This window comes from Streptomyces sp. NPDC008238, assembly GCF_042956445.1.
Classification (GTDB): Bacteria; Actinomycetota; Actinomycetes; order Streptomycetales; family Streptomycetaceae; genus Actinacidiphila.
On record NZ_JBIBGK010000013.1, the window covers coordinates 115344 to 173014 of the forward strand.

General features: G+C 72.2%; 44 protein-coding genes, 2 pseudogenes and 1 riboswitch (2 of these 47 cut by a window edge). Of the genes and pseudogenes, 26 read left to right on the top strand and 20 right to left on the bottom strand.

All coding sequences use genetic code 11. The features are described 5' to 3' along the window. Positions 1-1885, bottom strand: partial view of a Kelch repeat-containing protein gene (locus ACFZAU_RS24875; protein WP_500554007.1) — the start only. The gene continues 2324 nt to the left of window position 1, outside the view; 1885 of the gene's 4209 nt are visible here — the first part of the coding sequence; it begins with the start codon at positions 1883-1885; the stop codon falls past the left edge of the window. A 680-nt stretch (positions 1886-2565) separates the two neighbouring features. On the opposite strand from ACFZAU_RS24875, the gene ACFZAU_RS24880 reads away from it, so the two are divergent. Next, positions 2566-6684 (top strand): carboxypeptidase regulatory-like domain-containing protein, encoded by a 4119-nt coding sequence (locus ACFZAU_RS24880; RefSeq protein ID WP_500554008.1) that lies wholly within the window; start codon positions 2566-2568, stop codon positions 6682-6684. An 88-nt stretch (positions 6685-6772) separates the two neighbouring features. Here the strand turns inward: ACFZAU_RS24880 and ACFZAU_RS24885 are convergent, their stop codons facing one another. Beyond that, positions 6773-7987, bottom strand: a complete 1215-nt coding sequence (locus ACFZAU_RS24885; protein WP_500554009.1) for an FAD-dependent oxidoreductase — start codon at positions 7985-7987, stop codon at positions 6773-6775. Between the two features lie 64 nt (positions 7988-8051). Here ACFZAU_RS24885 and ACFZAU_RS24890 point away from each other — a divergent pair, with 64 nt between their 5' ends. Further along, the gene (locus ACFZAU_RS24890) at positions 8052-8657 is read left to right on the top strand and encodes a PadR family transcriptional regulator (protein ID WP_500554010.1); all 606 of its coding nucleotides are present in this window, start codon (positions 8052-8054) and stop codon (positions 8655-8657) included. 36 nt (positions 8658-8693) lie between these two features. Here ACFZAU_RS24890 and ACFZAU_RS24895 read toward each other — a convergent pair whose 3' ends face one another. Beyond that, on the bottom strand, positions 8694-9338 hold the full coding sequence (locus ACFZAU_RS24895; protein ID WP_500554011.1) for a dihydrofolate reductase family protein: 645 nt from the start codon (positions 9336-9338) through the stop codon (positions 8694-8696). 332 nt (positions 9339-9670) lie between these two features. Between ACFZAU_RS24895 and ACFZAU_RS24900 the strand changes: the two genes are divergently transcribed. The 3 genes from ACFZAU_RS24900 (at position 9671) to ACFZAU_RS24910 (ending at position 11737) form a co-directional block, all read left to right on the top strand. Then, positions 9671-10498 carry a universal stress protein gene (locus ACFZAU_RS24900; protein ID WP_500554012.1) on the top strand — a complete coding sequence of 276 codons (828 nt, stop codon included), beginning with the start codon at positions 9671-9673 and terminating at the stop codon, positions 10496-10498. Positions 10499-10569: 71 nt separating this feature from the next. Beyond that, positions 10570-11379 (top strand): universal stress protein, encoded by an 810-nt coding sequence (locus ACFZAU_RS24905; protein ID WP_500554013.1) that lies wholly within the window; start codon positions 10570-10572, stop codon positions 11377-11379. A 124-nt stretch (positions 11380-11503) separates the two neighbouring features. Further along, positions 11504-11737, top strand: a complete 234-nt coding sequence (locus ACFZAU_RS24910; protein ID WP_500554014.1) for a hypothetical protein — start codon at positions 11504-11506, stop codon at positions 11735-11737. Between the two features lie 96 nt (positions 11738-11833). On the opposite strand, the gene ACFZAU_RS24915 is transcribed toward ACFZAU_RS24910, so the two are convergent. From ACFZAU_RS24915 to ACFZAU_RS24930, 4 genes are all read right to left on the bottom strand, one after another. Further along, positions 11834-12604 (bottom strand): NUDIX hydrolase, encoded by a 771-nt coding sequence (locus ACFZAU_RS24915; protein WP_500554015.1) that lies wholly within the window; start codon positions 12602-12604, stop codon positions 11834-11836. Between the two features lie 69 nt (positions 12605-12673). Further along, positions 12674-15343, bottom strand: a complete 2670-nt coding sequence (locus ACFZAU_RS24920; protein ID WP_500554016.1) for a CHAT domain-containing protein — start codon at positions 15341-15343, stop codon at positions 12674-12676. A 72-nt stretch (positions 15344-15415) separates the two neighbouring features. After that, entirely contained in the window at positions 15416-16963 is a 1548-nt protein-coding gene (locus ACFZAU_RS24925; RefSeq protein ID WP_500554017.1) for a CATRA conflict system CASPASE/TPR repeat-associated protein, read from the bottom strand. A gap of 34 nt (positions 16964-16997) precedes the next feature. Continuing rightward, positions 16998-17345 carry a CATRA system-associated protein gene (locus tag ACFZAU_RS24930; RefSeq protein ID WP_500554018.1) on the bottom strand — a complete coding sequence of 116 codons (348 nt, stop codon included), beginning with the start codon at positions 17343-17345 and terminating at the stop codon, positions 16998-17000. Positions 17346-17609: 264 nt separating this feature from the next. Between ACFZAU_RS24930 and ACFZAU_RS24935 the strand changes: the two genes are divergently transcribed. Beyond that, the gene (locus ACFZAU_RS24935) at positions 17610-17855 is read left to right on the top strand and encodes a plasmid mobilization protein (RefSeq protein ID WP_500554019.1); all 246 of its coding nucleotides are present in this window, start codon (positions 17610-17612) and stop codon (positions 17853-17855) included. Beyond that, on the top strand, positions 17852-18226 hold the full coding sequence (locus ACFZAU_RS24940; RefSeq protein WP_500554020.1) for a fic family toxin-antitoxin system, toxin component: 375 nt from the start codon (positions 17852-17854) through the stop codon (positions 18224-18226). The genes ACFZAU_RS24935 and ACFZAU_RS24940 overlap by 4 nt, the downstream gene beginning before the upstream one ends. A 123-nt stretch (positions 18227-18349) precedes the next feature. On the opposite strand, the gene ACFZAU_RS24945 is transcribed toward ACFZAU_RS24940, so the two are convergent. Further along, the gene (locus ACFZAU_RS24945) at positions 18350-18481 is read right to left on the bottom strand and encodes a hypothetical protein (protein WP_500554021.1); all 132 of its coding nucleotides are present in this window, start codon (positions 18479-18481) and stop codon (positions 18350-18352) included. 245 nt (positions 18482-18726) lie between these two features. Between ACFZAU_RS24945 and ACFZAU_RS24950 the strand changes: the two genes are divergently transcribed. Both ACFZAU_RS24950 and ACFZAU_RS24955 read left to right on the top strand, forming a co-directional pair. Then, a complete protein-coding gene (locus ACFZAU_RS24950; RefSeq protein ID WP_499601262.1) occupies positions 18727-18960 on the top strand; it encodes a hypothetical protein in 234 nt (77 codons plus the stop codon). Between the two features lie 92 nt (positions 18961-19052). Further along, the gene (locus tag ACFZAU_RS24955) at positions 19053-19538 is read left to right on the top strand and encodes a hypothetical protein (RefSeq protein WP_500554022.1); all 486 of its coding nucleotides are present in this window, start codon (positions 19053-19055) and stop codon (positions 19536-19538) included. A 57-nt stretch (positions 19539-19595) separates the two neighbouring features. On the opposite strand, the gene ACFZAU_RS24960 is transcribed toward ACFZAU_RS24955, so the two are convergent. Together ACFZAU_RS24960 and ACFZAU_RS24965 are read right to left on the bottom strand one after the other, a co-directional pair. Then, complete coding sequence (locus tag ACFZAU_RS24960) at positions 19596-20663, bottom strand: ferritin-like domain-containing protein (protein WP_500554023.1); 1068 nt, start codon at positions 20661-20663, stop codon at positions 19596-19598. Positions 20664-20851: 188 nt separating this feature from the next. After that, a complete protein-coding gene (locus tag ACFZAU_RS24965) occupies positions 20852-21721 on the bottom strand; it encodes an LLM class F420-dependent oxidoreductase (RefSeq protein ID WP_500554024.1) in 870 nt (289 codons plus the stop codon). 174 nt (positions 21722-21895) lie between these two features. Between ACFZAU_RS24965 and ACFZAU_RS24970 the strand changes: the two genes are divergently transcribed. Both ACFZAU_RS24970 and ACFZAU_RS24975 read left to right on the top strand, forming a co-directional pair. Continuing rightward, entirely contained in the window at positions 21896-22429 is a 534-nt protein-coding gene (locus ACFZAU_RS24970; protein ID WP_499601266.1) for a GNAT family N-acetyltransferase, read from the top strand. A 956-nt stretch (positions 22430-23385) separates the two neighbouring features. Next, on the top strand, positions 23386-26052 hold the full coding sequence (locus ACFZAU_RS24975) for an outer membrane protein assembly factor BamB family protein (RefSeq protein ID WP_500554025.1): 2667 nt from the start codon (positions 23386-23388) through the stop codon (positions 26050-26052). A 101-nt stretch (positions 26053-26153) separates the two neighbouring features. On the opposite strand, the gene ACFZAU_RS24980 is transcribed toward ACFZAU_RS24975, so the two are convergent. Continuing rightward, positions 26154-27137: a helix-turn-helix domain-containing protein gene (locus ACFZAU_RS24980; protein ID WP_500554093.1), complete on the bottom strand. Its 984-nt coding sequence runs from the start codon at positions 27135-27137 to the stop codon at positions 26154-26156. A 129-nt stretch (positions 27138-27266) separates the two neighbouring features. On the opposite strand from ACFZAU_RS24980, the gene ACFZAU_RS24985 reads away from it, so the two are divergent. The 4 genes from ACFZAU_RS24985 (at position 27267) to ACFZAU_RS25000 (ending at position 35299) form a co-directional block, all read left to right on the top strand. Further along, complete coding sequence (locus ACFZAU_RS24985) at positions 27267-27539, top strand: DUF3253 domain-containing protein (protein ID WP_500554026.1); 273 nt, start codon at positions 27267-27269, stop codon at positions 27537-27539. A 123-nt stretch (positions 27540-27662) separates the two neighbouring features. Further along, on the top strand, positions 27663-28016 hold the full coding sequence (locus tag ACFZAU_RS24990) for an antibiotic biosynthesis monooxygenase family protein (RefSeq protein ID WP_500554027.1): 354 nt from the start codon (positions 27663-27665) through the stop codon (positions 28014-28016). 130 nt (positions 28017-28146) lie between these two features. After that, complete coding sequence (locus ACFZAU_RS24995) at positions 28147-29910, top strand: hypothetical protein (RefSeq protein WP_500554028.1); 1764 nt, start codon at positions 28147-28149, stop codon at positions 29908-29910. Between the two features lie 748 nt (positions 29911-30658). Then, positions 30659-35299, top strand: coding sequence for a family 78 glycoside hydrolase catalytic domain (locus tag ACFZAU_RS25000; protein WP_500554029.1), 4641 nt, complete (start codon positions 30659-30661; stop codon positions 35297-35299). A 749-nt stretch (positions 35300-36048) separates the two neighbouring features. Here ACFZAU_RS25000 and ACFZAU_RS25005 read toward each other — a convergent pair. Continuing rightward, positions 36049-37089, bottom strand: coding sequence for a hypothetical protein (locus ACFZAU_RS25005; protein WP_500554030.1), 1041 nt, complete (start codon positions 37087-37089; stop codon positions 36049-36051). A 389-nt stretch (positions 37090-37478) separates the two neighbouring features. After that, complete coding sequence (locus ACFZAU_RS25010) at positions 37479-38141, bottom strand: TetR/AcrR family transcriptional regulator (protein ID WP_500554031.1); 663 nt, start codon at positions 38139-38141, stop codon at positions 37479-37481. Between the two features lie 338 nt (positions 38142-38479). On the opposite strand from ACFZAU_RS25010, the gene ACFZAU_RS25015 reads away from it, so the two are divergent. Then, entirely contained in the window at positions 38480-38989 is a 510-nt protein-coding gene (locus ACFZAU_RS25015; RefSeq protein ID WP_500554032.1) for a cupin domain-containing protein, read from the top strand. A gap of 232 nt (positions 38990-39221) precedes the next feature. Here the strand turns inward: ACFZAU_RS25015 and nicT are convergent, their stop codons facing one another. Continuing rightward, entirely contained in the window at positions 39222-40334 is a 1113-nt protein-coding gene (gene nicT, locus ACFZAU_RS25020) for a Nickel transporter NicT (RefSeq protein WP_500554033.1), read from the bottom strand. A 28-nt stretch (positions 40335-40362) separates the two neighbouring features. Further along, a riboswitch (cobalamin riboswitch) is annotated at positions 40363-40564 on the bottom strand. 338 nt (positions 40565-40902) lie between these two features. Here nicT and ACFZAU_RS25025 point away from each other — a divergent pair. Both ACFZAU_RS25025 and ACFZAU_RS25030 read left to right on the top strand, forming a co-directional pair. Continuing rightward, positions 40903-42393, top strand: coding sequence for an MFS transporter (locus ACFZAU_RS25025; RefSeq protein WP_500554034.1), 1491 nt, complete (start codon positions 40903-40905; stop codon positions 42391-42393). A 513-nt stretch (positions 42394-42906) separates the two neighbouring features. Further along, positions 42907-43692, top strand: coding sequence for a thioesterase II family protein (locus ACFZAU_RS25030; RefSeq protein ID WP_500554035.1), 786 nt, complete (start codon positions 42907-42909; stop codon positions 43690-43692). A gap of 34 nt (positions 43693-43726) precedes the next feature. On the opposite strand, the gene ACFZAU_RS25035 is transcribed toward ACFZAU_RS25030, so the two are convergent. Continuing rightward, a complete protein-coding gene (locus ACFZAU_RS25035) occupies positions 43727-44050 on the bottom strand; it encodes a hypothetical protein (RefSeq protein ID WP_500554036.1) in 324 nt (107 codons plus the stop codon). A gap of 219 nt (positions 44051-44269) precedes the next feature. Here ACFZAU_RS25035 and ACFZAU_RS25040 point away from each other — a divergent pair. Next, positions 44270-44365, top strand: a pseudogene (locus tag ACFZAU_RS25040) (hypothetical protein); the annotation flags it as partial. Between the two features lie 59 nt (positions 44366-44424). Then, positions 44425-44847: pseudogene (locus ACFZAU_RS25045) on the top strand (SUKH-4 family immunity protein); the annotation flags it as partial. Positions 44848-44982: 135 nt separating this feature from the next. Here ACFZAU_RS25045 and ACFZAU_RS25050 read toward each other — a convergent pair. After that, positions 44983-45246 carry a hypothetical protein gene (locus ACFZAU_RS25050; protein WP_500554037.1) on the bottom strand — a complete coding sequence of 88 codons (264 nt, stop codon included), beginning with the start codon at positions 45244-45246 and terminating at the stop codon, positions 44983-44985. A 447-nt stretch (positions 45247-45693) separates the two neighbouring features. Here ACFZAU_RS25050 and ACFZAU_RS25055 point away from each other — a divergent pair, with 447 nt between their 5' ends. Beyond that, positions 45694-46296 carry a GPP34 family phosphoprotein gene (locus ACFZAU_RS25055; RefSeq protein WP_500554038.1) on the top strand — a complete coding sequence of 201 codons (603 nt, stop codon included), beginning with the start codon at positions 45694-45696 and terminating at the stop codon, positions 46294-46296. A 33-nt stretch (positions 46297-46329) separates the two neighbouring features. On the opposite strand, the gene ACFZAU_RS25060 is transcribed toward ACFZAU_RS25055, so the two are convergent. The 3 genes from ACFZAU_RS25060 to ACFZAU_RS25070 form a co-directional block, all read right to left on the bottom strand. Further along, complete coding sequence (locus ACFZAU_RS25060; protein ID WP_500554039.1) at positions 46330-47271, bottom strand: pyridoxamine 5'-phosphate oxidase family protein; 942 nt, start codon at positions 47269-47271, stop codon at positions 46330-46332. Between the two features lie 198 nt (positions 47272-47469). Next, the gene (locus ACFZAU_RS25065; RefSeq protein ID WP_500554040.1) at positions 47470-47937 is read right to left on the bottom strand and encodes an SsgA family sporulation/cell division regulator; all 468 of its coding nucleotides are present in this window, start codon (positions 47935-47937) and stop codon (positions 47470-47472) included. Between the two features lie 174 nt (positions 47938-48111). Then, on the bottom strand, positions 48112-49524 hold the full coding sequence (locus ACFZAU_RS25070; protein ID WP_500554041.1) for an FAD-binding oxidoreductase: 1413 nt from the start codon (positions 49522-49524) through the stop codon (positions 48112-48114). Between the two features lie 316 nt (positions 49525-49840). On the opposite strand from ACFZAU_RS25070, the gene ACFZAU_RS25075 reads away from it, so the two are divergent. From ACFZAU_RS25075 to ACFZAU_RS25085, 3 genes are all read left to right on the top strand, one after another. After that, positions 49841-50749, top strand: coding sequence for a hypothetical protein (locus ACFZAU_RS25075; RefSeq protein ID WP_500554042.1), 909 nt, complete (start codon positions 49841-49843; stop codon positions 50747-50749). 120 nt (positions 50750-50869) lie between these two features. After that, a complete protein-coding gene (locus tag ACFZAU_RS25080) occupies positions 50870-52264 on the top strand; it encodes an FAD-binding protein (protein ID WP_500554043.1) in 1395 nt (464 codons plus the stop codon). A gap of 290 nt (positions 52265-52554) precedes the next feature. Then, positions 52555-53202 carry a peptide deformylase gene (locus ACFZAU_RS25085; protein ID WP_500554044.1) on the top strand — a complete coding sequence of 216 codons (648 nt, stop codon included), beginning with the start codon at positions 52555-52557 and terminating at the stop codon, positions 53200-53202. Positions 53203-53235: 33 nt separating this feature from the next. Here ACFZAU_RS25085 and ACFZAU_RS25090 read toward each other — a convergent pair whose 3' ends face one another. Then, the gene (locus tag ACFZAU_RS25090) at positions 53236-53793 is read right to left on the bottom strand and encodes a hypothetical protein (protein WP_500554045.1); all 558 of its coding nucleotides are present in this window, start codon (positions 53791-53793) and stop codon (positions 53236-53238) included. A 512-nt stretch (positions 53794-54305) separates the two neighbouring features. On the opposite strand from ACFZAU_RS25090, the gene ACFZAU_RS25095 reads away from it, so the two are divergent. Both ACFZAU_RS25095 and ACFZAU_RS25100 read left to right on the top strand, forming a co-directional pair. Then, positions 54306-57095: a helix-turn-helix transcriptional regulator gene (locus ACFZAU_RS25095; protein WP_500554046.1), complete on the top strand. Its 2790-nt coding sequence runs from the start codon at positions 54306-54308 to the stop codon at positions 57093-57095. A gap of 226 nt (positions 57096-57321) precedes the next feature. Then, positions 57322-57671: the 5' portion of a sigma-70 family RNA polymerase sigma factor gene (locus ACFZAU_RS25100; RefSeq protein WP_500554047.1), read on the top strand. Its footprint extends 169 nt past the window's final position; only the first 350 of its 519 coding nucleotides appear in the window; the start codon lies at positions 57322-57324; the stop codon falls past the right edge of the window.

The following is a 57671-nucleotide window of genomic DNA, read 5'->3' on the forward strand; positions in this document are numbered from 1 at the left end:
CGGCGTCGACGACCGACCAGCCATCGGGGGCGGAGGCCGTCGAGGTGAACGCCTGGGTCGGGCCGGTCAGCTTCGGCGCGTAGGCGGGGGCGCCGGCCGACCAGACGTCGGCGGGCACCGGGACGTCGAGCTTTTGCGCGGCCGTGCCCGCGTCGAGGTGCCGGACGACCTCCTCGTAGCCGGGGACGGTGGCCGCGATCCGCAGGGTGTGCGCACGGTTCTGCGGGAGCGTGAGGCTGTACGCCCCTGTTACGGGGTCGCTCCACACCGGACCGCCGGGCGAGCCGTCCACGGTGATCCTGGCGTAGAGCGGCCAGCCGTGGCCGGATCCGTCGGTGATCTTCCCCGTGACGGTGCGGCTGGGCACGGTGCGCAGCGCGAAGTCCTTCGTCAGGGCCGCCCCGTCGGCGATCGTGACGTCGGGTGCGGACTCGGTCGCGTAGCCGAAGGCCTCGACGTCGATGTCGTAGGTTCCGGCCAGCAGTGACAGGGTGTAGGCCCCCGAGGCGTCGGAGTGCACGACGACGTCACCGCCCGAGATCGCGGCCCCGGCCAGCGGCTCGCCCGTCCCGGAGTCCGTGACCTTCCCGGAGACCTCGCCGCGCGGCCCGCCGCGGAACGCGCCCAGGCCGCGGGGCGTGCCCAGCCCCGTCGGGCCGTCGTATCCCGCGCCCGCGGTGCACAGGTACGCGGGCTCGCACGTGCCGTTGGAGCCGCTGGTCACGTCGTTGAGGCCGCTGGCGGCGGCGTAGGGGTAGGAGTTGGGGTAGCTGCCGGCCGCCGGGGTCCCGGCGGCGGCGTACACCCCCGCGATGATCGGCGTGGCCGCGCTGGTCCCTCCGTAGACCTGCCAGCCGCTCTGCCCGTAACTCTGGTAGACCGCCACGCCGGTGGCGGGGTCAGCGACGGCCGAGACGTCCGCGACGGTACGCCGCGGGCAGCCGGTGTCCTTCTGGAACGCCGGTTTGGCCTGGTAGGCGGAGCAGCCCGAGCCGGTGCCGCGGTCGCCGTTGCTCCAGACCGACTCCGACCATCCGCGGGGGGTGTTCGGGTCGCGGGCGAGGGAGGTCCCGCCGACGGAGGTGACGTAGGGGGACGCGGCGGGGTAGGGGACCCCGTAGTTCAGGTCGCCCGCGGCGACGACCATGGCGACGCCGGGGTGGTCGTAGTGGGGGTCGGTGGTCTCGGCGGGGTCCTCACCGCCCCCGGGGAGGCTGTCGTAGTAGGAGCCGTAGGAGTTGGAGACGACCTCGGCGCCGAGCGCGACGGCCTGGTCGACGGCTGCCCCGAGGTCCTCGCGGTCGGCGCTGTCGGCCTCGACGAGCAGGATGTGCGCGTTCGGGGCCACTGCGGAGACCATGTCGAGGTCGAGGGAGATCTCCCCGGCCCATTCGGGGTCGGGCTGCGGGTGGTCGGTGCCGCCGCGCTGGTCGACCTTGCGGAAGCAGCCGTTGTCCGTGGTGCAGGCCGGCAGGCCGTACTGCTCCCGGTACACGGCCAGGTCCTGCTCGGCGGTGGGGTCGTCGTACGCGGCGACCACGGCCACGGTCCGGCCGGTGCCGCCGCCTGACGGGAGGTCGTAGGCGCCGCGCAGGTCGGCGGCGCCGTAACCGGCGGGTTCCGAGGCCCGCCTGGCGGTGCCGAGGTCCGTGCGGCGCAGGGCGAAGCACACGAACTCGTCCTTCTCCGGGGCGGAGCAGGAGGGTTCCGCGGACAGTCCGTTGTCCCTGGCGGTGTCCGCGGTTTGCCGTGCCGCACCGGCCGGTGCCTGTGCGGTGGCCGGTGCCTGCGTCCCCAGCAGGGTGAGCAGCGACAGGCCCAGCACCGCCAGTCCGGCGGTGAGTCTGTGCCGTCCTGAGCGGGTGGGCTTTCTTGGTATCTGCACGTGCCTGTTCCCATCTGTCCGTTGACGCGCGATCAACCAGGCGGCCGGCGATCGAATGAATCCATTCACCGCGGGCGGCCCCATTAGACATCGCTTCTTCTCGCGAGGTGGCCCGTCGGCCTGATCACGCGGCGGGGCGGGTGGCGGGAACGGTGAATTCCGGTCCGGCCGGATATGCGGGCGGCTCCGTAGGCGGATCAAACATCGACGGGGATAAAATCCGGGCAATGTCCCGGCCGTGGCGCTGAATTCGCCGGACGGAAACCGGGAAAGTCGGCGATGTCGGTGAATGGCGCGGCACATCGCGTCAAGGGGGCCGACCGGGCGCAAGCGGGGCGTGCGCGGTGCAGGGTGGCGCTGCCCGGGCGGAGCGCCGGGAATCGGGCGATGTGTGCGTCAACCACCTTCATGGCGGGGCCTGTCGTACATCACGCCATTCATCCGCGTCCCGTCTCCGGATTCCGGACGCATTCCCGTCGGGCGCACCGGAGAACGCGAAACTGCGGCCCTTTCCGGCCCTTTGCGGCGTTGACACGGATACAAGATCTCTCCGCTAATGGTCTCCCGGCGAGCGACCACCGGAGTTCGCCGCCGAACCCTCAGGTTCGGTGTTCCCGTGCTGATTTGGGAGTCGGACGTTGCGCGTACCACACATATCCCCTCCACCGCTGCGGCGAAGGATGTCCACCTGGCCGGCGGTGATCGTCACCGCCGCGCTGGCCGTCCTGGGCGTCCAGACACCGTCCCAGGCCGCGGCGCCCTCCACCACGACCGCCACCGCGACCGCCGCCCCCGCCGAGGGCGGCGCGCCCTACGAGGCGGCGTGCGGCGCCGCCAGGAAGGGCGAGGCCACCTGCTACGCCCTGCGCCGCACCGATGTGAAGCCGTCCAAGGGCCTGCGGACCCAGGCGGCCCCTGGCGGGTTCGGCCCGGCCGATCTGCGCTCGGCCTACGACCTGCCGGCGGGCGGCGGCGCCGGGCAGACGATCGCCGTCGTGGACGCCTTCGACGACCCGACCGCCGAGGACGACATGGCGGTCTACCGGGAGCAGTACGGCCTGCCCGCCTGCACCACCGACAACGGCTGCTTCCGCAAGGTCGACCAGCGCGGCGGCACCGACTACCCGCAGCCCGACCCCGACTGGGCCGGCGAGATCTCCCTCGACCTCGACATGGTCTCGGCCATAGCGCCGAACGCGCACATCCTGCTCGTCGAGGCCGACACCCCGGGCTTCGAGGACCTCGGCGCGGCCGTGGACCAGGCCGTCGCGCTCGGCGCCAGGTTCGTGTCCAACTCCTACGGCACCGACTACCGCTTCGGCAGCGGTGAGGACCCCTACCAGACGGCGGTCCTGGACGCCCACTACGACCACCCCGGCGTCGCCATGGTCGCCTCCTCCGGCGACTACGGGTACGGCGTCTCCTACCCGGCCGCGTCGCCCCACGTGACCGCCGTGGGCGGCACCTCCCTGACCGCCGACAGCGGCACCGACCGCGGCTGGACCGAGACGGCCTGGGCCGGCGCGGGGTCCGGGTGCTCGCTCTACGAGCCCAAGCCCGCCTTCCAGAAGGACACCGGCTGCGCCAACCGCGCCGTCGCCGACGTCTCCGCGGTCGCCGACCCCGCGACCCCGGTCGCGGTCTACCAGACCTACGGTGGCGGCGGCTGGGCCCAGTTCGGCGGCACCAGCGCCGGCTCACCCATCATCGCCGCCGTCTACGCCAACGCCGGCACCCCGGTGGCGGGCACCTACCCCAACTCCTACCCCTACGCGGCGGACGCGGGGCTGCACGACGTCACCACCGGCGACAACGGCACCTGCACCCCGGCCTACCTCTGCACCGGCACCGCCGGATACGACGGCCCGACGGGCCTCGGCACCCCCAACGGCCTCCGGGCCTTCCGTACCGGCCCGCACGGCACGCTGTCGGGCACCGTCACCGACCAGGGCACCGGCAAGCCCCTCGCCGGCGCCACCGTCAGCGCCGGGACCGGCAACCTCACGCGCACCGCGTCCGACGGCCGCTACACCCTGGGCCTCCCCGTGGGCGGCTACGACGTCACCGTCGACGCCTACGGCTACGCCAGTGGCGCCGCCGAGGAGGTCGAGGTCACCGAGGACGGCTCCCTCACCCGGGACTTCGCACTGAAGCCCGTCCCCAGCCGGAGTGTCTCCGGCGAGGTCACCGACGGCTCCGGCCACGGCTGGCCGCTCTACGCCAGGATCACCGTGGACGGTGTCCCCGGCGGCCCGGTGTGGACCGACCCGGCCACCGGCGCCTTCACCCTCAGCCTTCCCGAGGGCCACGACTACACCCTCCACGCCGACGCGGCACTCCCCGGCTACACGACGGGGACCAGGAACCTCACCGTCACCGACGCCCCCCAGTCGCTCCGGCTGGCCCTGCGCGCCGACCCGTGGAAGGCCACCGCACCCGGCTACGCCGTGCACCTGGACGGCGCCACCGAGCACTTCACGTCCACCGACTCCGCCCCGCAGGGCTGGCGCGTCGTCAACGCCGACGGCAGCGAGGGCGGCTGGACCTTCGACGACCCCCAGGGACGCGGCAACCAGACCGGCGGTGACGGGGCCTTCGCCATCGCCGACAACCCCACGATCGGCTCGCCCCACGACACCCAACTGATCAGCCCCGCCTACGACCTGACCGGCACCGCCGATCCCGAGCTGGCCTTCGACGCCATGTACTGGGTGTCCGACGGCAAGGCCGTCTCGGTGGACGCCAGTTCCGACGACGGCGCCACATGGACGTCGCTGTGGACGGCGACGGCCGGCTTCGCGGACCACGCGAAGGTCGAGATCCCGCTCGACGGCCTCGCCGGCAAGCGGGACGTGCGGGTGCGGTTCCACTTCGTCACCGAGTTCGCCTGGTGGTGGGGCGTCGACGACGTGTTCGTCGGCGACCGCGGCTACACGGCCACCCCCGGCGGCCTGGTCACCGGCACCGTGACCGACGCCAACACCGGCGAGGGCCTGACCGGAGCCGCCGTCACCGTCGCGGGCGAACCGGGGGCGACCGCCACCACCGTCGCCACGCCGCAGGACCCGGTGCTCGGGGACGGGCTCTACCTCATGTTCTCGCCGGCCCTCGGCGAGCACGGCATCAGCGCCGCGAGGCCGCGGTACACGGAGCTGACCAAGACCGTCGGCATCGCCGCCGACAGCGCCGTCCGGGCCTCCTACAAGCTGAAGGCCGGGCAGTTGACGGTCACCCCGGACTCCGTCGGCGCGAGCCTGGGCTGGGGCACGTCCACCACGCGCACCATGACGGTCAGGAACACCGGAGGCGCGCCCGTCACGGTCACCCTCGGCGAACGGGCCGGCGGCTTCCACGCCCAGGCACTCGGCGCCGGCGCACCCCGCCAGACGGTCAAGGGGACGTTCTCCCCGTACGCGAGCAAGAGGGGACCGGCCGCGGCCGGCGCGCAGCACTCCGCCGCGCCGTCCGGTGACGCCTGGCAGACCGCCCCGAACCTCCCGGAGACCGTCCTCGGCAACGCGGTCGGCAGCCACGGCGGCAAGGTCTACTCCGCCTTCGGCTACACCGGCTTCGACGTCACCAACGCGATGTACGTCCTGGACCCCGTCGTCGGCACCTGGAGCCGGGCGGCCAGCGCGGCCGACCGCCGGGAGGCGCCCTCGGGCCAGTTCGTCGACGGCAGGTTCTACGCCGTCGGCGGCTGGCTCCCGGACAACACCACCGACCCCAAGCTGGAGGTCTACGACCCCGTCACCGACCGCTGGAGCACCGGGGCACCGGCGCCCGCGGCCTACGCCGGCCAGGGCAGCGCGTCCCTCGACGGCAAGTTCTACACGGTCGGCGGCTGCGACGACCGCTGCGGCACCGCCGAGGCGTACGCCTACGACCCCGACACCGACTCCTGGTCCCGGATCGCCGACTACCCCGAGAGGGTCGCCTGGGAGTCCTGCGGCGGCGTCAACGGCAAGCTGTACTGCGCCGGCGGCGACGCCGACTCCCTCGGCGAGAGCAAGCACGCCTACGTCTACGACCCGGCCGCCGACACCTGGACGGCCCTCCCCGACCTGCCCATCCCGCTGTGGAGTTCGTCCGCCACCGCGGCCAATGACCGGCTCGTGGTCTCCAGCGGCATCAGCCACGAGGCCCTCACCAACCAGGGCTTCGCCTACGACCCGCAGGCCGGCGCCTGGACGGCCCTGCCCAACGCGAACGTCGCCACCTACCGCGGCGGCGCCGCCCTCGGCCTCTACAAGATCGGCGGCGGAAGCGAGCCGTACACCCCGAGCAGCACCGTGGAGCTCCTGCCCGGCTACGACCAGGGCGGCACGACCGACGTCCCGTGGCTGAGCACGAGCACCCGGCACTTCACCCTGCAGCCCGGCGCGAGCACGACCGTCACCGTCACGCTGGACGCCTCGGTGCCCGAGGTCACCCAGCCGGGCGACCTGACCGCGCAACTGGCACTGGACAACGACAGCCCGTACGGGATCCGGAAGGTGCCGGTGTCCCTGCACGTCGACCCGCCGAAGACCTGGGGCAAGATCACCGGAACCGTCCGGGGCGTCCAGAGCGACGGCACGAGCAGGCCGCTGGCCGGCGCCACCGTCGAGATCGGCAGCTGGGCGGCCGACTACTCCCTGAGGACGGCGGCCGACGGCACGTACTCCCTGTGGCTGGACACCCGCAACAACCCGCTGGACGTCATCGTCGCCAAGGACGGCTACCGGCCGGTGGCCACCACGGTGAAGCTCAAGAAGGGGGCGACCGTCACCGTCGACTTCACGCTGAAGAAGCAGTAACCGCCCGTCCGGCGGAAGGACGCGGGCCGGCCCCTTCGGGCCGGCCCGCGTTCCGTCCGGTGCGACGGTCCCGTCCGTTCACGGCCCGTCACACGACCGGGGCGTCGAAGTCGATCGGGTACCGGAACTGCCAGGCCTTCTTCTCGGGCTTGGCGAGCTTGAACATCGCCGGCAGCAGCGCGTCGCGGACCACCCGGCCGACGGGGCCGGCGGCCTTGCGGGCGTTGGTGCGGGCGGTGTCCTTGATGATCCGCTCCACCCGGGGCCGGCGCAGTTCCTCGTAGCGGGACAGCGCACGGGGCAGGGGCAGGTCGCGCAGGCAGCGGGCGAGTTCGACGGCGCTCTCCGCCGCGAGCGAGGCGCCCTGGCCGGAGCTGGACGAGGGAGCGTGGGCCGCGTCCCCGGTCAGGACCATCCGGCCGCGGCTCCAGCGCACCGAGCGCGGCATGTTCTCCGTGCTGCCCGCGAACAGCATCGTCTCCGGGTCGGTGGCCGCGAGCATCCGCGCGGCCGGGGTGGCGTCGCCTTCGCACACCTCCGCCAGGTGCTTCAGCCAGTAGGCGCCGCCGCGCTCGCGCTGCTCGCCCACCGAGAGGGCCTGCGACACCGGCAGGTTGACGAACCAGATTCCCGTGCCGTCGGCGAACACCTGCCAGGCGAAGAAGCACCGCTTGCCGAAGGCCATCTGCATGAAGCCGCCGGTGGGCGGGACGCCGGTGGCGGCGACCGTCGCGCCGAACCCGGCCGTGCCGGCGAACTCGGGCTCGGGCGCGGACGGGTCGATCAGCCGGCGGACCGTGGAGCGGAGGCCGTCCGCGCCGATCAGGACGTCGGCGGTGGCCGTGCCGCCGTCCTCGAAGCGCGCGGTGACACCGTCGGCGTCCTCGCTCGCGTCGACGATGCGCTTGCCGTAGACGGTGGTCACGTCCCGCTCCTTCGCCGCGTCCCGCAGGGTGCGGAACAGCTCGGCCCGGATCACGAAGCGCGTCGGGTCGATGCCGGGCAGCGTGCCGAACTCGGCCAGCTTCCTGCCGTTCCAGCTCCGCAGCACCATGCCGTTCATCTCGGTGCTGACCGCGCGGATCGCGTCGCCCACGCCGATCGCGTCGAACGCCTCGAATCCGTTGGGCGCCAGCCCCATGCCGCCGCCGACCCCGTCGGCGGGCCCCCCGTACGCCTCGAAGACCGTCGCCTCGATACCCGCCCGCCGGAGCGCCATCGCGGTGACGGGCCCGGCGATGCCGCCGCCGATGACCAGTGCGGAGCGGACCGTGCCGTTGGTCGTGCCAGTCGAGTTCGTCATGACGGAATAGTTGCAATGCAACTAGTCGCTAGTCAACTAGTTCGACTGTGGGTAGCATCGAACCATGAGCGCTGCCCCCCGGAGTTCCCCCCTCGCCCTGACCGTGCTGGCCCTGCTGCACTACAAGCCGCTGCACCCGTACGGCGTCCAGCGGCTGCTCAAGGAGTGGGGCAAGGACCAGGTCGTCAACGTCGGCCAGCGGGCCGGCCTGTACCGCACCATGGACCGCCTGCTCGCCGCCGGACTCATCGCCGTCCGCGAGACGGGCCGGGACGCGCTCTACCCGGAGCGCACGGTCTACGAGGTCACCGACGAGGGCAGCGCGACCGCGCACCGCTGGCTCGACGAGATGCTCTCCACGCCGAAGCAGGAGTTCCCCGAGTTCCCCGCCGCGCTGTCGCTGCTGATGATGCTGGCCCCGCAGGCGCTGCGGGACGCGCTCGGCCGCCGCGCGCGGGCCCTGGAGACCGCCCTCGCGCGGCACGACGCGGACCTCGCCCGCGAGGTGGAGAGCGGGCTGCCGCGCATCGCGACGCTCGAGCTGGGGTACGTGCGCGCGATGACGGCGGCCGAGCTGACCTGGGTCCGGGGCGTGCTGGCGGACTGCGCGGACGGACGCCTGGACTGGTCCCCCGAGGAACTGCTGGCCCACGCCGGCGACGACGGCTGACCGATCGCCCGGCCCGGCCGCCCGTGCGGGACGGCGTCAGCCCTCGCGCCGCACACCGCGGTCGGGCGCGCTCATGTCCCCCGCCCCCGGGGTGCCGCCGGCGAGCCCGTAGCGCAGGTACACGGTGCCCCTCGGATTGGCCACCGGCGGTTCGAGGAGCGTGACGTTGGTGGGTACCGCGCCGCCGTCGAAGACCTTCTTCCCGACGCCGAGCACGATCGGGTGCACCCACAGGTCGAGGCGGTCGAAGAGCTTCTCGCGCAGGAGGGTCTGCACCAGGTCCAGGCTCCCGACGACCTTCACGTGCTCATGCCGGTCGCGGATCTCGCGCACCGCGCCGGCCAGGTCCGGGCCGAGCTGCGTGGACCCGGCCCAGGACAGGTCCGGCCTGCCGCGCGAGGCCACGTACTTGGGGACGGCGTTGAAGAGTTCGGCGATGGGGCCGTCCTCGCCGCCCTTCTGGTGCGGCCAGTAGGCGGCGAAGATGTCGTACGTCCGCCGGCCGAGCAGGAGGGCGTCCGTGCCCTCGTAGGCGGCGCCGACCTGCGCCCCGGCGACCTCGTCCAGCAGGGGCGCCTGCCAGCCGCCGAACGGGAACCCCACCGGGTCCTCGTCGGGGCCGCCGGGCGCCTGCCCCACGAGGTCGAGGGTCGCGAACAGTTCGATGTGGATGAGGCCCACGGTCTTCTCCCGATGTGTCGCGTTCGTGTCGTCGCGTTCGTGTACGGGAGGTAGACCCGCGGGCGCCCGCGGACTCATCGCCGCGACGGCGACCGCCCGCGCCGGGCCCCGCGGCCGGCGAGGGCGCCCCCGGGATGCGCCGCCGGCCGAGCCGGGGCAATCTGGCCGGGGAAGGGGCACGTCGTGGTGACGCCGTCCCCGGCCGGGAGGGGCTTCGGCCCCGAGCCGCCCCACGGGCCCTCCAAAGTCTTCCGGGGACCCTCGCGGAGCGTGACACCGCACGAGCGTGCACCGCGACCGACCTCGTGGATCCACGCGGGCAAGGAGTTCCGGTGAGCAATGTCGTCGTGGCAGGAGTCGACGGTTCGGCGTCCAGCCTGGACGCGGTGGAGGAAGCCGCCCGGGAAGCCCTCTGGCGCCAGGCGGAACTGCGCGTCGTCCACGGGCTCTCGCTGCCCGCGATGCCCATGCACGTGCCGATGGACCCCGCACCGCTCGGCCCGCCCGAGGACAGCCTGCGGAAGGCCGCCGAACGCTTCGTCCGCGAAGCCGCGGAACACGCCAGGCGCACCGCGCCGCAGGTGGACGTCACCAGCGCCGTGATGAACGGCGACGCCCTGACGGTCCTCGAACTGCAGTCACGGACCGCGGACCTCGTGGTCGTCGGATCACGGGGCATGGGCGGGTTCATCGGGATGCTCCTGGGATCGACCGCGGTCTTCCTCACCGCGCACGGACAGTGCCCGGTCATGGTGGTCCGGGAACCCCCGGTCGTCTCCGGGCCGGTCCTGCTGGGCGTCGACGGCTCCACCGCCGGCGACAAGGCCGTCGACTTCGCCTTCGCCGAAGCCGTGCTGCGCGGGGCCGAGGTCGTCGCGCTGCACGCCGGCGCGGACCCGTCCCGTGCGGCGGACGAGGGTGCGGAGATGACGAGGGCACTCGCCCCCCACCGCGAGAAGCGCCCGAACGTCGCGGTGCGGCACGCGCTGGTGCACGAGGGCCCGCGGGAGGCGCTGATCGAGGCCAGCAGGACCGCACAGCTCACGGTGGTCGGCGCGCGCGGCCGCGGCGGGTTCGCCGGGCTGCTGATGGGTTCCGTGAGCCAGGCCCTCATGCAGCACGCGCACTCGCCCGTCGCGGTCGTCCGCGGCAAGGGGTGAACCGCCGGCACGCACGGCGGTGACCCCGACCGCGGGAGCGCCCGGAGACCGAAGCGAAGGATGGAGGAGCCGTGGGCAGCCTGGTCGTCGTAGGAGTGGACGGCTCGACGTCGAGCGACGCCGCGGTCGTGCAGGCCGCCCGGGAAGCCCACCGGCGCCGTGCGAAGCTCCGCGTGGTGCACGCCTTCACCTGGCCGTCCGGGCCCACGTACGCGCCACTGGACCCGTCGCCCCTCAACCGCATGGCGCACGACGCCGCCGAGCGCGCCCGCGGTGCCGCGCCCGGCACGGAGGTCACCGGCACGGTGATGCTCGGCGGTGCGGTGTCGGTGCTGACGGCCGAGTCGCGGGCCGCCGACCTGCTCGTCGTCGGCAGCCGGGGCACGGGCGGCTTCCTCGGCATGCTGCTGGGCTCCACCGCGGTGTCCGTGGCCGCACACGCCGAGTGCCCCGTCATGGTGGTCCGCGAGGACCCGCCGCACACCGGTCCCGTCGTGCTGGGTGTCGACGGCTCCCCGCACGGTGAGGACGCGATCGCGTTCGCCTTCGCCGAGGCGGCGCTCAGAGAGGCGGAGATCCTCGCCTTGCACGCCTGGCTGCCGGACTACGCCCCGCCCGGTACGGGCGTGGAGAGCGCGGAGCGTCTGCTGTCCCTGGCGCTCGCCGGCCACGGGGAGCGGTATCCCGACGTCACGGTCCGGCAGGAAGTCGGGAGCGGTGAGACCCGGGAGGTCCTGATCGAGGCGAGCAGGACCGCCCAGCTGACGGTCGTGGGGGCCAGGGGCCGCGGCGGCTTCACGGGACTGCTCCTCGGCTCGGTGAGCCAGGCGCTGCTGCACCACGCGCACGGCCCGGTCGCCGTCGTCCGCGGCAAGGCCTGATCGGGCGCCGGAACCGCACAGGATGTGGCAGTTGGGGTCACGCCGCGTGGCGGGCGGATAGATTGGTGGTCTGCTGCGACGGGTTGCCGGACGTGGGATCCGGTGAGGTTGGGGGAGTCTGGTCATGGGGGAGGAGGAGCCCGGGTTCACCGAGCGCTGGCTCGAGACCGGCTCGGGGCCCGGTGCCGTGGTCCGGGCCCGCGTGACCCAGGTGAACCACGAGGCCCAGACGGCGTACCGGGCCTGGCTCGACCACGCCACCTCGTGCCCCACCTGCCAGGACGGCGCCGCCCGCCGGTGCACCGTCGTACAACCCCTCTGGGACGCCTACCAGACGGCCGGCCACGCGGACTTCTGAACGGCCACCGGCGCGACGAACCGACGCCCACCGGCGAACGGACGGGGAGCAGGGGTCCACGTCCACGTCTTCCGGCGCCCGGTGGACGGCGCGGCGTCAAGGGGCCGAGGACAGCAACCCGCGGGCCGTGGCCAGGCTCCAGGCCGCCAGGGTGAAGCCGTCGTGGATCTGCCCCTCGGCGAGCGCGGCGCGCATCTCGGCGGGGGTGAGGGCCCGGAAGGCGTCGATCCCCTCCTCGAGCGCGTCGGGGCCGGGGGTCTCCGGGAACGAGGACGAGGCGAGGCGGGCGAGGTACAACTGGTCGCGGCCGCTGTGCATGCCGGTGTCGGAGCTGAGCTCGCCGAGATGGACCATCTCGGTCACCTTCCCCCCGAGTTCCTCGAGCAGTTCGCGGCGTGCCGTGGTGGCGGACACCTCGCCCGGCGCGCCGAAACCGCGGGGGATCTCCCAGTGCCAGTCCCGGTCGGCGTGCCGGAAGTGGTGCAGCAGGACGATCCTGCCGTCCTCCAGTACCGGCAGGACCGCGGCACCCCCGTCCACGTCCTCGGCGACGAAGCGGATGTAGGTGTTGACGCGCCCGGAGCGGAAACGCACGGCGTCGCGGATCATGCACACATAGGGGTCGCGGAAGACGACGCCGATGTCCGCGCAGTCCGCGGGGAAGCCGAACGCGGTGGCCACCTTCTCCACTTCCCGCGTCACATGGTCCTGGTCGGCGCGCTCCAGCAGGATCTCGTACGCGGTTCCCGGGGGGTTCACGAAGAGCTCCGGCCGCCGCTCCCGCAAGGCGTCGTACGCCCTCAGCCGTGCCTCCCTGCGCTCGCGCACCTGGTCGTCCGCGTGGTCCGCGTGGTCCGCCTGCGTCATGTGTCCCCTCGTCTCTTCCGGTTGGTGCCGATCTCGGACCCGGGCCGCGCCGGCGGCGGGCCGCGGTGGCTACAGGTACAGGGCCAGCGGGGTGTGCTGGATGCGGCCGGCCAGGTTCGGATAGTCGTCCAGCACGTCGAGGTAGTGCTCGTGGAGGGCCTGGACGACGTCGAAGGGCGCGCTGTCGGCGTCGCCCAGGGCACGTCTGCTCTTGCGCAGCAGAGCGCGTACGGTCTCCACCATCGCGATGTCCAGGACATACCACAGGGGCAGGCACACGGCTCCGGCGCCGCTGATGATCAGCGAACGCATGAATCCCAGGACGTCGCCCCCGTCCGAGCGCATGCCCTGCCCCGCCACGCACGCTCCCAGCACGGACAGCTTGTTGCGCGGCAGGTTCACGCGCAGGGCGAGGTCGAACTGGGTCAGCACGTCCTGGTCGCCGAGGTGGAGCAGCGGGCCGGAGGCCTCCGGGCCGTCCAGGTAGGTGCCGTGCCCGGCGTACACGAAGAACTCCGGTTCCACGGCGGCGAGGGCGCCGAGCCCGTCCCAGTCGGCGCCGTGGGCGGGCCCGCCGTACTCCAGGCCCTCCGGCGGGTGCCCGGCCACCACGACGTGATCGCGGTCCCAGCCCGTGCCGACCAGTTCACGTCCCGAGGCGTCGGAGTCGGTGGACAGCAGGGCCGCCAGGTCGTCGTCCCGTTCCACGAGCTGGCGCTTGAGAAGGTGGCGCCCCTGCGTGACGAAGGCGGCGACGCTGACGGAGTGGGAGAGCGGGACCCGCGCGGCGAGCGGACGGGTGTCGCCGGGCCCCACCGCGACGTGCAGCGGTACGGCGAAGACGTGGTCGGTGGGGATCAGGGTGAGATGGGTCGTGGTGCCGCCGTCCTCGACGCGGTCCCACACGGGTGCGACGAGCAGGTCCCAGACACGGCGGCAGGTCGCCTCTGAGGGCCACGGTGCCTCGGGATCGGAGACGTCGGCCCACACCAGCTCGGCCAGCTCCGCCACGCTCTCGTACGGGATGCCCGGCACCGTCGTCAGGCGCCCGTCCCGGCAGACCAAGATGCCGAGGGAGTCGGACACCGCTCCGCCGCCGCCCGTCACGCCGTCGGGCGCCGCGTAGCGGAAGTAGCGGACCACGCACGAGCCCGGATGGTTGAGGGTGTACTGGACGAGGCGGTGCGCGATGTCCTCGTCGTGCGGGACGGAGGCCAACGGGGCGTCCAGGAAACGCTCTTCGTACTCGCGCTCACGGTCGGCCAGCACCTCCCGGAGAGCCCGCGCCAGCTCCGGTGAGGCGGAGCGCAGACCGGCGCGCACCGCGGGCGCGGCGCCGCCGCCCTCGGCCGAGGGGGCTCCGGCGATGTGACGCGCGGGCGGCCCGAGGGCGGAGGGGCGGGAGGAGCCGAGCAGGTCCAGCAGCTCACGGCCGGCGGACTCCTCGACCAGGGAGAGGATCCGCTCCTGGTCCGCCTGGCGGTCGTGCCCGCGGACGACGGCCTCCGCGGTGGCGTGCAGGAACGCCGGCCGCATGTGACGGTTGTACGTCCGCTTGTACGCGGGCAGGGCGATGGCCGACCGGACCGAACGCGCCAGCCCCAGCCGCCGCGTGAGGACGTCCTCGGGACGGCTGTCGGGTGGCAGGCCTTCGGCGGTCCGCTGGTACCCGCGGACGGTGTAGGCGTAGAAGTCGACGTCCAGCCCGGCGTGGTGCCCGTCCGCCGATTCGTCCTGCTCGATTTCGTCCAGCAACTGCCGTAACTGCGCCAGGCCCTGGCCGCCGCCGCTGCGGAGCGCGAGATTCTGCCGGGCGATGGCCCTGCCACGTGACCACGGGAGGTCCAGCAGCTCCTCGAAGTGCTGCCGGGCGTTCTCCGGGTCGCACAGCGCCTGATTGGTGCGCGACTGGGCCACCCGGTAAGCGTCCGAGAGACCCCGCGAGATCGCCAGCGAACGCGAGGTGACCTCCAGCGACCGTGCGGGCTGCCCGGCCTCCCGGAGCGCGATGGCGAGGTTGTGGAGCGCGTTGGAGCAGCCGCGGAGGAACTCCCGGTGGCGGACGGGAGCGTCCGGCGTCGGAGGAGCGACGAGGCCGACACCGTGAAGGTGCGCCAGCTCCTCGATCTCCTCGAGGAGCACCTCGAGTTCCCCGGCGAACCCGGCCGTGGCGGAGCCTGTGCGGCCGTCCCGGCTCGCCTGCCCCTGCTCCTCGAACCGCGCCCGTTCGCGGTTGCTGCGCAGATCCGGCACGGCCCACCACAGCCCGGCCTGCTCCGCGACGTCCAGCGCGGTGCCGAAGGAGATCCGGGCCGAGGTGAAGCTGCCCAGCCGGTACCGGATCCGGCCCTCCCCGTCGAACCACCGGGCGAGCGCGTAGGCGGCGAAGGGGTCGTCGGCAGGCAGCGCGCCGCGGAGGTGGAGATCGTGCAGCAGCCGCGCGTCGTCGCGCGAGGCCTTGATCAGCTGCAGGCCGGTGAACAGCCGGTACGCCACGTCCGCGTGGACGATCTCGCACCAGTGCGCGCCCACCCGGCGCGCCGTCGCACGGACGTCGTCGGGCCGGCCCCGATCGGACCCGGCGGCCAGCCGCAGGAGGCGCAGGGCGTCGTCCTGCCGCATGGGGACGTCGAAGTCCACGTCGAAGCGCAGGATGACGTCCTCGACGTCGAGCTGTCCGATCAGCTCGAGGACGGCCGCGACGGGGTCGTGCGGCGGTGGGCTCGTCGACTGGGACATGGTCTGTTCGGCTCCCGCTTCTGTGAGGACGGGCGGTGGTCGGCGGTCGGGGGCGGGGACGAGCCGGGGGAGTCAGCGGCGGCGGGCCGCCCGGTGGACCGCCGCGGTGACGGCCAGTCCCACGGCCGCACACGCGCACAGCGTCACCACGGGCGGCAGCAGGGTGTGACCGAGCCGGAGGCGCCACACCGTCAGCGCCAGCCAGCACACCGAGGACCCGAGCAGGCCCGCGGCCGCCGAGTCGATCCAGCGGTAGGAGAGGGAGACCGCCGAGACCGCGGCCTGCCTGAGCACGGCCAGCGGCAGGAGCAGCGCGACGGCCGCGAGGACGAGGATCGCCGGCAACTGGGCCGGCTTCGGGAGCGGAAGGTCGTAGTCGAGGGTCTGCACCACGGTCAGCGCGGTCAGCAGGGACCCCAGGGTCGACGTCTGCACCAGGCTCAACCGGTTCCGGTACTCGTTCAGCGCCCGGTCGGTGACGGCGGTGGCCGCGGCGCGCGCCGACTCGGCGCGTTCGCGGGCGGTCGACATGTACTCCACGTCGTCCTGGACCTGGGCGATCAGGGCCTCGGCGGCCGCCACGTCGCGCTCCGGCCAGGAGGTGCCGGCACCGACGCGCCGTGACGGGGGCGTGTACCGGCGCATGTTCGTGACCGCGAGGCCCACCGTGCGGGCCAGGTCGCGATGTTTGGTGAGGGACCAGAGCGTTCCCTGCGGCCCGAGCCGTGTCCGGTCCAGTTGGGCGGCCGCGGCCAGGACGTCCTTGAGGCTCACCGGATCGCCGGCCGCGCTCGGCTGCAGCGCCCGCAGCAGGGCCTCGCTCTCCCGGTCGCTCGCCGCCAGGCGCTCGTGGAGAGTCCCGGAGGCGCGTTGGTAGACGCGGGCCTCGAAACCGGCCTTGGCGGCATGCATCAGGTACCGGGTCAGCGGCCGCATGCCGTACTCACCCGACACCGCCCAGGCCCACTCGTCCAACGCCTCCTCGGCCCGCGCCGGAGCCAGCACGCAGAAGTCGCCCACCACCTGCGCCGGGTCGTCCCGGCCGGTGCGCCAGACGGAGAACCCTTGCTCGGTGACGTCGTGTCCGCGCCACCAGCCCTCCTCTCCTTCGCCGGACGCCGGTGCGTGGTGTCGGACCACTTGGGCCATGGACCGCTCCGAGCGGGATCTGCCTTCCCGGTACAGCGCGGTGAAGAGGTGGAACTCGCCCAGGATCTGCTCCGGCGGGGGATCGGCGGCTCCTGCTCGGGCCACGGCCGCCGACCACTGGTTCAGCAGGGTGTTCCACTGTTCGGGGCCGGCGTCGGGGTCGTTCGGCGCCAGCAGGGCGACCAGCCCCACCACGTCGTGCTCGGCGAACAGCAACGCGGCGTGGACGCCGGGACCGTCCGTCCGCGTCCGCGCCCCGGCCAGGACGGTGTACGCCGCAACAGTGCCCGCACGACCGTCCAACCCGAGATGCTCGTCCGTGGGCAGGCCGTCGATCGGCGCCGTCATGCCGAGCAGCCGGCAGGCGTCCCAGAGGCGCCGCAGGTACGCGTGGGGAGAGGCCCCGCCCCACTCCGGCGCGGCCGGCGCGAAGCAGGTGATGATCAGCGACGGTTTGGCGAACCGGTGCACCAGGCGTCACCCCTTCCAGGAGGACGAAGGACGCTCAGTCGTCCGAGGGCGGCGTGCACCCCGCGTCGCCCTGTCCGTCCGTTCCGTCCAGGCGGAGGCAGAGTTCGCCGACCAGGGTGTTGCGTTGCTCGCGCAGCTCCGGCGAGATGGGGGTCTTCCGGGCGCCTGGCAAGGCCTTGGCGCGATGGCTGGACTCCAGTCCCTGCAATGCGTCGAGGGCCTTGGCGACCGCCTCGTCGGAATCCGCGGCCTTCCCGGTCGTCAGGGCCTCGCTCAGACCCCGCAGCACCTCGTCCACCTTGAGCCATTTCTCGGCCGACAGGAACCAGTCGTCCAGAGCCTGAAGCCGTCTGGCGGCACGCCGCGTCGCGTCAGCATCCACCAGTAGCCCCCCGTTGCCGCTTCCCCGCATCCCTGACGGGAAGGGGAGCCCAGAATAGCGCCGCATCACCGGGCGCGCGGTCTGAATTCCCGTGTACGCAGGGGCTGTTCACCGGTCGTGGAGGCGGGCGGGACCGCGGACGCGGCAGTGGTGTCAGGAGCATCGCGGGGGCGACGAAGTGGTGCCGCTCGACAAGCCGTCCAGGGCGGGAAGGGGGTCCGCCGATGCGGCGTAGCGGTACGTACGGGCTGCTACAGTGCCGGTATGAGCAGCCAGAGGCAGATCAACGTGAGGGTGGACGCGGAGACGGCCGCCGGCATCGAGGCGCGGGCCAAGGCCGCCGGAATGAGCGTGTCCGACTACGCCCGCCAGGTCCTGGCGGACGAGGCCAACGACCTCCGGCACCGGTTCCTGGGCGCGGGCGCGCACTTCGCGGACGCCTGGGGCGACACCTTCGCGGAGGCGTTCGGTCACCCGAAGGCCGGAGAGGGTGCCGGGGCCGCCGCGTGATCGTCCACATCGACCGGGCGTGGCTGCTGGACCTCGCGCACCGGCACATGCCCGGCGACCCCGACATCACCGACTTCGGTTCCATGGCGGCCGCCGTGGCCAGGCACGCCGACAAGGTGATGGACACCCCCGTCTACACGGAGGTGCACCACCGCGCCGCCGCCCTCATGCACCAGCTGATCCGGGTGCCGGCGCTGGAGCACGCCAACGAGCTGTTCGCCGCGGTCGTCGCGGCGGCGTACCTGACGGCGAGCGGGGCGATCGTGACCGTGGGCGCGAAGGAGGCGGCGGAGCTGGCGGCGCGGATCGACCGGGACGCCCTGGACGTCAGGGCGGTCGCCGAGGTCGTCCGCGGATGGGTGGCGACGTAGGCGGTCCTCACCGGCGGACGTGACGGACCCCGGCCCCGCGAGGGCCGGGGTCCTCCTGCTTCCTTCCCCTGCGCACCGAGCCCGGGGCATCCGCTGCCGCCGCGGTGCGCTCGGCGCAGGCGGTCAGGCGGGGGCCGCGGCGAGCGCGCCGATCCGGTCGGCCGCGGCCACGTCGCCGCCGTCGGCGCGGAGCCGCGCCAGAAGTGTGGGCCGGCCGTCAGACTGCAGCGGGCAACCGCTGTAATCCCCGTCCACGGGAGGAGGAGGCCAAGCAGTCGACCAGCATGGGCCGCTGGTCGTTGCGCATCCGCGGTGAGGTGGTGTCGAAGACGCCTCCGCCCCGATCTGGCTTGCGGGATTCCGCCCGTACGGTGCGGGACCGTGACGCCGTCCGGATGCCGGGGAGGATCGCGTGGCGTGGGCGGCGGCCCGATACATTGGGGTGTCCGTCGGTGGGGCCGGCCGGATGTGGGATCCGGCGAGGTTGGGGGAGTCTGGTCATGGGGGAGGAGGAACCCGGGTTCACGGAGCGCTGGCTGGAGACCGGCTCCGGGCCCGGTGCCGTGGTCCGGGCGCGTGTGAGCCGGGCGAACCAGGCGGCCCAGACGGCGTACCGGGCCTGGCTCGACCACGCGACCTCGTGCTCCACCTGCCAGGACGGCGCCGCCCGCCGGTGCACCGTCGTACAACCCCTCTGGAACGCCTACCAGGCGGCCCAGCAGGCGGCCTTGTGACTCCGACGTGGCACCGATGACGCACCGATGACGCCCCATGAGCTTCGGCGGAAGCCGGTGGTCATGGCGGCCCCGAAGGCTACGATGCCTCCATGCCCGAGCAGTTGTACGCCCGTACGAGCCGCGGTTGCACGGTCGGGGACCTGGATTCCCGGCTGCGCACGGCGGTACTGGCCACGGCCGAGACCGAACTGCTCGGCGACGTTGCGGCGGCCGCGACCGCCTGTGTGGAGACCCGCAGCGTGCCCCGGCGCCGTCCCGGCGTCCTCGCGCGCCTGACCAGGGGCGGCCCCCTGCGCGAGACGCTGACCGCCGCCGTGCTGCTGCCGGGGCACCTGCTGGTCTCGGTGACCGACACGAGCACGGGGACGACCACGGCACGTTCCGGGCGGCTGGCCGACATGACCCTCACCGAAGGCGATCAGCGACTGGCCGTCGACAGCGGGATGTCGGTGTTCACCCGCTGGTCGGACCGGTCCGAGGCCGAGTCCCTGCACGTCGCCCTCGGCGACGACCCGGCCGGCCGCTCGTTCAGGGACGCGCTGCGAGACGCCGTCCGGGCGGCGAAGAGCGGCTGAGCCGCCCGGACGGCGCGCCGCCGCAGCCGGACCCGTCACGCGACGGCCGGCGGGAACTCAGACGCGGTGCTCGGGTGCGACGTAATCGAAGGTCGGGCCGGCCGCCGGACCGTCGTCGTCCTGCATGGCCATGAGCGCCTGCGCCTGCTGCTTGACCGCGTACATCGTGCCCACCGACATCCCCAGCATCGCCGGATTGCCGTTGAAGGCCTCCTCGAGCAGGTGGAGCATCGTGCAGTACGTCTGGTTGAACGCCTCCTGCGCGGTGCGGATCGCGCTGCCCACGGGGTGGTCCTCCATCCGGGGGTTGGGCCGCAGGGGGCGGACGCCGGCCGGGTCCACCGTCACCGCCTCCCCCGTGGGGCCGGACTCGGGCGTGTCCCCGGGCCGGTACCGCCGGCCGAGCGCCAGTTCCCGGAACCGGTAGTAGTGGGAGACCGCCTTGCTCTCGGGGTGGAACAGGTCCACGTCCCCGTCCCAGACCCCGGCGCGTGCCGCGCCCTCGCCCTGCTCGACGATCTCCTCCAGCGCCGCGAGCGCCGAGTCGAGGTCGGTGACCGGGCTCAGGTGCCCGGCGGTGTGCGCGAAGGGGCCGCCGGCGACCTGGCGGGCGGGGTCCCCGGTGAAGACCCGGTCCTCGCCGAGTTCGTCGCACAGCCGCCGCAGGCCCTTCTCGACCGCATCGTAGAACTGGCCGATCGTCTCGTAGCCGTCGCCTTCGGCGGGGTCCCCCGGGCGCGCCGGCTGTTCCAGGCGGAGGAACATCGCCAGGGCCTCGTCCCCGAAGGGCAGCAGCGACAACTCGATGGACGGGTCGGCGTGGGGCATGGTCCGCGGGTGTCCCGGCAGCAGGTCCGGCGCGTCCAGGCGGGGTTGTCCGCCGACGGCGTTGAGGAGGTTCGCCGCCAGGGCGAGGTGGATCATCTCCTCGACGAACACGCCGCCGATCAACTGCGCGGCGTTCGGGTTCCGCCCGGGGTCGAGGGAGTACAGGGCCGTCAGGTAGGGCGGCAACGTGGCGTGTTCGAGTTCGATGGCCCACTGGAGGTGCTGACGCAGGTCGTCCAGCGTCGTGATGCCCGCCGTCGAGGCGGCTGCGGAAGGGGTGGACCGGTCCTGGATCATGGATGCGTGTGCTCACTTCGGTGTCTTGGGCGCACGGGAGCCCCACCTTCGGCGGCGGACGCCGGCGGTCACGAGGTGCCCGCCGAAGTGCGCTCGCGACGAGGGTGGTTGCTCTCCGTGTGGTCACCTCCCTGACCGGGTCGGCCGCGGGTTTGTGACACCCGTCCGCCCCCCGTGTCGGCCCGGCGTCAGCCTGCGTCGGGGATCCAGGTGCGGGCGAGTCGCGCGACCCACGCGGTGGCGGCGTCGGGGTCCGGCGGGGGCGCGCCGACGACGACGAGTTCCGAGACGCCCGCCGAGGCGAGGGCGGGCAGGTGTTCCGGCGTGCCGTCGCTCAACGCGACCGCGACGGTGAACTCGTCGAAGGCGCGGCCGTGGCGGGCGCACGCGTCGGCGAGGACGGCCGTGCGCGAGGGGACGTCGGCGGCGGGGACGTTGAAGCCGTACCAGCCGTCCGCGTGCGCCGCCGCGCGGCGCAGCGCGGTGTCGCTGTTGCCTCCGACGACGACCGGGAGGCGGGCGCCGCGCAGCGGCTTGGGGTTGACCCGGATCGAGTCGAACCGGGTGAACTCCCCGGTGAAGGTGGCCGGGTCGTCAGCCCACAGGGTGCGCATCGCGGCGAGGTACTCCTCGGCGCGCCGGCCGCGCGCTGCGAAGGGCACGTCGAGCGCGGCGAACTCCTCCGCCGACCAGCCGACCCCCACCCCCAGGGTGAAGCGTCCGGCCGAGAGCACGTCGAGTGTGGCGGCCTGCTTGGCGAGTGCGACCGGGTGGTGCTCCGGCAGCAGGAGCACCCCGGTGGCGAGTTCGATCCGGCTGGTGACAGCGGCGGCGTAGGTGAGGGCGAGCAGCGGGTCGAGCCAGTCCGCGTCCGCGGGCACGGCGATGCGTCCGTCGGGGGAGTACGGGTACCGGGAGGCGGGTGCGTCCACGAGCACCACGTGCTCGCCGCACCAGAGCCTGGCGAAACCGTGCGCCTCCGCTGCCGCGGCCACAGCGGCGACGACCTGCGGACGGGCACCGTCACCGATGCCGAGCGCGTGCAGTCCCACTCGCATCCGCCACCTCCTGGCGTCACCCTAGGCGGGAAGCGCGGACCCGCCCGGATGACGCGGCAGGCCGCGCGGCGCCCGCCCGGTGCGTCACCCGGACGGTGCAGGCCACCGCGGGCGGCCGGGACGGGCCGCCGCACCGGTTACCCTTGCGGCCTCCACCTCCGACGGGAAGAGCCGATGACCGAGATCCAGACCCCCCGCCTGCTCCTGCGCCGCTGGCAGGACGACGATCTGGTCCCCATGGCCGAGATCAACGGCGACCCGCGGGTCATGCGCTGGGTCGGCGACGGCTCCGTGCGCGACCTGGAACACACGGCGGAGGCCATCGAGCGGTGGGAGGAGGAATGGGACGAGGAGGGCTTCGGCCTCTTCGCCGTCGAGTTGCTCGCCTCGGGCGAACTGGCCGGCTTCACCGGCCTCACGCTGCCCGGGTTCCTGCCCGAGGTGATGCCCGAGGTGTCCGTCTGCTGGCGGCTGGGAGCGCAGTTCTGGGGCCAGGGGTACGCCTCGGAGGCCGCACACGCCGCGATGGAGTTCGCGCTCCAGGACCGCGGCCTGGAACGCCTGGTCGCGGTCGCCCGCATCGGCGACACCGCCTCGGAGAAGGTGATCCGCAAGCTCGGCATGGTGCCGGAGCACGACACCACGCATCCCACGTACGGCTTCCCGCTGCGCGTCCACACCATCGACCTCACCGAGTACGAGGCCTGAACCGGCGCGACCGCCCCCCGTCGGCGTCGGCGGGGGAGCCACCCTGCACGGCGACGCCCGGCACTGGAAGTTCCGTGCCAGACGCATGAACTTGCGTGCCACGCTTGCCGAGAGCCGAGGCAAAGGGTGGGCGCCGGAACGCGGTACCGCACGACGAAATGTCCTCGGTGAGTACCGCCTTTTCTGAGGACGCGTCATCCCTGTTTCCGCCTTCGGTTCGAGGACTTCGCCGGAGAAAGAAGGCGAGGCCCGCAGGCCGCGACCATGGCGCGACGAGAATGCGGCGGCGGGCACTGTCCTGTTGCGCTCCCTTTCACATCGGGCGAGAAGCCGGGATGCCCTTCCAGCGCGCATTCGGGAACGAGGACGTATTCCGCGCCGTGCGCGTCCGCACCTCCTTCCGGGAGCGTTTCCTCTCGGCTCCATGGCGGTGCCGTTCGGGGCCCTGCGGCTGACCCCGGTGGGTCGCCCCCTTCCTGCGAACGTGCTGCTCGTGCTGCTCCGGCCCGGCGGAGGCGTGTCCCGCACTCGCAGGCGCCTCTGAGACGGTCTTTCCGCACTGATGTGCGTCCGGAAGCTGTTCCGGCTGAACGGTGCAGAATCTGCGTCCCGCAGCCTTCCCGCCTCCTCTTCGGGGAATTCAACCTTCCGATAGATTCGCGGCACCCCGAGCTTCACGGAAGGCTTGCGCGGAGTTCCCTCACATTCCGCAGCCGTCAGCGCTCACATGGAAAGCGCCGGTCAATACGGAAGGGTCTCGCCGTACGCCGCCCCGATTCCCGGAGACGGCGCCCCGATGGCCCTTTTTCCTTCACCGCTGCGGTCGCATATCGCGCCCTGAAGGCCACCGTCCGGCGCCGCGGGGCGTCCCTATGCTCTCGACCGCAAGATCATCAAGGATCGGGAGGCGCTTACTCATGTCCATACGCACACCAGCCCGAGCATGGCGAGGGCGGATGCGTGCCGGCCTGGCCGGGCTCGCGATGGCCGCACTCACGGCGGCCCTGCCCGCCACCGCCGTGGCGGCGACGGCCGTACCGTCCGCGACGGCCGCGACCCCGGTCGTACCGGCGGCCTCCGCGTCCGACTGGCCGTACGCGGGTGGCGACCTCGGCGACACGCACAACGCGGCCGCCGAGCGCACCATCGGCACGGGCAACGTGGCCGCCCTGAAACCCAAGTGGACCTTCACCACCGGGGACAGCGTGTCGGCCACACCCACGGTGGTGAACGGCTACGTGTACGCGCCCGACTGGGCCGGCAACCTCCACAAGGTGCAGTCGACGACCGGTCAGAGGATCTGGAGCCACCGGATCAGCGACTACACCGGGATCGCCGGCGACATCTCACGGCTCAGCCCCGCGTACTGGAACGGCACGCTCGTCACGGGCTCGGGCGAGCAGCGCGGCAACAGCACGGAGGGCGCGTACCTCTTCGGGATCGACGCCCTGACCGGCACGCGGCTGTGGAAGACCCGGATCGACGCGGACCCGGCCGCCATCGTGACGTCGTCGCCCGTCATCGCCGACGGTGTCGTCTACGTCGGCGTGTCGTCCAAGGCCGAGCGGTTCGCCCCGCCGTACACCTTCCGCGGCAGCGTCGTCGCGCTGGACGCCGCCACCGGCAAGCAGCTGTGGAAGACCTACGTGATCCCCGAGGGCTACACCGGCGGCGCGGTGTGGGGCAGCAACCCGGTGGTCGACAGGAAGACCGGCCTGGTCTACGTCGGCACGGGCAACAACTACACCGTGCCGCCCGGCGTCTGCACGTCCCCCGACGAGACCGACTGCGATCCCGGGGCGGCCGACAACTACCAGGACTCCATCGTCGCCTTCGACCTGCACACCGGCGCGATCGCCTGGGCCACCAAGACCCTGACCGCCGACACCTGGACCGTCGGCCAGCGGTTCGGTGACGACTTCGACTTCGGCTCCGCGCCCAACCTCTTCACCACCAGCGTCGACGGCAAGGCCACCGACCTGCTCGGCATCGGCCAGAAGAGCGGCGTCTACTGGACGCTCGACCCCGCCACCGGAAAGATCGTCTGGGGCACGGCGGTCGGCCCCGGCGGCAACCTCGGCGGCCTCCAGTGGGGCTCGGCCGTGGACGGCAAGCGCATCTACGTCGCCAACACCAACACCAACCACCTGCCCATCACGCTGACGTCGGCGACCGGACAGAAGTCGACCACCACGGGCGGTTTCTGGGCGGCCCTGGACCCGGCCAGTGGCACCATCCTGTGGGAGACCGCGACGCCCGACTCGGCGTCCCCCATGTCCTTCGTGTCCAGCGCCAACGGCGTCGTCTACGGCGGCTCCACGAATCCGGCCGCCAACAACATGTACGCCATGGACGCCGCGACCGGCGCGATCAAGTGGGGCTTCCCCAGCGGGGGCGCGGTCCTCGGCGGCGCGTCGATCGTGGACGGCTCGGTGTACTGGGGCTCCGGCTACCACACCCAGAACATGGGCCCGTTCTTCCCGGCCAAGGGTGACAACAACAAGCTCTACGCGTTCTCCCTGCCGCAGACCCTCCCGCAGACGGTCTACGTCTCGCCGTCCGCCGTCGCCTCCGCGGCCGACACCAGCTGCAGCACCCCTGCCTTCACTTCCGTCAACGCGGCTGTCAAGGCGGTGGCCGGCGGTGGCCGGGTCGTCGTCTGCAACGGAACGTTCCACGAGAACGTCGCGGTGACCAAGCCGCTGGCCCTCGAAGCCCGTTCGAACGTCACCATCGACGCCACCGGCCTGATCAACGGCATCGAGATCAGCGCGCCCGACGTCACGGTGACCGGGTTCACGGTGAAGAACGCCGTCGGCGAGGGGATCCTCGTCAACAGCGTGAAGAACGCGACCATCGCGAACACCATCGTCTCGGGCAACAACACCGGCACGGGCCCGAACGCCGTCGCCAACGCCTACACCTCGTGCGGGACGCCCGCCGAGCCCGGTGACTGCGGCGGAGGCATCCACCTGCTCGGCAGCTCCCACGCCACCGTGCTGGCCGGCACCGTCAGCGGCAACGGCGCCGGGATCGTCGTCAGCGACGAGACCGGTCCCGCGACGGGCAACACCTTCAGCGGGAACTCCGTGCACGGCAACGCCTCGGGATCCGGCTTCACCCTGGTCTCCCGCAACGGCGCGGCGGCCCCCGGCGGCGTGCGGGCCACCGACGCCGGAGGCGTCTTCGGCAACGGCATCACCGGCAACAACGTGTTCGACAACGGACTCGGCACAGGCGGCGGCGGAGTCACCCTCGCGTCGGCGGTGACGGGCGGCGCCGTCTACGGCAACACCGTGCAGAGCAACGTCATGACCGGCAACGGCTGGGCGGCCGTGGCCGTGCACGGTGGCGCGCCCGGCGTGGACCTGGGCGGCAACGTCATCGGCAACAACCAGATCGGCACCAACAACACCGTCGGTGACAGCGACACCGGCGCCGGCGACGATCTGCAGACCACGGGCCTGCTGGTGAGCACCGTGGACCCGATGTCCGTCCGGATCACCGGGAACACGATCTCCAACAACGTCCTCGGCATCTGGACGCACGGCCCGGTCGCGGCGGGCGACGCCGCCGGCGCCAACACGTTCAGCAACGTCACCGTCCCGGTGTCGGCGCACTAGACCCGGGCCCGCCCACCGCCGCGTCCTGCCGGACACCGCTTCGGCAGGACGCGGCGGCGAGCCGTCGTGCCCCGGAGCGCCGACCGCGCCCCGTCACGGCATCAGGGAGCGACGGCGCTCGGCGCCTCGCCGAACTGCCGCTTGAAGGCGCGGCTGAAGTGACTCACATCGGAGAAGTGCCACCGGGCCGCCACGGCGGAGACGGTGTGCCTTCCGCCGAGTGCGACGAGTTCCTCGCGTGCTCGCTCCAAACGGCGCCGCCGTACGTAGGACATCAGGGATTCGTCGGTCTCGGAGAACGCCCGGTGCAATGTGCGAACGGACACCGAAAGGGTCCGCGCTATCTCCGCCGGAGACAGGTGGGGGTCCAGGAGGCGGGACTCCACGCAATTGCGTGCGGCTGTGCGGAGCGAAGGGCGGAGGGCGGTGTCGGCGGAAATTCCCTTGGCCATGAGCGTGCCGGCCAGCAATTGCAGAACGGATTGCTGAGCGGCACGGACGCCCGCCGGACTCAAATCGCCCCGTGCCTCGCGGACCAGATGGAGCTGCCCCAGCAGAAGTCGCGCCTCCGGTGTTCTCTGGGAGATGAGCGAGAGTGCCGGAGCCCGGTCCAGCCCCGCGTCGGTCAGGGTCCCGGACGGCAGCAGCAGCACCCGTGCCCGTGTGCCGGGCCGGTAGGAGAACTCCCGCGGCACCTGCGCATCCCGCACGCACAGGGTGCCCGGCGCCACCTGGACGGTGCGACCCGCCTCGGTGAGGCTCAGCCCGCCGCTCCGCACGATGTGGACCGCCGTGCGCCGCTCCGTGGAGCGCTTCATGCCGATGACGCCTTCCACCGCGTCGCCGTACTGTTCGCTGACCGCGATGTTGCCGATGGAGAAGGAATCCAGCCAGCACCGGTAATGGCCCGTCGTGTACTGCCTGGGTACGCGTAGCGAATGCACCTGCCAAGGACGGGCCTCGTTCAGTCCCCGCCACCGCTGTTTCAGCAATTCATCGCGTCGCGCATGGGCCAGGGCGACCTGGATGTGAATTCTGGGTGAACGGGAACGAGGTGGCGAACCGGCGCTCGAGTTGGCTGACATGATCACATCGAAAGTATAGAGGAGTACCCGGTCGTGATCGCGGACTGGAAACCGAATGCGGCCCGAATGTCTTGCCGGTGATCTCAGCGGGGCTTTGAATGCCCCGACGGAAGCTGCGACACTGGTCGTGTGTCCGGCGACGAGCGGCGAACAGGCCGGCGCCTGGAGCGAGCCATCCTGGAGCTGCTGGACGATCGTGCTCCGACCGCGTCGATCTGCCCTTCCGACGCGGCGAGGGCGGCGTACGAAGGCGATGACAACGGCTGGCGGGAGCTGATGGAAGCGGCCCGGCGCGCGGCCCGGCGGCTCGTGGCGGCCGGCGAGGTGGAGATCACGCAGGGAGGCCGTCCCGTCGAGCCGGACGACGCCCGCGGCCCCATCCGCATCCGCCGCCCCCGCTGACGTACCGCGTCGTCGCCTGGCGGACCGCGGAGCGGCGCCCTCGAGGGGCAGCGTCAGGTCATCGGTCGGTAAAGAGATCCGACGGCCTGTCACAGGGCCGATGCGCCGCCGGTCACCGTGTGCATGAGTCACTCCCTGGAATCGAAGACCGGCGTCGACGGCCCGGTCACCGTCATCAAGAGCTACACCGTGCCTGCGGACGAGGCCGACCACTTCGCCGAGGTGTACCAGGAGAACGCCCGGATCATGTCGGCCCAGCCCGGCTTCCTCCGCTCCCGTCTGCACCGCCCCCTGGCCGACGCCCCCGAGACGCGCTTCGTCCACGTCGCCGAGTGGGCCTCGGGCACCGAGCTCGACACGGCGACCGGCAACCCCGAGTGGCATGCCTCGCTGCAGCGCATGTTCGACGACCCGGGCCTCCACATCACGTCAGAGCCCGCCAGTTATCGCGTCGTTGTCGAACTGCACCCCTCCTGACGGCAGCGGCGAAGGGAGGGCCGCCGCTGTCGGCGGCGGCCCGAGCCGGCGGGAAGACGCGTCGGCGAGATCGCGTGCCGGCCGCGGACCACCCCGCGTCGCGTCGGAGGCCGCCTGGCATCCTGGCCGCATGGATGCCGATGCCCTGACTCCGGTCCACCTCGGCGGGGTGATGGACGGCCTGGCGGCGAATCCCGCCTTGCCGGCTCCCATGATCCGGCGGCTGTTCGCATGGCGGCGGGGCATGGGGAAGGTGGCGCGGCGTCCGGATCTCACCGAGGACATGGTCGCCGAGATCGTGGCGACCGACGACGACCGGCTCCTGCACGGTCTGGCGCTGAACGACCGTCTGCCGGACCGGTTCCGCGTCCGGCTGGCCGCCCATCGGGACAAGGCGGTGCGGTCGGCGCTCGTGGTCAACGCCGCGACCGCACCGAGGGAGATGCTGGAGGAGCTCATCGACGACCCCGCTCGACAGGTCCGCGAGGACCTGGCCAAGGGCCGCCACACGCCGCCCGACCTCCGGGCCCGCCTCGCCGACGACCGCGACCCCGCGGTCCGCGCCGCGCTGGCGAGGCACTGGACGGGGGCGCCGGAAGCGGTCCGCCGGATCCTGCTGACCGATCCCGAGGCCGAGGTCCGGGCCGCGGCCTGTTCGACCTACTTCGCGGCCGAGCCCCATCCGGTACCGCCGTCGGATCTGCTGCCGGCGTTGCTCGCGGACCCCGTGACCCGTGCGGGCGCGGTGATCCACGCGGTTCTCGATCCGGACACCTTCCGGCGGCTCGCCGACGATCCGGACAGCGACGTGCGCGCCGAGCTCGCCCGGCACCCCGACCTGCCGCCCTCGGTCCGCGACGTCCTCGCCGTCGATCCGGCGCTGCACGTCCGGGTGAAGGTCTTCGCCCGGCCCGACACGCCCGAGCACGTGCGGGCGCGGATCCACGCCTCGGTCCACGAGGTGTCGCTTTCGCAGGCCGACCCGGGCCCCGACGCCGACGACGACGCGGTCCTGCGGTGGTTCCAGGACTCCTTCGCGCCGACGGAACTGCGGATCCTGCGGCTGCCATGGGTCACGGCCGACCCGCTGCCGCACATCGACTCGCCCTACGTCGGCTTCCGCGTCTCGGCGGCCGCCGGCAAGGGCCTTCCCGCCGAAGCGGTGGCCCGGCTGCTCGACGACGAGGAGGAGATCGTCCGCCTCACCATGGCGGCCGCCGCCCCGCACCTGGTCGATCCCGCGACCGCCGAGAACATCGAGCGCCGCTACCGCAGGCGGGACAAGTTCACGTTCTGGTGGGACCGGGCCGAGGTCCTGGCGTTCCCCCCGGAGGTGCTGCGGCGCTTCGCCACGGACGCCGAGCCGCGGCTCCGCTCCTTCGCGCCCCGCGATCCGGATCTGCCCGCGGAACTCGCCGGGAAGCTGGCCTCCGACCCCGAACAACGCGTCCGCAGCGCGGTCGCGCCCCACCGCAGCCTTCCGCTCCCCTCCCTGTTCCGGCTCCTCGCCGACTCCTCGGAGCAGGTCGCCGAGGCCGCGGCTGCCTCGCGTACCTGCCCGTCGAGCGCATGGAGTGGCTGCTCACCCGGGCGGGCCTGTAGCCGTCACGTCGGAGCAGGGCAGCTCCGGGACGACCGACCGGTGCCTCCCCGTCAGCGTCCCCGGCCCTTGGGGTGCTCCCCGAGGCTGACCGCCCGGTGGATGACCGCCGCCAGGTCGTGGATGTCCTCGGTGAAGGTGTCGACGTGGATCCGGCGTCCGCCGCGCAGGTGGATCCGGCACGTGGAGCCCATGCCCCGGGCTTCGGCGAGCGGCCGGTCGTCGCCGCCGGACGTGCTCACGTGCGCGACGTCCTCCCAGGGGATCACGGTGGCGGTGCCCGCCACCCGGTAGGTGAACCCGCGCTCGTGGATGTCGAAGCACTGTTCCCGGGTACGGAACGCCTGCACCAGCCGCCAGGTCCCCAGGCCGAACCCGACCAGGCCGAGGCCGAGCAGCAGCCCCGCCAGTCCCGGTGCCCCCTCGGTGGTGCCCACCGAAGCGATGGCGATCGGAAGCCCGATGGCCGTGCCCGCGGCCCCGACGAGCAGCCAGATGCCCGCCTGCCGCAGACGTCGTGCGCCGTCGGTACGGTGCTCGCGCACGAACCTCCCCAGTTGCCTGGCCGCTTCCGTACGTCTCATCGGGCCTCCTCCCGGGTCGTGGACACTTCAAACTAGGCTCACCCCTCCGAGCGATCCAGCCCTACTGCCGGGTGTTGTCGGGACGGCCGGGGGACGGCCAACGGCACTGTCGCGGGGGTCGGTTGGGGCGGTGTCGGCACGGCGGACGATTCCCGCTCCCGACGTCGCGGCGCCGAGTTCGGCGCCGGCCAGCGTCCCGGAGCCCACCACGGCAGGCAGCCTGATCCGGAACACGGTCTTCGGCCCTGCCGGGAGCGCGGCAGGCCGGCTCGCGTTCCGGGCCGCCAAGACGCCGGGTCAACCCCCTCCAACACAGGGTGCGATGGACCCGTCGGGTTAAACCGTTTCATTGATCTATCGAATCTGTGCGAGCAAGTCTGTCCAACTCGTTGCCAGAGTGGTGGGATGCCCTCCAGAGTGTCATTGAAGCGATTCATTACGCCTCTTGAGGAGCGCCCGTGCGTCAGCACATCGCCGCCGTGGTCGCTGCATCGGTCCTCGTCGTGGTGCCCACCACGACGGCGACGGCAGCGAGTCCACCCGCCGCCCCAGCCGCCGCCGCAACGAGCGCCGGCCATCTGACGGTCAACGCCCTTGACGAGCCGCTCGGCATCCCATTGACGGCACCCACCCTCGGCTGGCAGCTCGACTCGGAACGCCGCGGCGTCATGCAGCGGGCCTACGAGATACACGTCGCCTCTTCGGCCGGCCGCATCGACAGACCGGACGTCTGGGACAGCGGGAAGGTCACCTCACGCCAGTCGGTCGGCGTCCGCTACGGCGGCCCCGCGCTGCGCCCGCACACCGACTACGTCTGGTCCGTCCGGGTGTGGGACGACCGGGGCACCGCCTCCCAGTGGAGCAAGCCCGCCACGTTCGGCACCGCTCTGGGCGGCCAGCCGTGGAGCGCCTCGTGGATCGGCGCCGACACACCGGCCCTCGGCGCCCAGTGGAAGGACTACACGGTCGAGTTCACCGCCTCCGGCATCAACGGGGCGCTCGGCGTCTACTTCCGCGGCCAGGACACCGAGAACGCCTACATGTGGCAGATCAGCGAGGCCGACGACGCGCTGCGCCCCCACGTGAAGCGCAACAGCGGCTACTCGGTCCTCAAGGCGACACCGTTCCCGGCCGGGTTCGACTTCGCCGCCGAGCACGACTACGCGATCGCCGTCGACGGCGACACGATCACCACCACCGTCGACGGCAAGCAGCTGGACCGGCGCACCGACACCACGTTCGGCGGCCCCGGCACGATGGGCTTCCGCACCAGCGGCGCGGAGCGCGGACTGGTCCGCGACGTCACGGTCACCAGCGCCGACGGCACCGTCCTGGCCGACACCGCCTTCCCGGCGGGCGACCGCACCTTCGCGTCCGGCACCGTCACCGCCGGCGGCCTGCGCGTCGACAGCGAGGGCGGCGAGGCCTGGCTGCGGCGCGACGAAGCCGTTCCGCTGCTGCGCAAGGAGTTCGACCTCGGCGGCAAGAAGGTCGCCCGGGCCCGCGTCTACGCCTCCGCGCGCGGCGTGTACGAACTGCGCCTGAACGGCGCACGGGTGGGCGACGCCGAACTCGCACCCGGACTGACGGCGTACGACAAGCGCATCGACTACCAGACCTTCGACGTGACCCGGCAGGTCCGCGCCGGCGCCAACGTGCTCGGCGCCGAGGTCGCACCGGGCTGGTACAGCGGCAAGGTCGCCATGTTCGGCACCGACGTCTACGGCAAGGACGACTCGGTGATCGCCGAGATGCTGGTCGAGTTCACCGACGGCACCAGCACCACCGTCCGGACCGACGGCACCTGGACCACCACCTCCGGTCCGACCCGGGAGGCCGACCTCCTCGACGGCGAGTCCTACGACGCCCGGGTGGCGAAGCAGGTCGCCGGCTGGGACAAGCCCGGCTACGACGACGCGGCCTGGGCCACGGCGGACGTCCGCGACGAGCCCGTGAACGTGCTCGAACCGCAGACCGCGGTCGACGTACGGGTCACCCAGGAACTCAGGACCGCCAAGCGGATCGACTCGCCGACCCCGGGCACCTTCCTCTACGACCTCGGGCAGAACATGGTCGGCCACGTCCGCCTCACCCTCGAGGGCGAGCCCGGCCGTACGGTGACGATCCGTCACGGCGAGGTCCTCAACCCCGACGGGACGCTCTACACCGCGAACCTGCGCACCGCGAAGGCGACCGACCACTACACCTTCGCCGGCGACCGGCCGGAGACCTTCGAGCCCTCGTTCACCTTCCACGGCTTCCGCTACGTCGAGGTGTCCGGCGTCGACGAGGCCCCCGCGGCCGAGGACCTGGTCGGCGTCGTCGTCGGCACCGACGGCGACCTCACCAGCAGCCTCGACACCGACTCCGACCTGGTCGACCAGTTGCAGAGCAACATCGTCTGGGGCATGCGCGGCAACTTCCTGTCCATCCCCACGGACACCCCGGCGCGCGACGAGCGGATGGGCTGGACCGGCGACATCAACGTCTTCGCCCGCACCGCCGTCTACAACATGGACGCCCAGTCCTTCCTGACCAAGTGGCTGCAGGACCTGCGGGACACCCAGCGGCCCAACGGCTCGCTGCCCGGCGTCGCCCCCGTGGTCCCCGGACGCTTCGACGGCGGCTACGAGTCGGCCGGCTGGATGGACGCCGGCGTGCACGTGCCGTGGACGCTGTGGCAGGCCTACGGCGACACCGACGTCATCCGCGACAACTACGACATGATGAAGGCCTACGTCGACTTCCTCGACGCCGACTCCACCAACCACATCCGCTCCGCCGGCGGTTACCTCGACTGGCTCAACCTCGACGACGCGACCCCTGCCGACGTGCTCGACACCGCGTTCGTCGCCAAGAGCACCCTCGAGTTCGCCCAGATGGCGGCCGCCGTCGGACGGGACGACGACGCGGCCGCGTACCGGCAGCGCCACGAGGCGATCAGGTCGGCCTACCAGGCGGCGTTCATCGGCGCCGACGGCACCGTCAAGGGCGACAGCCAGACCTCGTACATCCTGACGCTCACCAACGACCTCGCCCCCGCCGACCGGCGCGACGCGATCGTCGCCAAGTTCGTCAAGACCCTCGAGCGCCGCGACTACCACCTGTCGACCGGCTTCCTCGGCGTCGACGGACTGCTGCCGGCGCTCACCGAGGCGGGCCGCACCGACATCGCCTACCGGCTGCTGCAGCACACCGACTACCCGTCCTGGGGCTACGAGATCGGCAAGGGCGCGACCACGGTCTGGGAGCGGTGGAACTCGATCAACCCCGACGGCACCTTCAACGACGTCGGCATGAACTCGTTCAACCACTACGCGTACGGCGCCGTCGGCGAGTGGATGTACCGCACCATGGCGGGCGTCTCGGCGGCAGAACCGGGCTACCGCAAGGTGCTCATCGCCCCCGAGCCCGGTGAGGGCGTCGACCACGTCGACTTCAGCCACGACACGCCGTACGGCACCGTGCGCAGCGCGTGGGACACGACCGGCGGGGCGATGAAGCTCGACGTCACCGTGCCGGCGAACACCACCGCCGAGGTGCGCATCCCGGCGGCGAACCGCTGGGCGGTCACCGAGGGCGGCAGGCCGATCGGCGACGTCGACGACGTGGCCTACGTCGAGCAGGCCGGCGGGGACGTGGTGCTGGAGGTCGGCTCGGGGCACTACGCGTTCGCGGTCGACCCGGTGCTCGGGGACCTGGGGGTGGCCCGGGTCCAGGCGGGGTCGTTCGCCGACGACGTCGACGCGCTGCAGGTGCGCGGTCTCGGCAAGATCGCCAAGGGGCACCTGCAGCTTCGCACCGTCCTGACGCGGAAGGAGCTCGACGCCGCGTGGCGCCTGCAGGCCCAGGGCGCGGACGAGCGGCTGACCGCCGCCGCGGTGCACCGTGCGCTCGCCGGCGTGGCCGACCTCGACCGGTGGACGCGGACGTACGCCGAGCAGGGCGCGATCGACAAGACCGCGGCCACGAAGCTGCGTGACTCACTGGCCGGCATCGAGAAGGTCCTTTCGCGGGCGTCGTCGCGCCTGGTCGGCGCGGTGGCCACGCTGGACGTGCCGGCCGGCGAGATCCTCCCGGGCGACGTCGTCCGCGTGAACGTGGCCGTGAAGAACACCGGCAAGCAGCCGCTGACCGGCGTGGATTCGACACTGCAGGCACCCAGCGGCTGGACGGTGAAGCCCGTGGGCCGGCACGCGACCACGACGGGCGCGGGCAGCACGCTCGAGCACGCCTACGACGTCACCGTCGCGAAGGACGCGCCGGCGTCCGTGGCCGACCTCACCGGCTCGGTGTCCTACCAGTACGCGGGAGGCACGGCGACGCTACCGGTGTCGGCGGGCCTGGTGATCGCCCCCGGCGTCGCCATCGGCCGGGTGTCCACCACGCCCGACCCGGCCGGCCCGGGCGAGCGGACCACCGTCCGCACCGTGCTGACCAACCGCACCGACGTCGCGCAGTCCGGCAAGCTCACGCTCGGCCTCCCCGACGGCTGGCCGACGCCGGACCCGGTCGGCTACCAGCTGGCCCCGGGGCAGGAGACGACGGTCGACACCGCGGTGACGGTGCCCCTCACCGTCGTCGAGGGCCCGGCCGCGGTCACCGCGGCGACCGGCTCGACGGCGGCGGAGCAGGCCACCGGCACGATCACGGTCTCCCTGCCCACCCCGCCCGCGCAGTCGGGCGACCACGTCGACCTCGGTGACGGGACGTCGGAGTCCGCCCACCGGCTCACGGCGTCGGAGCACTCGGGGACGAACACCGAGGCCGGGCTGACCCGGCGGTACACCCACTCCTCCTACCCGGGCGGCTGGTTCGAGTTCGACGCCGCCGTACCCACCACCGGCCGCTTCGTGGTCCGCGTCGTCGAGACCTTCGACGGCCCCCGGCGCAAGACCTACGACGTCCAGGCCGACGGCAAGGCGGTGCACAGCGTCGACCTGAGGCGGACCGAGGGCGGCCTAGGCACGATCACCCACCAGTTCGTGGTCGATCCCTCCGCCGACACGGCCGACGGCACCGTACGGCTCCGCTTCCAGGACACCGGCGCCGACTACGACCCCTCGATCGCCGACGTGTGGGTGATGCCGGCCGACTGACACCGTTGAACGTCGTGTACCTGGGTCCCCGCGGTCGGGGGACCCAGGCACACGGCGCGCGGCACGGGTGTGCGGGAGCGACGGGAGGTGTGGCGCCGCCGCCTGAACCGGTCGCCGGTGCCGGGCCCGGGGCATCCCGGGCCGTCACATCGAGGTCAGTGCCGGTACGGGGCGACGCAGCGGAAGCTGGGCGCGTCGTGCGGGTCGCCGTGGCCGTCGTAGCGGGAGACCTCCGGGTAGCCGCACAGGTCACGGTCGACCTCCTGCCCGGCGGAGTTCAGCAGGGTGGACGGCAGGGTCCTGGGGGCCTTGCCGTGCTCGACCCAGGTCCCGTCACCGGCGGCTGACCGACGGCAGCCGAGCCGGACGTTGCGGACTCGCGCCCCAGGCCGAAGCCGCCGGCGACCTGGACCGGGTCGTCGCTGTCGGCTCCTCGATCGTCCGCGCGACCGTCCGGGCGAACGTCCCGCAGGGCGCGGCCGCCGGGTCGCCGCCTTCGCCCACGCAGACGACCCGCGGCTGGTCGCCCTGCGCCACCAGTACGGCCGCTACCTGCCCCGCGTCTTCTCCGGCCCGGGGCACGCAGCCCGTGAACCTCCACCCGGTCGGGTTCCGGCCGCGACGGCGCGCGTCGCGGGCCCGAGGATCTCGTTCGCCCGTTTGAGGGCGGCCTGCACCCTCGGCCACGTCGCCGGCGACAAGCCTTCGGCACCGCGTCCGCGTCGAGGAACGGCCGGAGACTCCCGCCCTCAGGCCGTTTCGGCGTAGCGCTCTCCCGCGTACGCCCGGATGACCGGGACGACCGCCTCCGCGCCGCCGGGCAGGCGGTCCAGCCGGACCAGGGCGTAGGCCTGGTGGCCGTCCAGCAGATAGCTGTGCGGGAGGGTCGTGGGCGTGCCCGGCAACGGCCACACCACGACCCACGGCCGCGTGTCCCGGCTACCCGGAGACCGGGGTCCGACCGAGACGGCCGCGACCTGCGCCCAGGTGAAGTACTGCTCCTCCTCGGTGAATTCACGCATGCCGATCCCGGCGGGGCCGACCCGCAGCCGCAGGGGCCGGCGCCATCGGAAGAGGGACCGGCCGGCGAGGGGCCAGCCGGCGACGGCACCGACCAGGCAGCAGAGCGTGATGACGGTCACGAAGCCCTCGGTGGGGCGGCTGATCAGCTCCCAGAAGGAGTACGTGAGGACGGCGGCCGCCGCAGCCCACACCACGGCCCAGGTGCCGGCCTGGCGAGTGTCGGCGAAGACCTGCTCGCCACCGGGCACATTCCGTTCGGGCCCCGTCACGGCCACCGGGATCGGCGGCCGCACGGAGCGCGGCGCGGTCTCGAAGCGGGCTCCGGCGTGCTCCGCGAGGGCGGCGGCCAGCTCGGAGACGCTCTGGTCCAGGTCCGTGCAGTCCACGAGGGTGTAGCGGGTCCGGTCGTCGCCGAAGGTCAGGTCGGGCTTGCGGCGGAGTGTCACGCCAGGTGCGGTCCACAGGGTCAGCAGCGACTTGGGCGACGCGGGGAGCTCGTCGACGTTCTCCGCGGAGTTGGGGACCTGCCGGAGAGAGACGGTGTCGATCTGCTCCCAGGCCAGCTCGGCGTCGTGCAGCGTGATGCCGAACCCGTCGACCCGCAACTGGAAGGGCCGTTTCGCCTTGCGCAGGTCGCGCCACCCCCGGAGGACCGACACGACCGACAGGAACAGGACGAACCACGCGGCCATCGCGCTGTCGCTGCCGGCCGTCGTCCTGCCGTTCGACTTCAGGTCGGCCAGCCACACCAGGGCGACCGCCGTCACGATGATCCCCCCGACCAAGAACCGTCTGCCGCGCCGTCTCAGCGTCCGCTCGACCGTGAATTCCATTGCCCCCGCGTTTCCCCTCGTCATCCCGCCCGAACACACCCATGGTGCGGCTCCGCATGCCCGGGTCGCGGGTCCCGGCGGCGCGGTGTTGCCCAACCGTGACGCCCGCGGGACAACACCGCCCGGCGGTCGCCCGGGCGGCTCCCGGCGTTCATCCGCGCGCCACGGCATCGTGGTTCTGCAGGCGCAGCGCGCCGGACCGGAGGCAGCTGCTCCGGATGCAGTTGCTCGTCGGGTGTGCCTCCTGACGGTCCTGAAGAGAGCCCGTGAGGCCTCGAGCCCTGGTGAGCCGGCTGTCCCGCCCTGAGGCCGGAAGCAGGGACCTATGAGCCGAGCAGCCCTCGGATCACCACCTCGCTCAAGGATTCCGTCTTCGGCCGCCACTCCTCCGCCTGAGGTTCCCCCTCCTCGTACATGCGGCGTACGAGTTGCCTCTGGGTCATGACGACTGCGGGCCCCGTGAGCGCGCTGAACAGGACGTCCATGCTCATGGCCGGCATCCGGCCCGAGGCGATGAGCCGCTGCGCGAGCGGTTCGAGCTTCTCCACGAATCGGCCGGTGTACTCGCTGTACAGGTAGTTCAGGCGGTCGGTCTCGAAAACGGATTCGTCGGAGATTATGCGGTTCGCATGGGGCATGTTCGCCGCCAGGGAGTGGAAGGTCCGTACGACGCACTTGAACTTGTCGACGTCGTCCAGGTCACCGTCGAGGATGGTGCTGAGCCGTTGGACGGGAGCCCTGAGGGCATGGTCGACCGCCGCGCGCCAGAATTTCTCCTTCGAACCGAAGCGGTCGTTGATGAAGTTGTGGTTGACCCCGAGGCGCTTGGCCAGTTCCCGCACGGACGCGCCCGAATAGCCCAATTCGGCGAAGGCCTCGAGTCCACGCTGGAGGATCTCGGCATCGCTGAGGTCGACCTGCGGCGATCTCGCCCGGCGGCGGTCGTCCCGCGTGTCGTCCATCGCGCCGTTTGCCGGCACTGACACCTCACCCATCCTTCTGACGTCTCATCGGCCGAGCGGCCGAATCCCAGCTGGTGGCCGGAAGTCACGCCACCTGCGCCGCGGTGCGCCACCACCGCGACGGACTTCGGGGCTCGAGCGGCCACGGGAGGCGGCGCCTCATCGAACATTACCGCCGCACGTTGCTGAAAGCCGACAGAGGCCCGACGGTCGCGCAGTGGCCTGACCTGGGAGGTCCGGGAAGCGCGCTGCAAAGGGGGCTGCTTGCCTGACAGCTGTCAGGCCCGGGTAATCTGACAACTGTCAGGCGCCGGGTCGACCGCGCCTGCTTCTACTGTGAGGAGTCCTGGATGAGTCTTCCCATGCTGCAGATGGACACCGACGACCCTCGCTGGACGAAACGTGGAGCCATCCACGTGCCCGCAGGCGAAGGCATCACCAAGTGGGTGTCGGACAACGTCTACTCGGTCAAGGTCCACACCGACAACACCGACGGACACCTGGGCTTCGTCGAGGCGGACATACCGCCCGGCGCGGGGCCGGTGGCGCATGTCCACAACCGCAACAGCGAAGCCTTCTACCTGCTCGACGGTGAACTCGAGTTCCTCAACGGCGACGAGAAGATCATCGCCCGATCGGGGGACTTCCTGTACGTCCCGCCCGGTATCCGCCACCGTTTCCTGAACAAGAGCACCCGTCACGCCAAGATGCTCTTCCTGTTCACCCCCGGCGGCCCCGAGGCCCTCTTCATGAGGGGCGACGAGCCCGTACCCGGTGTGCCCGCCCCCTTGTGGGACGCCCGGCGATTCGCCGATTACGGGGAATCGCTCGCCGATCTGGACATCGACTCACCCGTGATGCCGGAAAGCTGAACCGGCCCCCTGACGCTCACACCTTGGGGCCTTGCGGGCGCTCGGTTGCCCGTCAGGCCCCAAGGGTCTTGCCCCCGTCGCTGCGGCTCTGCGTGCAGGTAGCGCAGGCCGCACCACGGACCGATGGCCGGCACCCAGCCCTTGGCCGGACGTGGGAGAACCGTTCGCTGGGATCGTGGGCGATGCGCCCGGTGCCGGCTGCGCGACGGGTGCCCCTCCGTCCCGGAAGGCGTCAGCCGCCGCTCGCCGTTCGCGCCGCCCAGCGGTCCTCCACCCTGGCGAGGCGCCAGTAGGCGATCGCGACGGCCCACACGGCCACGAACAGGCCGACGATCACGTAGCCGACGTTGTCGAGGTCGAGTCCTGCCACCCAGCCCGTGAAGCCGTCCGTCATGTCGAGCTTGTCGTGCAGGACACCGACGAGCTCGATGGTGCCGATGAGGAAGGCGACGGCGATCGACAGACCGGTGATCGTGAGGTTGTAGTAGACCTTGCGGACCGGGTTGGAGAACGCCCACTGGTAGGCGAAGTTCATGAAGGTCCCGTCGAGCGTGTCGAACAGGCTCATGCCGGCGGCGAACAGCAGCGGCAGGCAGAGGATCGCGTACCACGGCAGTCCCGCCGCGGCCCCGCTGCCGGCCATGACCATGAGCGCCACCTCGGTGGCCGTGTCGAAGCCCAGCCCGAACAGGAAGCCCAGGGGGTACATCTGGCCCGGGCGCGTGATCGCCTTCGTCAGCCGGCCCAGGATCCTGTTCATGAAGCCGCGCGAGTCCAGGTGCGCCTCGAGTGCGGACTCGTCGAAGGACCCCCGGCGCATGCTCCTGAAGACCCGGAGGATGCCCAGCAGCGCGACGAGGTTGAGCGCGGCGATGGCGTAGAGGAAGGTCCCCGAGACGGTGGTGCCGACCAGCCCGAGCGTCTGGTGGGTGCCGGAGTCCTCGTCGGCGAGGGTGCCGGCGAGCTGCGTGCCCGCGGCGACGAGGGCCGCCATGGCCACGACGACGCTCGAGTGCCCGAGGGCGAACCAGAAGCCCACCGAGACGGGCCGCTTGCCGTCCGCCATGAGCTTGCGCGTGGTGTTGTCGATGGCGGCGATGTGGTCGGCGTCGAAGGCGTGCCGCATCCCCAGCGTGTACGCGGTGACGCCGAGGCCCAGGCCGAAGGCCTTGGAACCGACCTCGTAGTGGTTCGGCACCACGAGGAGGAAGAGGATCCCGAAGGCGACGACGTGCAGCGCCACGATCACCGCCATCAGGCCGGCGGTGCGGACGGTGTCCTCGCGCCGCCAGCGGAAGGCCGCGGGCAGGCCGGATGCGGGCAGGTCGGATGTGGGCAGGGTCATGCGGTCACGCTCCAGCACCTCGTGGATCACTTCGTGAGATGCCGCGGCCGGTCTCCTGGCTTACGGGCGAAGCGCGCCCGCCTCTGCCTTCCCGGCCTTGGTGAGGCCAGTGGCACCGCCGATGGCGGAAGAGGCGGGAACTACCCGATCACAGTGGCGAGGGCCGCTCCGGAGTGAGCTTGCGTCAGCTGTCACCGGTCTTCCCGAGCACCACGGCGCGACCACCCTAGATTCCCTGGTGGGAGGCCTGCAAGGCTCCGGGACCGGAGGGGTTGAAGATCACATCCGGGCCTGTGGGGGCCACGCCCGTCCACCTCGTTCCGTCGAGCGTTCCGGACACGGCACCATCGACGGCCATCGTGTCCGCAGGCCGTCGCCGCACCCGTGCTTCCGAGGAAGGGACCGTGCCGACGCTCGGAACCCGAGGCCCCGACACATCCGTGCACCTCAAAACTTGCCGATCCGGCATGAGGCTTTGCCCCTTCTCCTGCCGGGAGCGCAGGCTCCGGTCGACGCGGTTGCCCACCGCTCCTCTCCCCTCGTCGATCTGTTTCCAGGAGGATCACTGATGACCACGCCCGCCCCATCCGCGGGAACGGACCAGTCCCAGGCGACTGCTGATCCACGCCGTTGGACGACCCTGATCGTGTGCTCGGTGGCCACGCTGATGGTCGTACTCGACGTATCGATCGTGAACATCGCCCTGCCCCGGGCGCAGCGCGACCTGGCCATGACCGATGCCGGCCGGCAATGGATGATCACCTCGTACGCCCTTGCGTTCGGCGGTCTCTTGCTGCTGGGCGGCCGCATCGCCGACCTGGCCGGACGCAAGCGAATACTCGTCACAGGCCTACTGGGGTTCGCCGCAGCCTCCATGCTCGGCGGCCTCGCCCCCACGCCGGGCGTCCTGTTCGCCGCCCGCGCGATGCAGGGCGCCTTCGCCGCGCTCCTGGCACCTGCGGCTCTGTCCCTGATCACCGTCGCCTTCACCGACCCGAAGGAGCGGGCCAAAGCCTTCGGGATCTACGGCGCCTTCCAGGGCGGCGGTGGTGCGGTCGGGCTGCTGCTCGGCGGCGTACTGACCGAGTTCGCCGGTTGGCGCTGGTGCATGTACATCAACGTTCCCATCGCGCTCGCCATGGTGATGGCGGCCCGACCGTCCGTCCGTGAGAGCCGCGCCGAGGGCGAACGTCACCTGGACATTCCCGGGGCTGCGCTCGTGACCGGAGGGCTGGTCGCCCTCGTCTTCGGGTTCACAGAAGCAGCGCAAGGCGGTGGCTGGGCGGCGCCACCGACGCTCCTCCTGCTGGCGGCCGCTCTTGTGCTGCTGACGGCGTTCGTCATGGTGGAGCGCCGCACCGCGCTCCCGATGCTGCCGCTGCGAGTGATCTCGGAGCGCAGCCGGGCAGGAGTGTTCCTGGGCAACCTCCTCATCGGAGCCGGGATGTTCGGCATGAACCTCTTCATGACCTACTTCCTGCAGGTCAATCTCCACTACACCCCGCTGCAGGCCGGATTCGCGTTCCTGCCCTTCAGCGTCGGCATCATCGCCACCACCACCCTCAGCGCACCACTGGTCGCCCGCTGGGGCCCCAAAACGCTCATGGTCGCGGGCTCGGCCCTGGCCACGACGGGCCTGCTGTGGCTGACCCGCCTGGACGGGGCCTCCGGCTACACGGGCGAAGTCCTGCCCACGCAACTGCTGGTCAGCATCGGGGTGGGCCTGTTCTTCCTGGCCGGCCCCAACGTCGTGCTTGCTGCCGTCGACCCGCAGGACGCCGGAGTCGCCAGCGCGGCCCTGAACACCAGTCAGCAGATCGGGGCCGCGCTGGGGCCGGCCCTGCTCAACACCCTCTATCTATCGGCAGTCACCGGCCATCTCGCCTCCCGCGGTACCAGCACCACGCCCTCCGTGCGGTTGGAGAGCTATCTGTACGGCTACCGCATCGCGTTCACCGTCGCCGGAGCCCTTCTGGCCGCCGCCGTCGCCATCCTCGCCCTGTTCGTGCAACCTCCCAAGGAACTGCCCGCCGCCCAACAGGGCACAGCCCATACCTGAGGACCGCGGTCGACAACGCCGCCACCGCCTTCGCGCGCGTCGACGGGCACGCCGCCCGCGAGGGGGTGGCCGAGCGTGTCACGACGCAGCAGCACGAGCCGTCCTCCGGCTTCCCGGCGCGACGGCTCTCCGAGACCCACAACCCGGACGGGCCGACCGCCATAAGGGCCTCCGCCGGAAGCGTTCGACGGTCGGCTGGGAGCGGTGCCTGGAGGCTCCGCCCCACCCGGGGGCGCGACCGTGCCGTCGGCTCCCCGCCTCAGGCGGACGGACCCGTCCGGCGGTGGTGCTCGGTGTGCCGCTGCCGACGGCCGACGATAAACTCAGGCCGACAAGCCGCACGCTCCGGAGCAGGTACGTCGCCGGGTCCGTCTCCCCCCGCCCTTTGGCGCCGCGCACACGATTCGGGCGCTCCTGGCATCCCCGGGGTCACCGGGCCGGCGAAGTCCACGGACGGATGGCGCAACAAGGCGAGGCGGCGCTGACGCCGCGATCCCCATCGGACGGATCCACGTGAACCCACAGAATGCCGGCACCTCCCCTACGGCGACCAGTCGCTGGTTCCGGACCATCAGGCCCGCTCCGGCCCCCACGCTGCGACTCGTGTGCTTCCCGCATGCGGGAGGAACCGCCAACTTCTTCCGTCCGTGGAAGGATCTCGTACCCGAAGGCGTGGAGCTGCTCGCCGCCCAGTACCCGGCGCGCGAGAGCCGCTTCCTGGACGCTCCGGCCGAGACGATGGACGAGCTGGTCGCGGACCTCGCCGGCGCGTCCTGTGAACTTTTCGACGTCCCTGTCGCCTTCTTCGGACACAGCATGGGGGCGTCCGTCGCCTATGAGCTCGCCACTCGCCTGAGGGAGGAACACGGGCGGACCGTGACCGCACTGTTCGTGTCGGGACGCGGCGGCCCGGGGAAGGAGCGGAGGAGGCCTGGGCTGGCGGACGCCGGCGACGAGGAGCTGATCGCGGACCTGTCCGAGATGGGCGGCACACAGGCCGAGGTGTTCCGCGACCCCGCGTTGCTCGAACTCGTGCTGCCCGCGATCCGCGCGGACTACCGCCTGCTGGAACGCTACGACGCGCGCATTCCCGACGAGGACTCCCGCCTCGACGTTCCCGTGGTCGCGTACTACGGCAACGGCGAAAAGGACCTCGATCACGAATCCGTCATGGCGTGGTCGGCGATCACGAGGGCGAGTTTCGACTTCCGGTCCTTCGAAGGCGGCCATTTCTACCTCGTGGAAGAAGCCGGCAGCCTCGTGAGGGACCTCCTCGCACGGCTCCGGACAGCGAACTGATTGCTGCTGCCCCGATGTCACTTGGAACGCCTCGTCAGGACGGCGGACAGTACCGTCCCCACCTGACGCGCGCCCCCCGGCTCCGCGCGGACGCCTCCCTCGCCAGGTCACGCACGCTCATGCCCGCCGTGACGCGCATGCGCAGCGGCAGCACCTGGGCCATGCTCGCCACCGGCCCCTGCACCTGCGACCCCTTGCGCGCCGTGACGGTCAGCCCCATCACGACGTCCTGCGCCTGCGCCACCAGGTGCACGTACAGCCCGGCGGCCCCGAGGGCTCGGGGAGCGGCGAGGCCGCAGGTGCGTGCGACGGTGCCCGCCCGGTCGCCCGGCCCCGAGTGCGGTCCGCCGGGATTCAACGGACCACAGCTGCCAGTGCGTTCAGTTGCCACCCATGGCGTCGACCAGGCTCTTGGGCCGCATGTCGGCCTCTCACTGCGACCACTGCTCCGGATCGGCTTTCGCCGGACAGCCGGTGAGCGACCTGGGAGACACCGCCCGGCAGTGGCGTCGAGGATCAGGGGGGAGGAGACGTAACCTGAGTTCGTTTCAGGTGGATCCGTCGAAGAGGAAGCACCATGATCGCCTCCGTGACCCCCGCCCTTCTGGCCGAGGTCTTCGCTCCGGGGCGCATCGTGCGCGTCCCCCTCGACGTGCAGGGGGACCTGCTCGTCCACGAGGACACGGCCCACTTTCTGGCCGAAGTGGGCCTGCCCCGGGCCGACGGCGTGCTCTTCGGACTCCGGGAGGACCTGGCGGACGGACTGACCCCGTTGTTGCGTACCGGGACGTCGGCCGCCTGTTGGACTTCGAGGGCTTCACCTCCGACGTGCGCCACTGGCTGCATCTGGGCCGGGCGTTCTCGAGCGACGTGGTGCTCGACGGGAGGACGGGGTCCGTCCGCGCGATCAACCCCGACACCCGCCGGATCGAGGAGGTCCACACCGACGTCTCCGGGATGGCCTACGGCATGTACCTCCTGGAGCGCCGCCGGCCGGACTACGACCCTCCGGACGAGTTCCCGGAGATCGACGACCTGATCGCCGTCGCGGAGGAGATCAGGGCAGCGCTGTCGCGGGTCGACCCGGTTCCGTACGCGGACGGGGACGGAGTCTGGGAGACCGTCCACGACGAGGTGTCCGGAGGGATGTGGTGACGCCCGCCCGCCGGCACCACGGGTGTTCGGCGGGGCCGGGTCGCGCAGCCTGGTGCCTGCTGCCGATCCAGACGGGAGCCTCCTTCCGGACCGGCCGTCACGAGCCGGGTCGCCGCGGCGGGGCTTGTCCGTCCGCTACTGAAGGTCGGCCACGAGAAGCCGGTAGCCGACGTCCAGGACGTCGTGGTCCAGCAGGGCGGCGTGTCGCTCGTGCCACCGGCCGGACGCCAGGTCGCCGGACAGCCGGGCCAGGCCCGGGCCGAGGGCCCCCTCGCCGGTCTGGGCGAGCATCGAGATGCCCGCCCGCACTTCCGGATCGAGGTACGCCCCGGGGCGGCGCCAGAACGCGGCTCCGAATCCGTCGGTGCAGTCGTAGGGCCATCGCCGCGTCGGCCGCATCGTCGGCGATGGGGAGTGACTCGGCGCGTGCCCGCAGGACCCGCGCGGATCCCGCCGGCCGCTGGGCGATCATCACCGCACTGGGTTCCACCGCCAGTACCGTTCGCGGTGGTTCGTAGGAACCGGACCCGGCGCCGACGTTGACGACGGTGCCGGCATCGCCGAGTGCCTCGTGGATCTCGGCACCGATCCGGCGGTCGGGTCGCCGCGTGTGATGGTACGTCGCGCCGATGCGGTCATACGTCGTCACGACCGGGAGTATGCCCAGGTCTCCCGGCACCTACCGATGCTGACGCCCCGTCCGCGAGCAGGGCCGCGGATACGGACTCCCGCAACCCGCGACGTCGGCTCCGGAGGAGTGGAGGACGGCGGCGGAGCTGCCGTGTCGGCGAGGGGACCGGGGTCGCCCGCGACGTACTGTGGTGGCCTCTACGACGGAGAGTCGCCATGACCACACCACAGGACCTGCTGATCGTCGTCATGCATGTGTCGCCGAGCCCCCCGGTACCGCAGGGCGACCTGTCCCTCGCGCTCGCGGGAGCCGAACTGCTCGACCTGCTCGCCCACGGAGCGGCCACCCTGGACGGTGACCTCGTCGTTCCCGGCGATCGCTTCTCCACGGGCGAACGCCTCCTGGACCAGGCCGCCGCCGCCGTCGCACCTGCACCGTACGAGTCGGTCATGGACTGGCTGTGGCGCAGGGGCCGCGACCTGGCAGCCGCCTATCGGGAGGACCTGCGGGCGTCCGGGGGCGCCGTCATGAGGCGCCGTCACTGGTGGCCGCTGGAGGCCGGAGAGCTGGTGCTGGTCGATTCCACCGCTCGCCGGGAGGCCGTCGAACGGTGGACGTCCAAGGAGCCCGTCCTCGTCGCACTCGCCGCCGCCGCGAGGGTTCCCGCGGACCCCGGCACCGAGGAGCCCGACGTCACGGACGAGACGGTGGCGACCGTACTCGCCGAGGTGAACGCCGCCGTGGAGGAACTGGAGGCGGTACGGCAGCGCCTGACGATCGAGCAGGAGGCCTACGACAACATCTGGCGGGCCCCCTGACGCAGGCCCGCAGCGGCGCTCCACCCAGCGCCGCTATTCCCCTCGCGATTCCCGTACGGCGGATGCCCGGGCGAGGTACTTCAGGGCAGGCCAGTCCACGCGCGGCCGGGCAAGGCCACGGCGGCTCAGGTAGGTCTTCGTCGTCCGGCGGGCGGTACGCAGGAGGCGCAGTTGGTCCCGGGGGCTTCCCTCGCCGTTCGGCTGGATCACCCGCCGCGGCACCAGCAGCCAGCTGCCGTCGTCGCACCGCTGCAGTTCTCCCCGTACGAGCGCCTGGTAGAGGCCGGCGAGTCGGTCGTCGTGGTGGTGCACGAGCAGCGCGGCCGGGCCGGGGACGACCTCGCAGTCGGAGGCCGGCTCGACCAGGAACCCCTCCGGTGCCGCTTCGGTGGGCGTCCGCATGAGCAGGGGGGCACCGGAGGCGTCCCGGGCGCCGAGAACCGCGGTGGGGAAACGAGCGAGGACGTCGGCACCCGGGAGGGACGACGTCCCACGGGGCGTGTCCCGAGGTACGGCGAGTCGCGTGGCCAGGGATGGGCGGGTACGCACCTCGGTCGGGGTGATGGTGATCAGCAGGCGCAGGTAGTACCAGTCCATGAGCCAGCGGGCGGGAGGATCCACATAGCGCCGGCTGTCGGGCTGGCGGTCGAAGAGCAGTGACCAGTACGCCTCGTCGCCCGCCGGGGAGGTCACGACCTCCTCCGGGCAGGCCGCCGTGCCGGAGACGAAGATCTGGTCCTGAGCGCCCTGCTCGCTGCCGGTGGGATCGGAGAAGAGCAGGGCGACCCGTCCGTCGCGACGAACGTTCAGCGCCTTCTGGGCGAAGGCGAGCGACGTGGTGACAAGGAAGGTGCCGTCGTCGCGGCGATGGGCCACCGTCGGCCACACCATCGGCGTGCCGTCGCGGGCGAGGGTGACGAACTCGCAGGTCCGGTAGGCGTCGACGGCCTTGGCGACCACAGGGTCGAGATGCATCGGGCGGCCAATCTGGATCGGTGAGGGCGGATCGGGATACCACTGGAGGACGCGGCCGTGTGTGAACACGTCGGCCGACGTCCTTCACACGTGTGGCGAGTCGGGAAAGGTTCACTCTCGCCGCGGGCCCGGGGACACACGGGCGGCTGCTCGCGCATCCGGCGCCACGCGGTGAGCCCGTGGTCCGGACACCGTGTGTCAGCCGGAGTGCGCCTCCGCGCCGCGCAGCAGATCCGCGCCGTGGACCCAGTCGAGACCCGCCAGGTCGTGACCTGCCGGAACCACCTCGTAGGTGTGCTCCAGCCATGCCGCCAGCGGCGCCACCGGCAGCTCGAAGAGGGCCGCCATGTCCCCCGAGGTCAGCTGGAGCCATGCGGTGTCCCGCTGCTCCGGATGCGACGGCCGGATCCGGACGTCACCGAGGCCGCTCATCGAGTACAGCCCTTGCTGGAGCAGGTCCCGTCCGATACGCCACAGGACCTGGGGGCCGCCTTCGACGCCGAAGCTCACGGACACGATCCACGGCGATTGCGGGTCGAACCGGAATCGGGCCCGGATCGTCTGCCGGACGGCGACGCCCAGTACGCGCTCGATGTCCAAGGACAGCGCAGGGCAGGTGCGCGACGCGGTTCGGCGGGTCCGCATCCTCGGCTGGTTGGCGCTCATGACGATGGATCTCTCTCTCCGGCGGAGTGGGCACCCCTCACTCTGGTCATCGGGGCTCCGCCGCGCATAGGTAACTTGACCGTCCTGACCGACGTGATTCCGCGGATCGGGGGTGGTGAACGGGCACCGTCGTTCCACGGGGGCCCCGACCGGTCCGGGGCGGTGCGCGATCCGTCAGGGCCGCACGTTGTGGTTGACCCGGAACACGTTGTCCGGGTCCATCCGCCGCTTCACCGCCGCCAGCCGTGCGTAGCGCTCGTCGCCGAACAACCGCCGCATCTGAGCCTCGGTGGAGGCGGCCGACGGCGATAGGAAGTTGAGGATGTTGCGGTGGTCCGCCCATGGCGACATGCCGTCGGCGTACGTGGCCAGGTAGTCCGTCACCGGTGCGGCCTCGGCCGCCGGTGCGACGCCGACGGCGAACGTGACGAAGGGCAGCCCGCGGGAGGGCACCGCGTTGGGCACCTGCGGTTCCCGGTCCAGGGCGCCGCCCAGGGCCCGGATCTCCACCATGGTGAGCGGGCAGCCGGAGTCCGCGCCGGTGAGTTCGGTGAACCTGGCGGTGGCGGCGGCGGAGAGCTCGCGCAGGCCGACACTCGTCTCCGATACGTGCGCCGGGCGCACGGGATCCTGGTGGATCACACCCGCCTGCTCGAAGGGGCGCTCCGCGACGGTGTCCAGGAGGGGGACGGCGGCTGCGCGCAGCGGCGCGACATGACGCTCGCCGCGGGCGCCCGGACCGAGGTGGCCGACCCGGACGTGCAGGACGAAAGCGCCCCGCAGCACGTCGGGGAGGCCCGGGGTGTCCGGCAGGCGCTGCACCGCCACCGACGACGTCGTGTCCTCGTCCGCGGTCTCCAGCCAGGCACGCCACACGGAGAGCACCTGTGCGGTGTCCTCACCGCGGAACCACAGCCCGCCGCCGTAGAAGCGGGTGACCGGGAAGACCGCGAACTCCATGGCGACGACGATGCCGAAGTTGCCCTTGCAGCCGAGCAGCGCCCAGAAGAGCTCCGGATCGCTGCGCGGTGTGACCCGCAGCAGCCGTCCGTCAGCGGTGACGACGTCCATGCGGCGGACCTGGTCGGCCGCGTAGCCGTGCCGGCGGCTCAGCAGCGGTCCGATGCCCCCGCCCAGCGTGTACCCGACGACACCGACGTTCGGTGCCGAGCCGCTGAGCGGTGCGAGCCCGTGCTTGACGGTCGCCTCGACGACCTGACGCCACCTGGCGCCCGCGCCGACGGTCACCGTTCGGGCACCGGGTTCGACACGTATGTCATGCATCCGGCCGGTGGTGATCAGCAGCCAGTCGCCTGCGTCCGGCAGCACTGCCTGGTGCCCGGCGTTGCGCACCGCGACCGGCATCCCGTGTATCCGGGCGTACCGCACGGCGGCCACCACGTCCGCGGTGTGGGCGGCTCCCACGACGACCGTCGGGCGCACCGCGCGCAGGATGTTGTGTCCGGCGCATTCCGCGACGTATCCGGGATCGCCGGACACCAGGACCGGGCCCGAGACGGCCTCTCGGAGCGCGTCGAGGTGGCGGATACCGGTGGACCGGGCGGGCCTGTCGTGCGAGGTACTCATGTCCGGTACACGCGACGGCGGTGGAGGGGAGTTCACCGAGGCACACCTGTGAGTGGCACTTCTCACATGAACCGTGCTGCTCGCACACACGTCGACTCACACGGGGGAACACGTCACCACTGCCGCGACCCGGCCGAGGTGTGCCACCTGGGCGGAGTGCGAGGAAGAGACCGGTCCACCGATGAACGACGACACAACCGCCCGCCCACCCGCTGTGGCAACCGCCCGGCGCGTCGATCACCCCGCGTGCGCCGGGGTTCACGCGTTCGCGCAGACGACCACCGGCGCCGAGGCCGGAGAACAGGCTGCCCGAGTCATGAACACGCCGATGCACGGTCCCTATCTGAAGGTCCTCGGACCGGACGCACCTCTCGCGAAGGTGTTCGCGTTCTTCGAGTCCGACGGGCACTCCGACCCCGCGGTGGCCTGGGAGGACTTCACCCGCACCTGGAACTGGGCCGCGCCGCTCGCCACCGCCCTGCCCCGCGCGGGGTCCCCGGTGTCCCCGGAGCCGTCGGCCCGTCCGGCTCCCGGCGGCTTCGCGCTGTCGGGACGGTGGTCCCCACCCTCCGCGAGCACCGGATCGTGGCTGGCCCTGCCGCTGGGCGCCGCCCCCGGCGAGTGCCCGGATCTCTTCGTGGTGCCCTCGAAGGCGGTCCCCGGCGTCGGCCGGGCTGCCCCGGCCGCAGGTGACGGAGCCGGTCCGGTGTTCCGGATCGAGGACCTGTACGTGCCGGCGGGCCTCGTGACGTACACGACGGGTACGCCGTTGCGGGACGGGGACGCGGCGTTCGCGTGGACGGCCGTCACCGGCCTGGCGCTGGGAGCGGCCCGCCGTACGGTCGAGCTCCTGGCCGGACGGTGTGCGGGTGCCGGCTTCACAGCGCCGGCCGGATTCGCCACCGCGGCGGCAGAACTCGCCGCGGTCCTGCGCGACGAGCGGCGGAACCTCGCGGTCACCCTGCACGGCGCGCCGTCCGTACGCGCGGGCCGGGCGCCGTCCCTGCAGGAGCGGCTCGTGGCGGACGTCGCACGGGCGGGTGCCGCCGTCCTCCACGTGATCACCGCGGCCTACGGGCACGTGCTGACGTCGGAGCAGGCCGATCGGCATCCCGTGGTGCGCGTCGTCGAGGAGGCGTCTCCGATCCTCCAGCAGGTGCGCCACGTGACGGGGATCCTGCCGGGCGACACCTTGGCACCATGTGCGACGCAGCGGTTCATGTGAACGCGGGAAGGTGTGCGGCTCGTTCCCCTGGTGTCAGGGTGTGTCCCGCGCGTCCCGCATGTCCGGTACGAACATGCCACGGGGGCGCTTTCGCATGTGTGTAGTGAGGTTGTGATCTGCGTGGCGAGTGTGAACTTTCGGCCCGAGGACCTGGCGGAGCTGCGGGGGTCCGTGCGGGGTCCCGTCCTGGAGGCCGGGGAGGCGGGATACGACGACGAATGCGCCACGTACAACCTGACCTGTGCCCTCCGTCCGGCCGTGGTGGTCGGTGCGACGGACGCGTCCGACGTGCGCGCGGCGGTCCGTTTCGCCGGCCGCCACGGGATGCCCGTCGCGGTGAAGTCCACGGCCCACCAGGTGGTCGCGTCCGCGGAGGGCGGTCTGCTGATCACGACGCGGCGGATGAAGGGCATCGCCCTCGACGCCCGGGAGCACGTCCTGCGGGTCGAGGCGGGTGTGCGGTGGAGCGACGTGCTGCCGCACACCGCGGAGTACGGCCTGGCCCCGATCGTGGGCTCGGCGCCGGAGGTCGGTGTCGTCGGCTACACCCTCGGAGGCGGCCAGAGCCCGCTGCTCGGGCGGAGCCTGGGCTACGCGGCCGACCATGTGCGGCGGTTCGACATGGTCACGGCCGACGGCGAACTGCGCGAAGTGACCCCGCACAGCGAACCCGACCTGTTCTGGGCGGTGCTGGGCGGCAAGGGCAACTTCGGTGTGGTGACGTCGATCGAGTTCGAGGTGTTCCCGGTCTCCCGCTTCTACGGCGGCTGCGTCTACTTCCCCGGCGAGCACCTGGCCCGGATACTCGAGGCCTGGCGCACCTGGCTCCCCACGGTCGGCGAGGACATGACCTCGTCCGTCGCCATCCAGCGGCTGCCCGACATCCCGGTGCTGCCCGAGCCGCTGCGCGGCGCCTTCGTCGTCGCCCTGCGCATCGGCTACCTGGGTTCGGCCGCCGACGGGGCGGAACTGATCGCGCAGCTCCGTGAGTCCGCCCCGGCGCTGATGGACCTGGTGGGGGAGAAGCCCTTCACCGCGATCGCGGAGATCCACATGGATCCGGTGGACCCGATGCCGTACTTCGACCGCAGTGCCTGCCTGGAGGAGTTCTCGGCGAGCACGGCGAGGGCGCTGGTCGAGCTCACCGGCCCGGAGTCGGGGTGCACCCTGGCGAACGTCGAGATACGGGCCCTCGGCGGCGCCTTCGACCGGGAACCGGCGAACCCCAACTCGGTGCCCAGCCGCGGTCTCCCGTACGTCGTGTTCGGCTTCGCGGTGGGCGCTCCCGGCCACGGGGAGACGCTGCGGGCCGACCTCGCGAAGGTCGTCGACGGACTCGCGCCGTGGACGGCGGGACGCAACATGGTGAACTTCCTCTCCCCGGACGAGGCCGGCGACGCCGAGGGCGTACGCGAGGTGTACGGGCCGGAGCGGTTCGAGCGACTTGCAGCCGTGAAGAAGCAGTACGACCCGACCAACGTCTTCCGCTTCAACCACAACGTCCTGCCCGCCTGACGCCGCCGCGCCACAAACGTCCCGTCACCACGCCTGCCGGCGGTGACGGGACTTTCGTGGCGCCGATGGCATGGGGGCGTCTCCCCTTGCCGCACGTCATCGGGTGAACGTATCCGCCCCGCGCCACACATGTTTCTCCCGCACCTGGGGGACGGGGAGGTTACCGTGTTCGGGGATCGGCCCCGGCCGAACCCGCCGGCGCGCCGGTGAACCTTGCCCACCGACCCGCCCGCCCCCGTCCAGAGGCAGGCGACCGCCACCTGCCCCGCTGCCGTCGAAAGGCCGAGCCCGTGTCCTCTCAGCCGACCACTCCTGGATCCCTGACCCAGCGGGTCGAGCAACTCCTGCGCGTCGACGGCCCGCTGCCGATCGTGGCCGTCGGCGACCCGGTGCTGCGCACCCCCGCCGTGCCGTACGAGGGCCAGCTCGACACCGCGCTGCTCGGCCGGTTCGTCACCGCGCTGCGCGAGACGATGCTCGCCGCTCCGGGTGTGGGACTGGCCGCACCCCAGGTCGGCGTCCCGCTGCGCATCGCGGTGGTGGAGGACCGGGCCTCCGGGCCGCACGAGGCTCTCGAGGCCCGGGGGAGGACCCCGCTCCCCTTCCGGGTGCTGGTCAACCCCTCCTACCAGGCGGAGGGCGACGCCATGGCCGCGTTCTTCGAGGGCTGTCTGAGCGTGCCGGGCTACCAGGCGGTGACGGCCCGCCACGCGCGGGTGCGGCTGCGCGGGTCGGACGAGCAGGGCCGGGCGATCGACGAGGTGCTCACCGGCTGGCCCGCGCGCATCGTGCAGCACGAGACCGACCACCTGAACGGCACGCTCTACCTGGACGTGGCCGAGCCGCGGTCGCTGTCCACCAACGAGGCGGTGGCGGAGCGCTGGTCGCAGCCCACCGCCGCCACGGCCGCGGCGGCCCTGGGGTTCCAGCTGCCCTGACGGCCCGTCGGGGCTTCTTCCGCGGTTGCCGGACTACTTTGTCCCGGCGGCCTTCGGCAAGGTGTACATGACGGAACGCTCCTGCTTGTGGCGCTGGACACGTCCCTTGGCGACCAACGACTCCAGGGTGTTCCGCACCACCTGGGGGGTGGGGCTGCGGTCCGGGTACTTCGTCATCAGCTCGTCGCGCAGTTCCTTCGCCGGGCGCGGTTCGTCGTGGCCGCCGAGCAGGTCCGCCAGCAGGTCCCCGAGCAGCGGCCGGTGCGACGTCCCCTCGGCGCCGGTCTCGGCCGCCGTGCCTGCGGGAGCGACTCCGACCGCCGCAGACCGCTTGGAACCGCCCTTGGCGGAGCCCCGCTTCCTCTTCGCGACGGCCGGCTCGTCCTGCAGTTGCTCGGGCAGACGCGATGCGTCCGCGAAGCCCTCGTAGCGCTCGGCGAGGCTCAGGATGTCCATCAGGAGGGACTCCTCCTGCTTCAACACCGCGATCCTGTCCGACAGCTCCCGCTGCCGTCGCCGGTTCTCCTCCAGATCCGATGCGGCCTGTTCCACGTACCGCGACCGGAGCGTGGCGGCTGACTGGCTCGTCACAACCGTTCACTCCTCGATATGGATGATGTTGCGCATGGTACCCACGCCGGGGGTCTCCCGCGGAAACGTGTCGACGTGCGGTGCTTCGCCGGGTATGTGCACTCATCACGATAGGCGCCGACGTGCCGGGTGCGCGGAGGCCCCCTGTGAAGATACCGCCCGGTAAGTTTGTCACCGTATCGTGTGCGACCCCCTCCGGGGTTGCCGGGGAGTCGTGTCAGGCGGGACACATGCGCGCTGCCAGGCCCGCGCCGGTGCCCTGGGGCGGTGACCGTACGCGGCCGCCCGGTGACCTGCGGTCCGACCGAGGAGGCAGGTGATCGCCTGCCTCCTACAATGGCGGGGCAACGTAGGAGGAAGGCACATGGCACGGTTCGCACACACGCGGACGGCGCACCTGTCACGCCGTGAGCCCGCACGGTCGCCGTGCGGGCGCCCGTCGCCGGGCGCGGCGCGCGAGAACGCCGGGGTGCCGGAACGCTCGGGGCGGCACCGGCGAGAGGCGGTGGCCGGTGGCCTCCGGTGACGCGCGGCAGTTCGCCTCCGGCGGCCTCCTCGTCGGGCGCGAGCGCGACCTCGGCCGTGTCCTCGGGATGTTCACGGAGCACGCGGACGGTGTCCTGCTGCTGTCCGGAGAGCCCGGCGTCGGCAAGTCGGCGCTGCTGGATGCCGTGGCCGAGGCGGCCACCGGCAGGGGGAGCCGCGTCCTGCGCGCAGCCGGCGTCGAGTTCGAGGCCGACGTCGCCTACTCGGCGCTGAACCAGATCCTCCTGCCGCTGCACGGCCTCCTGGACCGGCTTCCCGCGCCCGGCCGGAACGCCATCGAGATCGCCCTGGGACTCGGCGCCGGCCCGCTCCCCGAGCGCCTGGTGGTCTGCAACGCCGCGCTGGCCCTCCTGCGCTCGGCGGCGGAGGACGCTCCCGTCCTGCTGGTCGTGGACGACCTGCCCTGGGTGGACCGCGCCAGCGCCGCCGTCTTCGGCTTCCTCGCCCGGCGGCTGCCCGGCACGGGCATCGGCTTCCTCGCGGCCTCCCGTACCGGCGTGAACAGCTTCTTCGACGGCAGCGGGCTTCCCGCCCACCAACTGCCGGCCCTCGACGCGGACGCCGCCGCCCGCCTGGTCGACCTGCGCTTCCCCGACCTGGCGCACCCGGTGCGCCGGCGGGTGCTGGACACCGCGCAAGGCAACCCGCTGGCCCTGCTCGAGCTCCCGGACGCGTTGCGTGCCGGCCAGCGCCGGGCCCGAGAGGCGCTGCCGGCCGTCCTGCCGCTGGGCGAGCGCCTGCAGTCCGTGTTCGCCTCCCGGGTCCGCTGCCTGCCCGCCGCGACCCTCACCCTCCTGCTGCTCGCCACCCTGGACGGCACCGGCGACCTCGGGGTGCTGTCCGCCGCCGCGCAGGTCACCGACGGCGACGCGGACCTGCGCGACCTGGACCCCGCCGAGCTGGACGGGCTGGTGCGGGTGGCGGAGTCACCGCGCCGCCTGGTGTTCCGGCACCCCCTGGTGATGTCGGCCGTGGTCGAGGCCGCCACCAGCAGCGCACGGCGCGCGGCACACCGGGCGCTGGCGGAGGTACTGGCCGGCAAGCCGGAACGGCGGGCCTGGCACCTGGGGGAGGCCACCCTCCAGCCCGACGAGGAGGTCGCCCTCCTGCTGGAGCGCACCGCGCGGCGCATCCTGGACCGCGGCGACGCCGTGGCCGCGATCGCCGCGCTCACCCGGGCCGCGGACCTCAGCCCGCTGGACACCGACCGCGCGCGCCGGCTGTCGGAAGCCGCCTACGTGGGCGCCGAGGCGATCGGCGCGCTGCGCAGCGCGTCAGAACTGCTGGAGGACGCGTCGCGGGCCGATCCCGCGCACGCCGCGTCGCTCCGCTCGGCGACCGCCGCCGTACAGCTCGTACTGAACGGCGACGGAGACCTCACGACGGCGCACCGCCTGCTGGTCGGCGCCATCGAGGAGGGTGGTCACGGCTACGACGCCGAGGACCCGGCGCTCATCGATGCCCTGCACTTCCTGCTGCTGCTGTGCAACTACGGGGCGCGCGAGGAGCTGTGGACGCCGTACTACGCGGCCGTCGCGCGGCTGCGGCCGGAGCCGCCGAAGCTGCTGCTGGTCGCCGCCAAGACCTGGGGCGACCCGGCCCACACCGATCCGACGACGCTGCGGGAGCTGGACGAGATCATCGAGAGCACGACGAAGGAGACGGATCCCGCCCGGATCGTCCGGGTGGGAACGTCCGCGTTGTACCCGGACCGGCTGGCCGAGATGCGCGAGGCGGCGTGGCGGCTGGTGCGGCAGGGGCGGGACGGGGGCCCGGTGCGCCGGCACATCGGCGCGCTGCTGCACCTGTGCCTGGACGGCTACCACCGCGGCACGTGGGCCGAGGTGGTGGACCTGTCCCAGGAGGGGCTGGCGCTGTGCCGGAGGTCCGGGTACTCGGTCTGCACGTGGTTCTTCCAGTACACCGAGGGCTTGGTGGCGGCGTCCCGGGGCGACGCGGGGACCGCGCATGCCCTCGCCGAGGCGATGACGAACTGGGCGGCGCCGCGCGGCATCCGCGAGGCCGTGCACTGCGCCCAGCACGTGCACGCCCTGGCGGACATCGCCGAAGGCGACTTCGACGCCGCGTTCGGCCGGATCAGCGCCATCAGCCCGGCCGGCAGCTTCCCTCCCTACGTGGCGCACACGGCCTGGGTGTTCTTCGAGCTGGTGGAGGCGGCCGTACGCACCGACCGGAGGGAGCAGGCGCTCGAACACGTACGCGCCCTGCGTCGGACCAACGTCGCCGGGCTCTCACCGCGGCTCGCCCTGCTCGCCGCCGGGGCCGAAGCCCTTGTCGAGGAGGACGACGCCGAGGCGGCACGGCTGTTCTCCGAGGCGCTGGCCGTCGCGGACGGGGACCGGTGGCCGTTCGCCGTGGCCCGGGTGCGGCTGTCCCAGGGCGAACGGCTGCGCAGGTCCCGGGCCCTGTCCGAGTCCAAGGCCCCTCTGACGGCCGCACTGAAGACCTTTCGGCGACTGGAGTCGGCGGCCTGGGCCGAGCGGGCCCGCAAGGAGCTTCGCGCGGCCGGACAGGTGGTGGACGAGCCCGGCACCGGCGCCGTGGCCGCCCTCACCCCGCAGGAACGGGAGATCGCGGAGCTGGCCGCCGGCGGGCTGACGAACAAGCAGATCGCCGAGCGGCTGTTCATCTCGCACCGGACCGTCGGCGCCCACCTCTACCAGATCTACCCGAAGCTGGGCATCGGCTCCCGGACGGCCCTGCGCGACGCCCTCCACCCACCGGATGCGGACTGACGACCGCCGCTGCGCCGTACGACCCCGGGCGGGACGGTTGCGCGCGCGGTGCGGCCGGAGGACGCCGCACTCACATGTGTCACCCAGACACCCGCAAAGCACCCTTGTCAACACGTGTGCAACACTCTCTCTGACACACACATATGCACCTCGCCGGCAGCGCACGTGTGGGGGTGGTGACACCCTGCCTCCGGTCGCCGTACGACAGAGATGGTTCAAGAACGCTATGGCTGCACCCCTCACGACCACGTCCCGGACCGATCTGCTCGGCGCGATCATGAGAGAGCACCGGGACGGCCTCGTCTCGTACGCCGAGAAGATGCTGGGTGACCATGGACTGGCCGAGGACATCGTCCAGGAGGCCAGCGTGCGGGCCTGGCGGAACATCGACCGCCTGCTCGGCATGGACGGCTCCGTCCGGGGCTGGCTCTTCACCGTGACCCGGCATCTGGTCATCGACTGGGTGCGCAAGCCGCACGCGCGCAGGGAGGCCGTCGGGATCACCTTCAGCGACCCGGCGACGGGCACCGACCACACCGACGCGATCCACGACGCCCAGGTGGCCAAGCCGCTGCT

Coding starts and splice junctions, on each gene's coding strand:
- ACFZAU_RS24880 (WP_500554008.1), top strand. CDS start 2,566: ATGTCCACCTGGCCGGCGGTGATCGTCACCGCCGCGCTGGCCGTCCTG.
- ACFZAU_RS25070 (WP_500554041.1), bottom strand. CDS start 49,524: ATGAGTACCTCGCACGACAGGCCCGCCCGGTCCACCGGTATCCGCCAC.
- ACFZAU_RS24965 (WP_500554024.1), bottom strand. CDS start 21,721: ATGCGAGTGGGACTGCACGCGCTCGGCATCGGTGACGGTGCCCGTCCG.
- ACFZAU_RS25025 (WP_500554034.1), top strand. CDS start 40,903: ATGACCACGCCCGCCCCATCCGCGGGAACGGACCAGTCCCAGGCGACT.
- ACFZAU_RS24980 (WP_500554093.1), bottom strand. CDS start 27,137: ATGTCAGCCAACTCGAGCGCCGGTTCGCCACCTCGTTCCCGTTCACCC.
- nicT (WP_500554033.1), bottom strand. CDS start 40,334: ATGACCCTGCCCACATCCGACCTGCCCGCATCCGGCCTGCCCGCGGCC.
- ACFZAU_RS24885 (WP_500554009.1), bottom strand. CDS start 7,987: ATGACGAACTCGACTGGCACGACCAACGGCACGGTCCGCTCCGCACTG.
- ACFZAU_RS24920 (WP_500554016.1), bottom strand. CDS start 15,343: ATGTCCCAGTCGACGAGCCCACCGCCGCACGACCCCGTCGCGGCCGTC.
- ACFZAU_RS24935 (WP_500554019.1), top strand. CDS start 17,610: ATGAGCAGCCAGAGGCAGATCAACGTGAGGGTGGACGCGGAGACGGCC.
- ACFZAU_RS25055 (WP_500554038.1), top strand. CDS start 45,694: ATGACCACACCACAGGACCTGCTGATCGTCGTCATGCATGTGTCGCCG.
- ACFZAU_RS24960 (WP_500554023.1), bottom strand. CDS start 20,663: ATGATCCAGGACCGGTCCACCCCTTCCGCAGCCGCCTCGACGGCGGGC.
- ACFZAU_RS24995 (WP_500554028.1), top strand. CDS start 28,147: ATGGATGCCGATGCCCTGACTCCGGTCCACCTCGGCGGGGTGATGGAC.
- ACFZAU_RS24910 (WP_500554014.1), top strand. CDS start 11,504: ATGGGGGAGGAGGAGCCCGGGTTCACCGAGCGCTGGCTCGAGACCGGC.
- ACFZAU_RS24950 (WP_499601262.1), top strand. CDS start 18,727: ATGGGGGAGGAGGAACCCGGGTTCACGGAGCGCTGGCTGGAGACCGGC.
- ACFZAU_RS24990 (WP_500554027.1), top strand. CDS start 27,663: ATGAGTCACTCCCTGGAATCGAAGACCGGCGTCGACGGCCCGGTCACC.
- ACFZAU_RS24955 (WP_500554022.1), top strand. CDS start 19,053: ATGCCCGAGCAGTTGTACGCCCGTACGAGCCGCGGTTGCACGGTCGGG.
- ACFZAU_RS25075 (WP_500554042.1), top strand. CDS start 49,841: ATGAACACGCCGATGCACGGTCCCTATCTGAAGGTCCTCGGACCGGAC.
- ACFZAU_RS24915 (WP_500554015.1), bottom strand. CDS start 12,604: ATGACGCAGGCGGACCACGCGGACCACGCGGACGACCAGGTGCGCGAG.
- ACFZAU_RS25065 (WP_500554040.1), bottom strand. CDS start 47,937: ATGAGCGCCAACCAGCCGAGGATGCGGACCCGCCGAACCGCGTCGCGC.
- ACFZAU_RS24970 (WP_499601266.1), top strand. CDS start 21,896: ATGACCGAGATCCAGACCCCCCGCCTGCTCCTGCGCCGCTGGCAGGAC.
- ACFZAU_RS24890 (WP_500554010.1), top strand. CDS start 8,052: ATGAGCGCTGCCCCCCGGAGTTCCCCCCTCGCCCTGACCGTGCTGGCC.
- ACFZAU_RS25015 (WP_500554032.1), top strand. CDS start 38,480: ATGCTGCAGATGGACACCGACGACCCTCGCTGGACGAAACGTGGAGCC.
- ACFZAU_RS24975 (WP_500554025.1), top strand. CDS start 23,386: ATGCGTGCCGGCCTGGCCGGGCTCGCGATGGCCGCACTCACGGCGGCC.
- ACFZAU_RS25060 (WP_500554039.1), bottom strand. CDS start 47,271: ATGCATCTCGACCCTGTGGTCGCCAAGGCCGTCGACGCCTACCGGACC.
- ACFZAU_RS25050 (WP_500554037.1), bottom strand. CDS start 45,246: ATGCGGCCGACGCGGCGATGGCCCTACGACTGCACCGACGGATTCGGA.